Source organism: Vibrio sp. SCSIO 43097, assembly GCF_023650755.1.
Classification (GTDB): Bacteria; Pseudomonadota; Gammaproteobacteria; order Enterobacterales; family Vibrionaceae; genus Vibrio; species Vibrio alginolyticus.
This window is the reverse complement of sequence record NZ_CP071841.1, coordinates 980,029-1,037,699: the sequence shown is the minus strand read 5'-3', so window position 1 is coordinate 1,037,699 and position 57,671 is coordinate 980,029. Positions and strand designations below refer to the sequence as shown.

Genomic DNA, 57,671 nt, shown 5'->3' with positions numbered 1-57,671 from the left:
AAAACTGCATCGTGCAGTTTGGAGCTTTGGTATCGAGAACATGGTGAAACCATGCCCCAAGTCGGTCATTTACAAGTAGTGACGAATTGGGATGGGGACCCGGTTTGCGTGATACGAATTACTGACGTAAGTACATGCAAATATGAGGATGTAACCGCAGAGTTTGCCTTCGCAGAAAGCGAAGGTGATAGAACCTTAAACTGGTGGCGTGATTCTCATACTGCATTTTTTAAAGCTGAATGCGATGAGTTGAACATCGATTGGCATGAGAAACGTACGCTGGTTTTAGAGCGTTTTGAAGTGGTGTATCCCGTCAATTAATCTCTGATAGCAGCACTGATTTGAAGTGCTGCTTTCTTTATTGAGAGACCATTTTTAGCGCTTTCGAGCGGTCACACTAAACATATGCCAATGTTTTTGGCTTCCTACTACAGTGGTCCCGTCTTCATCTCTTTCATGCAATGAAATGAGGTCGTAACCCTCGAATAAGCTTTCCACTTCCTTTTTTGTTAATGCGGTAATGTTTGGATGCATTTCGGAGGTAACCCACGAGTCTTTCACTCCCAAGAAATCGCCGCAGAAGATACCGCTCGGTTGTAATGCGCTGTCTATTTTTGTCCAGACTTGTTTGAAGCCTTTGTCAGGGCAAAAGAACAAACTGGCATTTGCGATAACCAAGCTGCACTGAGGATAATTAAACTCAGTAAAACAGCACTGCGAAACCGAAAATCGTTTGTTACCTTCAAAGCGTGTTAAACAAGTTTTTACTGCATCTTCATTGCTATCACATGCGTGAACCTTAAATCCCTTTTCGAGGAGAAAGTGGCTGTCTCGACCTATTCCGCAGCCAATATCAAGAGCGACTTTGCCTTCTATCTTAAGTCGATTTACGGCATTTTCCACGCTTGGGCGGTGAGGTTGGCTTAAAATTTTCTGATAGTATTCATTCCATTGCGCTGGCATTGAGCTTCCTTATGTTGGTTGTGCCCCCCAGCCCCAAAACTAGCGTCCATTTTGTTTTGCTTGACTGGGGAGGTTTGCAGTATTGGCAGCTGTTATAGCTGATCTTCAATCGGTAATATTCCGGAGAACCAAGCGCCCATTTTTCGCCATACTCCTGCTTCTGGTTCGGAGTCGTATTCTTCGCCTGTTTTTACGTCGGTCCAGACAATGTCCCCGTCGCGCAGAGTTAAGGCGTAGGCGTTACTCGACAGTTGATTTGGCAGTTGTTCTAGAAACATTTGCACATATTCTGGCTGTTCGATAACAACGGCCATTTCGGTATTCAAAGCGGCCGAACGTGGGTCCCAGTTCATCGAACCAACGAAAAGTGTTTTGTTATCAATTGTCATTGCTTTAGCGTGTAAACTTGCTCTGCTACTCCCCGTGAGGCTCCACTTACTTTTGAGTTTCGCGCTCGCTTTTACTTCCCAAAGCTTGATTCCAGCTTCGAGTAGATCTTTTCGATATTTTGCGTACCAACCATGCACGGCAAACACATCGTTAGACGCGAGGCTATTGGTCACAATCGTGATATCAACGCCTCGCTTGGCCGCGTTACTTAATGCTTGAGTACCTGCTTCAGTTGGAACGAAATAGGGAGAAATGAGCACAAATGAATCCTCAACACTTTTAACCAGTTCCGTTAAATTATCAATAAGTTGGCTCTCTCGGGTCGCGACTTTATCGGGCAGGTCAAACCATACTTTCGCTTCTCCCCAGTAGAGCTTGAGTTTGCCTTGTTTTAGATCTTGGTACATATCCAGTTGAGTGAAGTCATAGCGGCCGGTTGAAAACTTTTCCTCTAACCGGAGTTTATTGACCTGCTTTTGAATCGCTTGGTCGGTAATTTGCTGTGAATTCGGTGTAATCCATTCCATTGGTATCGAATAGGCGCTATTCCAGTAGAGGTCGAACTGATCGGCAGTTTGTTGTACCGCCTCACCATAGAGCAGAAGATCAAAATCACCAAACTCAACTTGCGATTCAAAAGAGAAGTATTCATTGCCGATATTTCTACCTCCGACAATGGCGGAAACACTGTCTGCAATCAGAGACTTATTGTGCATACGACGATTAAGGCGTTCAAAATCGCTAGCAAGAGCGAACCAACGGGAGTCGCGATACTGATGCGGGTTAAATAAGCGGATTTCTATATTAGGATGTGCATTGAGGGCTGCCATCACATCGTCGTTTCGCTTTTGCATATCGTCAAGCAACAGTCTTACTCGAACACCACGCTTTGCCGCTTCATACAAGCGCCACGTTATTAGCTGACTCGTTTCGTCACCACGGTAAATATAGTATTGAAGGTCAAGGCTTTTCTGGGCGGACTCGATCAAAGAGGTTCGAGCAAGAAGGGCATCGTGTCCCTGATTTAACGGTGCAAAGCCAGTTATGGACTTGGGGTCTCTCCCGTAAGCTTCAAAGTACTGCGCAAGAACAGAATCCTTTTGATAACCGAGCTGAAAGCTGGTGGACTTTTCACTGGCGTCATTCAACGATACGGATGAGCATGCCGATAAAATAGTGAGCAGCGAGGGGAAGAGCAACTTGGCGAGCGTTTGTAACAAAGCACATTTCCTTGTCTTACAGAGTGTTACCTACTCCAAATTATAGACTTAAGCTGACGCCACATGCACCCAGAACCGTTTGATAACGAGCGATTAATCGATGAATTGCCATAGAGCCTGAACTAAGTTCAACTTTTAAAGCGCAGATAATCATTTATTTTAATTATCATTATGGCCGTATTGGTCATAATCACTAATATCTGGTGATTATGACCAATAGCGCACTGGATAAAATAATGATTTTTATATAACCATATGATTTTTAATAAATAAATGCTTGGCATGTCATTTGCCATTTAGAATAAAAGTTAAGTCAGAGCAACTTGCGCAGTTGGTTAATTTTTTGTTAATTTTATTAACTTTGAATTGGCAATAACTATCTAGTTCGCTGCTTAAAAGACTAGGCAAGCGCCGCTTTGATGTTTATTCAAATTCAATTCTCTCACCACCATGCTTACCGGGAGCAATGGACTGAATAAAAGTGTGGTGTTGAAAACAACAATAAAAAAGGATTTTCGATGTTAGCAAAACCCATATTACGTTGGCTTTTACCCTTCGTCGTCGTTGGAGGCTCTTATGCAGGATATGCTGCAATTGCCGCAACTGCGCCGGAAAAAGAGTCAACCAAAGATGCAATTACAGAACCTACTGTTCAGGCTTCTTCTCTTTTTCCTACTGATCACAAAGTGGTGATTACCAGTCACGGTGAATTAGTCCCTTTTGAAAAAACACACCTTTCCGCGCAAGTCAGTGGTGAAGTGATAAGTTGGCACCCGAATTTTGTAACGGGTGGCATCGTGAAACGAGGAGAGGTTCTTTTCACAATTGAAAGCGACAACTATGAAGCGTCGGTTTTACAAGCTGAAGCCGATTTAGCTAGTGCACGCGCAAACTTGATTGAGGAACAAGCGAAAGCCGAAGTGGCAAAACGTCAGGCAAAGAGACTGAGCGATAAGCAAGTGACGGATCTGTATTTACGCAAACCTCACGTTTTGAGCGCACAAGCCCAAGTGAAGTCGGCTCAAGCGGCACTCAAACGAGCAAAAAGAGAGTTAGAAAATTGCAAAGTCGTTGCACCTTACGATGCGCTGGTTGTTGAGCGTGATATTGGTGTTGGTCAATTTGTTACATCTGGTTCTCGAGTTGCCACGTTAAACAACATCGAAGTGGCAGAGGTGCACGTACCCATTGCCGGTTTTGATAGTGCATTTTTACCCGAATCCATTGGTGAACTCACTGCGACAGTGACGCAGCAAGGTGTGTTTTCTACCACTAGAGAAGGTCGAGTAGTTCGTGATCTAGGCATGATTGATAGCGCTACCCGAATGATTAACATGGTCATTCAAATCGCGGACCCATACGGTGTCGATAACCAGCAGCCTCCAATTAAATTCGGCTCCTACGTTGAAGTGAGCTTCACTGGTAAGGAACTTAAGCACATCTACCGCTTGCCACAGGAATTAGTTAAAAACCGTACCGTGTGGGTGGTGAATGGCGATAATCAACTTCAACCCAGAACTGTCACGGTTTTGAGAGCAGAAGGTGAGTTTTTGCTGGTGGGCGAAGGCTTAGAGCAAAGTGATAAGTTGGTACTGACCTTACCAGAGTACCCTCAAAAAGGCATGGCGGTACAAATCGCAAAAAAGAGTGACGACTCCGAAACCGTCGTACAGTAAGTAGGAGTTTGTCATGGAAGATACTAAACAAAAGGGCTTAATTGCCTATTTTGCGAATAACCCCGTCGCTGCCAACCTTTTGATGGTGTTCATCATTATCATGGGTGTGGTGAGTTTTCTCTTTATTCAAAGGCAGATGTTTCCGAATATTGAGGTGAACTACATTGATGTTCGTGCGACTTATCCTGGCGCTTCTCCTCAAGAGATAGAAGAGAGTATTCTCGTTAAGGTCGAGGAATCGATTAAAGACGTCACCGGGATTAAAAAAGCAGTCTCAACGGCCTCTAGAGGTAGCGCGTATGTTTCCATCGAGGTAGACGTTAATGCCGATATCAAGCGTGTCTTAGATGATGTAAACCAACGTATTGATACCTTGTCTAATTTACCAGCGGGTATGGAACCAATCAATGTTTACCAAGTTGAATGGCGCCAAGATGTAATTGAAATGGGGTTAGTTGGGGACCGACCGCTCGAGGAGCTTAAACCGCTTGCTAAGCAAATCGAAGATGAATTACTTCAGTTAGAAAACGTCGTGCTGGTGTACCTGAGTGCGCCAGAAGAAGAAATAGCGATTGAAGTTGACCCACTTGTTCTTCGTAAATACGACCTGACGTTGAGCGATATCAGCAGCGCGATCAGCCGTTACTCAGCCAACTTTTCTGCGGGCGAAGTAAAAACAAACTCAGGGATGATTGCAGTAAGGATTGAAAACCAATACTACCGTGGTGATGAGTTTAGAAATATTCCTGTAAAGCTTGGCGCAAATGGTGCAAAGGTTCTGTTGCAAGATATTGCCACAATAAAAGATGGCTTTACGGAAGAAGAGCGCTACTTTGAATACTCAGGTCAAAATGCGATCTACATGTCTGTTGAAGCAACTCGTGACCAGAACATTATCCCTGTTGCACAGTCCGTTCGTAATTATATTGAAGCAAAAAACAAGACATTACCGCAGGATGTTAAGCTCAAAGTCTTAGTTGATACGACTTATTATTTAAATGGGCGTCTCGACATGATGTTGAAAAACTTGCTGCAAGGCGCTGCATTAGTCGCGATTATGCTGACCATTTTCCTACGTTTCCGCTTGGCTATGTGGGTAATGATTGGGCTACCTGTCTGTTTTCTCGGTGCCGTAATGATGATGCCTGCATTAGGGATAACGGTAAACATCGTGTCTCTTTTTGCCTTCATTATGGTGCTCGGTATTGTAGTTGATGACGCCATCGTGATGGGAGAGAGCGCTTACAGCGAAATTGAAGAAAGAGGCGGTGGCGTCGAAAACGTGGTTCGTGGTGTAAAACGTGTTGCCACACCAGCTACTTTCGGTGTGTTAACCACAATTGCTGTGTTTGCTCCTTTCTTGTTGTCTAGTGGTATTGATAGTGCCTTCTTTTATGGTATCGCGGGGGTCGTGATTCTTTGTTTGATCTTCAGTTTGATTGAATCGAAGCTGATCCTTCCTGCACACCTTGCGCATACCCATTTTAAACCAGTCAAACCTGGTGGATGGCGAGATCGTTTCAACCAACGTTTCTTCGGCTTTGTAAACGGTCCGTATCGTAACTTTGTAACAACATGCACCCATTGGCGCTGGACAGTGTTTGCGGTGTTCTGTGGTTTACTGCTGATCAGCGCGGCTTTGATCAACGCGAATTATGTTCGGATGATCCCTAACCCTAAAGTGCCGACCGACTATCCTGCGATCACTATTGAAATGAATGATACCGTTTCAAGTGAGCAGACAATCAGTGCACTCAAGACTATTGAACGTGTCATGCAAAAGATCGAATCTGAGACCATTGCAGAACATGGTCAAGGAATGATTCGTGATGTGCTGTCGTACAACAGAAGCCGCACCGAAGGTCGTGTATTAGTACCTTTGGTTGATGAAGAGTTACGCCCGTTCAATACATTTGAACTGGCTCGACGTTGGCGTGAAGCTATGCCTGTTATTCCAGGTATGAAGAGCATCAAAATCCGTGAGCAGAGTGCGGGTGGTGGTGACAGAGATGAGTTTGGCTACTTGTTGTTTGGCTCTAACATCAATGAGCTCAACGAGGCTGGGCGTTACTTGATAGAGCGTTTACAGCAGGAAGAAGGGTTATATGATATTTCATCTTCTATTGATTCTGGAAGTAAAGAAGTACTCTTGTCTCTTGCGCCTGTAGCGTACGATCTCGGTCTGGATCTCACCATGATCGCAGAGCAAGTTGGTGGCAGCTTTTATGGTGGCGAAGCACAGCGCATTATTCGTGATGGTGAAGAAATTAAAGTTATGGTGCGTTACCCGCAACTGACGCGTGAAGCATTCTCATCATTGCGTTACGCCGTGATTACAACACCAGCAGGTAAGAAGGTCATGTTGGGTGATGTGGTGAAGATCAATGAGCAGCCGGGCGTGAGTAGCATTCGACGTGAAGGCGGGTATCAAACCGTTTATGTCTATGGTTCGATAGACGAAGAATTGGTTGAACCTCAAGAAATCGTGAAGGTCATTGACGACAATATCTTACCGGACATGAAGCAAGCCTTCCCAACTGTGAAAACAGAATTGGGCGGTGATATTGAAGAGCAGGCTGCGCAGCGTAATGAACAGATTTTGTTCTTTATTGCAGGCATGATCATCGTCTACATCTTGTTAGCTGTACCGTTAAAAAGTTATACCCAACCTTTGATTGTAATGTCCGTCATTCCGTTTAGTCTGACGGGGGCGATTTGGGGCCATTTCTGGCTAGGTTTAGACATCAGTATGATGTCGACATTTGGTTTGATCGCCGCTGCTGGCGTGGTTATCAACGACTCTCTGGTTATGACAGATTACGTAAATCAAGTGAGAGAAAAGGGTATGAACATCAAACAAGCGGTTGTTGAGGCGGGTTGTGCTCGTTTTCGAGCTATCACGCTCACCTCAATAACGACGTTTGCGGGTGTATTGCCGATAATGTTTGAAACGAGTTTGCAGGCGCGTTTCGTCATACCGATGGCTGTCGCTTTGGGCTTTGCAGTGTTGTACGCAACGGTTCTGACTTTAGTGTTGGTGCCTTGTTTGTATTTAATGCTTGAAGATATTAAAAATATTTTCAGATCGATTAAGAGGTTTATCCATCGTTTGATTAATCGTTTCAGAAAGTCGCCAGTGACGTCGAGCGTTGAAGCAAGCGTATCGAGTTAACAAGCTTGATGTTAACGATTAGGAGCAGCCTTCGGGCTGCTTTTTTGTTTCCGCATTTTGATTCAAAGCGATTTTTTAGTGGGCAGTTACGTAATTATCTGATGAGAAAACTGCCTGACAAAGCATTTATAATATGTATGTTTTTAATGTATTGAATTCGCATGGTTAATTTGACACTTGGTTAGCGAAATTTACCAGACGAAGATAACGCTGAATATGGCTCATGATTTAAGTTATTGAAAAATAACAAAATAAAAGTTGGCATCGTATGTGCAATATATAAATTGTAATTAAAATTAACTGCTAATCCTCAAGGAGCTTATTATGAAAAGCGTATTTCTATCTACTCTAAGTCTTATTGCTGTAATGTCATCACCAATCGCTGCTGCTAACACTTTAGACAAAGAGGAGTGGAGCTCAGATTTACGTCAGGACTTTTCTGAGATGAAACATGAAGCTATAGCAGATATTCAGCAAATGAACATGGATGCCATTCACGCACGTGATGAGCGTATCGTGAAAAACATTAAAGATGAGCAAGAACAGTTAGTAAAGGTAACGTGCCACAAAGAGAAAGCAAGCAAGTCATAAACGCCGCTAAAAGAGACTAACAGACGAAAATGAATCCAATACGAGTTCGGTGTTAGTTAGCAGTAAGCACTGACCTTGTTGCTCTACTTGCCAGCCTTTTAAGGCTGGCTTTTTTGTTTCTCATTTCATGGGTGGAGATCAGATCCTCAAGCTTATTATCAATAGTTGGCGTGTTTGATGAGCTATTGCTGGATGGAGCGGATGTAACTTTCAAAAGTGTAGATTTCAGTAAAGTGGAGGTGATGTTAGATATTTAAAATTTAGAAAAGATCCGATCTCCTTTTTGACCTTCATAATACCTTAGTATGTGGCTTACCTTTACTTGAATTAGAACTCATATTGCAGGCTCTCGTTTAAAGGTATTGATGCATATTTGAAGAATAAGAGATAGACATATGAGTTTTATTAAAATGTGTAAAGATGGTTTTAGAGGAAAGCCGGATTTCTCTAATTTATTACATAATGCGTTCCAGATAGATGACTTAGTGCTGTCATTTGAGTGTCCGAACAACATATATGAAGGACATGTATACCAGGATCTTGTTAATTTAGAACGGTTCGATGTTGAATCAAAAGTAGAGAGGCATGAAAGGTTTGTAAAGTTAGCTACGGTATATTTTTTGTTTCAGAAGAAAATATTAAACCCTTTGCTTCCTATTAACAAACAAGGTGGATTATATATTAGGTTACGGGTTAAATCTGCTGGAGAAGATATTAATAATATTAGTCAATTGTCTTCATTTTTAGAGAGAGAGTATTATGATTTTTATCATGCCCCGGAGCAAAGTGAAGGCTCTATGAGGGGGTATCATACAGACTTGATGAAAGAATTGACTAAGCGTGCGAATAAACAATGGGGAGAAATTCCAGAAAGTGAAGACCGAAAAAGAGAAAAAGAAGAATATTTAATTAGAGGTTTCTTAAGTGGTTATCCACCAATAAAGTGTGAGCTAGTTGAAGTTGGAAAAAACAAATACTCAAAATACTCAGAAGGTAATCTTAATTATAAGATTGAATTAAGAAGAGTATACAATGTACCCATAAAAAATGAATTCTACCTGAGCATCGAGTTTTGGTATAAGTACGAATCGATGTTTGCCAAGCAAAAGTTTTTAGATTGGGTGAGAAGTGCTGATGAAACTTTTGAAAAAAAAGTATTGGAATTACTGGACTTGTCTCCGCTCATCGACTCGTATACAGCCAAAGCAGTAAAGGGATTGAACGAAGAAACTAAGGCAGAGTAACACAGCGTCAGTGTCAAGAAAAGCTAGCAAAGTATGTAGCCATGAGAGAAAAATGAATCTAATTGGATGTCTATTTACCCTTGTGCTCATGGTGCATATAAAGCCAATGGATTTAGTATAGAGCTTACCACAAATATCAATAAATATTTAAATAACAAGAGATAGAAATATGGATTTTATCAAGATCTTTAAAGATGGTTTTAGAGGGAAACCAGATTTTGCACACTTGTTACATAATGTATTCCAGATAGATGACTTAGTACTATCATTTGAATGCCCGAACAATATATATGAAGGTCATGTATACCAAGATTTTATTGAATTACAACGGTTCAATATTGATTCAAAAGTAGAGCGACATGAAAAGTGTATAAAATTGGCCACGATTTATTTTTCTTTTCAAAAGAAAATAATCAATCCACTATTACCAATCAATAAACAAGGTGGTTTATATATTAGGTTAAGGATTAAGTCTGCAGATAAATGTATTACTAGTGCTAATCAACTATCTTCACTTATAGAGAAAGAGTACGTGGATTTTTATCATGCTGTAGAGTCACCTGACGGCTCTCGAAAAGGTGATCATACAGAGTTGATGAATGATGCCATTGCGTACGCAAATCATCGTTGGGGAACAGACCCGATAAACGAAGAAAAAAAGAGAGCGAAAGAAGAGTTCCTTGTAGGAGAGTTTCTTCGTGGTTATCCTCCAATCAAATGCCAAGATATCAAGATTGGTGAAAATACATTTTCAAAATATGTAGAAGGAAATTTGGAGTATAAAAAAGACTATCGAAGAGTGTACAATTTGCCTATCAAAAATGAGTTTTACTTTAGTATTGAATTTTTATATGAAATCGAACCTATGTTTGCTCAAAAAAAGTTTTTAGATTGGGTAAGACACGCGGATGAAATTTTTGAAAAAAACGTTTTAGAGTTGCTAGCACTGTCTCCGCTTATTGATTCGCATACTACCTCCAAATCCGAAAGGTTGGCAAAAAAAGTTGATCCAGAGCGTTCATACTTAACTTAAAGAAAAAAGCCCGCGAAGAATACCTTCACGGGCGAAAAAAGGGCACCAAATTGGGTGTCTATTCATTTTGGAGGTGGTCGAACGTCCATATAAAACTGACAATAGGCTTGGTGAGAGGCTTACCACCAGCGCGACCAACGAGGCTAAAGTTAACATTGTTGTAATGATTGTTAAAATGTTAATTCTTCAATCAATGTTTTCATTATCGTGAGTTTAAATTGTGAATGTGTTGCCTGCGTGTATTTTTACTCTGTGAAATGCCGTTTTTGACAATAAAACATATTATAAATCTTGTGTTGGTTATTTGATTTGGTTATATAAAACTCAACATACTTAATCCTTAACTGTTCATATTTACACTTAATGAGACACAATAACCCTCTGCTTGTTAAGTGATTGTGTGTTTTTTAACGCATTGGTATTGAACAAAAAGCGACCTAAGCCGCTCTTGTTCATTTTGATAAGTTTACTTATCAGTTGTTTTAGATTTCTTCGTGCTTATGGACTAGGCCGAAGTCAGCTAAAATGGCATACGCAGCAGGGATCATAAACAACACCAGCAGAGTGGATGCGAAAATACCAAACACGATGGAGATAACCAGTGGTTGGATAACCTGTGCTTGCAAACTGGTTTCAGTCAGTAACGGAAGCAAACCTGCTGCAGTGGTCATTGATGTCAGGAATACTGCTCTAAAGCGTTCCCGACTGGCTTTGACTACTGAGTCGTGCACATTATCCCCTTCATCGACATGATGGCGTATGTACTGAACTAACAGAATCGAGTCATTCACCACAATCCCCGCTAGTGAGACAAAGCCCATCATACTCGGCATACTTAATGAGTGACCGAGTAGGATGTGTCCCCATACCACGCCAATAAAGGCGAGTGGAATCGCAAGCATGACCACGAATGGTTCCAAATAACTGCGGAATTGGTAACTCAGAATCGCAAACACGCCAAACAAACCAAGCAAGAAGCCTTTACCCATTGATGCGCCAGTTTCAGCGGTATCTTTGGCTTCGCCTTCAAAATCAAAGCGAAGACCAGGATACTTTTGCATAAGCTTTGGCGCTTCATCTTGTTGGAACTGACGAATAATGGCGGTTGAGTTGGCTTTCGTATTGTCGATATCGCCGAATACACTCACTGTGCGCAAGCCATCAATGCGCTGGATTCTTACGTAATTACGTTGGAAATCCAAAGTCGCAATGGTCGCGAGTGGGATTTGACTGCCATCGGACAAGATAATTGGGAAGTTTGCCAATTGCTGTAAGTCACCAGCTTGTGCTTTATCGAGGCGAACTTCGATGGAAATGTTTTCTACCCCAACTTGGATTTCGTCTGCGGTTTGGCCAAAGAAAGCCGCACGTAACTGATTGGCGATGAGTTGGCCGTTAACCCCATAAGCTTCTGCCCCCGGACGCAGTTTAACCAAAACTTCTTCTTTACCCATACGCATGTCATCCAACACGCCATGGACACCGTCAAACTCATTCAAGTATTGCTGAATGTCGATAGAGGCCGCTTTGAGCGCATCCAGATCATCATGCTTCGCTCGAATTTCAATCGCTCGTCCACCCGGCCCCATGGTCGGTTGTTTAAATACCAGCGAGATAGGATCGGCAAGTTCACCGATGTCTTCGCGCCATGCATCGATAAATTCATCGATGAGTGTGTTACGACTCTCTGCACCCAGCAAATCCAGACGCACCGTGGCAATATGAGGGCCAGATTCATTCGCATCGGCGTTAGCGTTGAATTGACTGGTGATGTGTAGAACCAATGGATTGCCGTCTTCCACTTTCTCTGTCCATTCTTTATCTAGCTTTTGAGCGGAAGCGACGATCTTATCGACGACGGCTTCCGTTTGAGACAGAGAAGAACCCGGAGGAAGAATAATGCGCGCTTCTGCAATGTCGCCATCCAGTTCAGGGAAGGGTTGAAACTTGAGTAAACCACCTACTAACGTGGCTGCGGAGATAAGAAGCAAGGCAACCACACCACCCATAAAGGCATAGCGATACTCGACCACTTTATCCACTGCGTTGACCAAGGTGGTGTTGCGAAAGTTTTCAAAAGAAGCGAGCAGCTTTTGTTTGAACTTCGGTGTTTTTCGCTCTTGCTTTTGTTTGTGTAGTGAGTGAGAAAGGTGGTTAGGTAGAATCAAGAAGGCTTCCACCAAACTTAAACTCAGTACGAGGATCAGAACTTGAGGAACCGCTTTAAGTACCGCACCCATTTCACCTTGCAAAAATAACAAGCTACCGAAAATACACACCGTAGTTAAAAAGGAAGAGATCACCCCCGGCAGTACCTTTTTCACTCCTTTAGTTACGGCATCATCGATCTCTTCTCCTCGGTCTAGGTGAGCGGCAATCGATTCGGCAATAACGATGGCGTCATCCATCATGATACCGATGGCCATGAGTAACCCGACCAAAGACATGATGTTGATGGACAGGCCAAGTTGCGCCATCAAAAATAACCCACCTAAGAAGGCAACAGGTAAACCAGCTGCGACCCAAAAAGAGTAGCGAAAACTAAAGAACAACCACATGGTGGCGAAGACCAGAATGATACCTTGCCAACCGTTTTTGACCATCATGGTCAGGCGATCCCAAAGCACGGATGAAAGGTCATTGGTCATTTGTAGCATCACACCGTCTGGCGCGATGGCTTGTTGTTCTTCGACAAATTGAGCAACACGTTCTTTAATGCGCAGTGCATCGTCTTCTTTGTTTTTGCTGACTTTTAGTAGGGCAGAAGGGTGACCATCAAAGAGGACTTTCTGTTCGTCCAATTCAAATCGGTCGGTAATCGTCGCAATGTCTCTTAGACGGATGATTGACCCATTTGGACCAGAGCCCACGACGATAGTCTCAAGCTCTTCTGGCGTCACGCGTCGTTCGTCAAAGCGGATCAGAAAGTTCTTATCTGGCGTTTCGACATTACCACTTGGCAACTTGACGTTCTGACGACCAATCTTCTCAGCAATATCGCCAACACTTAAGCCAAGCTGTCGAATGGCTTGAGTGTCTAACTCTACTCGGTATTGGTGGTCAGAGAAGCCTGCAACTTCAACCAAAGACACATCATAATCGAGCTTTAATGTGCGTTTAAGTTGTTCTGCATAGGCTTTTAGCTCTGGCCATGTGGTGTCTGCAGTGATCGCGATATCCACAACTGGCTCATTCCAATCTAGCTCTTGGACCACAGGAGACTCAATTTCTTGTGGGAAGTCATTAATCGAGTTGATCTGGGTTTGAACATCAACCAGCATGCGGCCGATGTCGGCTTCTTCATTCAGTTTTAAGATAAGACGCGCAGAGCCTTCAATCGCTTCACATTGCGTTTCTTCAATGTTAGCAAGGCCATCAACAGCATCTTCCATTCGGACACAGATACTCTCTTCGACTTCTTGCGGGGAAGCTCCTGGGTAGACTACACCAGCTAGGATGTAGGGCGGATCAAACTCAGGAAAGGTTTCCCGCTTAATCGTGGAAAGTGAAGAGATACCCAATATAAGCAGCGTTAGCATCAGCAAGTTAGCTGCCGTTGGGTGCTTGGCGAAGAATCGGATCATGAATCAGACTCCTCAATAGCCGTTTCTGACTGTTCAGGTGACTCTTTCAATAGCATGCCGTTAATTGCGGGCAGCAAATCGTTGATGATCAGCTTCTGACCTTGCTCTAGTTCACCATCGATCACCACTTGGTTATTGCGGCGATATAACACTTCAACCGTCACGACTTGCAGACGATTGTCATCGCCCATCAGGTAAATCTTATCGCCATGAAGCGCACGCTCTGGGATGACCCAACTCGGGTTCTCTTGTCCCTCAATCAAGGCACGCACAAACATGCCGTTCACCAATGGAGGCGCAGACGTTGGGTTTAATGCACGGTAGTCTTGTTCAATTTCCAGAATCACACCGGCAGTCGCTTGGCTTGGATCAACCGTTTCACTGATGCGTGCAACTTTCGCAGGCCAGCTTGCAGAGAGGTTACCGCTGCTGAGTTCAATGTTGGCATGAATCGCATTCATATCAGGTTGTGGAATACCAGATTCATCACGAACAAACTCACCGATGCTCGCCGCCAAAGTTTGCATGTCATGAATGGACAGTTGAGCTTCCACTTCCATGACATCAATACCATGTCCTGTCACCATGGTTTGTTGGAGGTTAACCACTTGCTTTTTCTCAATTTCTACGTCAGCAATACGCAAATCGTAAGGAAGCGTGATGATGGTTTTATCAAGCGAGCGTTCGGCCTCATCCACTTTTGATGCATTAACTTTAACTAGGGCTTCCGCGACTCGTTTCTCATCCGGCATCAAACCAATTTGATTTTCAATATCCAGTACTAACTTACGTTGAGAGAGCGCGCTTTGCTCTTGCTGATCTACATCCGATTGCGAGGTTAAGCCTTTCTTACGTAGGTTTTGTTTACGGTCTAACTCTTTGTTGGCGATAACCAGACGGTTGGCTTCTATCTTGAGTGTGCTTTTGAGATTCGCTTCTTCTTGGTTCAGCTTAGCCAGAGAGGTTTGAGCAGATTTGAGATCGGCTTGAGCTTGAACCAGTTTCAGTTCGTAATCGAGTGGGTCGATTCGCAAGATTTCTGTCCCTGCTTGCAACACTTGTCCTTTTTCCAGCTGCGGATGGCGGTAGACCACTTTCCCCGTCACTTCGGCTATCGCTTTCCATTCCACTTTTGGGGCGATCTTGCCAAACCCTATGGCTACTGGAGCAATGGCTTTGAGCTCAAGTGGAATCGTCTCGACCAACCGTGCACGATCTCCAGCGGGTTTTACGGGCAAATCTGGTTTGAGGCTAATCGCCAAAAACAGAATGACGACCCCCACCGCAAGAGCAGGAAAGAACAGCAGCTTTTTATTTATCTTCATATTGGTCGCCCGAGTCTAAAAATCCATGTTTCATCAGTTGTATGTTGTGTTCGAATAATCGGTTCAAGAAGGCTTCAGAAAGTTCAATGCCATGAATGGCGAGCAGTGCTGGTGGTGCCATAAAAGGAAACACCATCAAGCTGATGTAAGAGACGCGACAAAGTTGAGGGTCGGCGTCTTTTCGTAAAACGCCACTGTCGATCAACTTATCAAAGATCACGCCTTGCATTGGCTTGCTGATATCTGCGAAGACTTTTTCGAGCAGTTTGCGTTGGGTTTCCGATGGGGGCATATTCATAACTTGGGCAACTAAGCGTGGGAACTGTGGTACCTTGATCATTTCGCGGTAGTAGGTGCGCATTAGATCGAGAAAGTTTTGCTCGTTACTGTTGGATACCAACGTCTGCATCTGCTTTTGCATCGGTGACAGTGTTTCGCGCAACATGGTCTCGAACAAGCCTTCTTTGTTGCCAAAGTAGTAACGAATCATCGCCACGTTCACGCCTGCTTTCTGCGCGACTAGGCGAGTAGAGACCTTGTCATAAGCCATAATGGTGAAGAGTTCGCGCGCGTGGAAAATCAGTTTTTCCCGTGCGTCGATATTATCTGTGGGTCTTCCCGCCCTTCGATGCGCTTCCGTCACAATCTTCTCTCAAAATATTAAACATTTGATTAATTATAAGACGCTGATTTCTCATGCGACATGTGAAAAATTAATCAGTATTTAATCAAGTGATTAATTTGTGATGAAGAGAAGTAAAAAAGAGCAGAAAGAACTGCTCTTTGAACAAATAGAAAAGTATTTACTTAGGAAGAACGGCCTTTTGAGGCTAGATCACCCCCAACTTAACACACTCCAATTCGGTCTGTTGGCGTGTTCTTTTAGTTGTGGGCATGGATTTACCAGATAAGCGTAGTTCGCGTATTCACAAAGCGGTAAATCGTTGATTGAATCGGTATAGAAATGGATTTCGGAATAAGGCTCAGGCTGATTTTCTAGCCACTGTTTTAATCGCGTGACTTTGCCTTCACGATAACTCGGAATACCGTCGATTTCAGCAGTATAACGGTTGTTTTTCTCGATTAAATCAATTCCGAGTGCGGTTGGAATATTAAGACGGCGACCAACGGCTTCCACCAAAAAAGTGACGCTGGCAGAGATGATAACCATATCTATACCATCACGAGACAGTTGCTCAATCAGGGTTTTGGCTTGAGGAAACTGTTTAGCCAGAATATGGCTTTCAACACATTCTTCAACCAAGGCGTTTACTTCTTCAATCGGCATGTTTTCTAGTGGCTTCATGGAGAACGCTAGGTAATCTTCCATGTCCATTTTGCCTTCAGAGTACAAGGCCATTAGACGCTGATCTTCCATAATAAATAAAGGATCAGTCGCGATGCCTCTATCAACCATAAACTCGTTCCAAATCATTGCGCAGTCAGCGTTTATTAGGGTTTCATCCATATCAAAAACATACAAAGGTTTGGACATGTTTAGGCTCTCACTGGTTGAATTTCGTTTAGGTTAAAGAGTAGCTCTAGTTGGCTGCCATTCGCTAGTAAGCGTTCTGAAGAGCGGTTAAGCAAGTCAACAGTGAGCTCACACTCTTCAACGTTCACTTGATAGCGAATAACATTACCTAGAAGCTGGTGGTTGGTGATCGTACCTACTTGTGGCGCTGAGATGTGGCTATCATATTGACGACCTTGCTCTTTTACATATATAGACTCTGGGCGAATCGCTACTTTCCATTCGGTATCAATGTTGAAGAGTTGCTTGGCTTTATTGGCCTCTACAAGGTTGTAGTGCCCCATGAAACCGGCCACAAACTCGTTAGCAGGATGAGTATAAATTTCTTCAGGTGTTCCTGCTTGAACAATTTCCCCTTTACTCATTAGGAAGATACGATCAGACATAATCATCGCCTCTTCTTGGTCATGAGTTACGAAGATAGTGGTGAGATTCATCTCTTTCTGAATGTCTCGGATTTGCTGACGAAGGTGTTTGCGTATTTTGGCATCAAGCGCAGAAAGTGGCTCATCAAGCAATAATATGCGAGGTTTCACCACCAACGCTCGAGCGAGTGCGACACGCTGGCGCTGACCGCCAGAAAGTTGATGCGGATAGTGTTTTTCTTTACCTGCCAGATCCACCAGCTTGATGACTTTAGCCACTTCACGTCGAATATCATCATTCGCAAGCTTTTTCATTTTTAAGCCAAATGCAATGTTGCCTTCGACGGTCATATTGGGAAACAGCGCATACGATTGAAAGACCATCCCAATACCACGCTCTTGCGGGACTTGATGCGTGATATCTTCTCCGTTTACCCAAATCTCGCCTCCATCGACAGGGTTAAGCCCAGCAAGGCTGCGAAGTAGTGTCGATTTACCACAACCGCTAGGGCCCAAAAGCGTAATGAATTCACCTTGCTCGATGTTAAAGTGAATGTCCTCAAATACGGTGTTATCACCAAAACATTTAGTCAGATTTTTCGCTGTTACGTAGCTCATTGTTTGACTCCTCGGCTGAAACGACTTGCCAACCAAGTCAGTAAAAAAATAAATAGGAAGTAGGTCATCACTAAGGCAGACGTAAAGTGGCCGCTCGTCTGACGCATGTTATACAAGTAGATTTGCAGGGTTTCATAACGTGTGCCGACTAAAATATTGGCGAACACAAACTCTCCCAATAGAAATGAAAATGAAAGGAAAAGCGATGCCATCAGTCCTTTTTTGAGGTTAGGTAAAATGACCATCAAAAACGCTTTGGTTGTGCTTGCTCCTAGCAAGTGTGCAGCGTCCATTAAATCGTTAAGGTTAATTGCTTCGAAGCTATTAGAAATCGCACGATACATGAACGGTAACGCTATGGTGAAGTAAGTACCTACTAGAATCCAAGGAGTACCGATAAGGGAGATTTCACTGTCAGCATAAAGTTGAAGCAAGCCGACGGAGGACACCACTGGTGGTACAGCGAATGGTAGCAAAATCAATACGTTCATGAGCTTATCGAGCTTCGGAAAGTAGTAAAACACCACGAATATCGCTGGCAGAACTAGAATCACACTGAGGGTTAGCGAAGCAATACAAATAAACAGCGAACGCCCAAACGCTTGCAAAAAGCGTGGGTCGGTCAGCAATTTAACGTACCAATCAAAAGTGAAACCATCTGGAAGCACCGTGGCGCCCCAGCGTGATGAAAGCGAATAGACAAAGGTCGCTAAAATCGGGATGAGCATGATCCCAACAATGGAATAAACCACCGTTTTATGGAATCGAGTATTAACGTTGTTCATGACTACTTCCTACCTGCATAGCTTTTCGAAATGAGCCATTGGTTAATCACTGTGATAAAGGCAAGTAACGCCATTAGAATCACCGAAATTGCAGCGGCGAGATTAGGTTCAAGGAACAGGTCTCCCGATACCAGACTCGCAATTCGAATTGTGATGACGTTATAGTTACCGGAGGTCAGCGCATAAACACTCGCATAAGCGCCAATTGCGTTGGCTATTAAGATAATAAAGGTACCGAATAAGGCTGGTGAGAGCACTGGCAGCGCGATTTTCGCCCAATACTGTGATGTTTTGGCTCCCAGTAGCGCAGCAGCAGCTTGCCAATCATCACTCAACGCGTCGAACGCAGGGTAGAGCAACAACACCGCCAGCGGGATTTGAAAGTAGATGTAAATGACCAGCAGACCCCATTTACCATAAAGGTCGAAATCACCGAGTAAGCCATACTGCTTGAGCAAAAGGGTAATCGCCCCATTGGTGCCCAAAATAATGATAAAAGCGAATGACAGAGGTACGCCTGCAAAGTTGCTGCTCATGTTCGTAAACGCAATCACACCATCGCGGACTTTAGAATCGATTCTGCGCAGAGAAGAGACCAACAGAGTCGCAATGGCTAAGCCAAAAATGCTCGACCATATAGCTAACCACAAACTGTTGCCAAACGCCTGCATCATAAAGGTGGAGTCGAGCACTTCAATGTAGTTATCGAAGGCAAACTCGCCATCGTAGATAAAGCTGTTTAACAGCACCCAAATCATCGGTGCGAGTTGAAATCGGTAGAAAAACAGTGCGAAAGGCGCCAACCAAACGGCTGGCTTAAAGCGCTTTAACCAAGTACTTGCCAAATTTGAACGTGATTCGCTAGAGCTTGGGGAGAGGACTGAACTGCTCATAGTGCTAACAATTCCTGAGTGTATGGCTTCGTGTGGTCAAGGTTTAGCAATTGACAAACGGTGCCACAAATATCAGTTTGCTTAATATGACAATCTTGATGGGTAAACTTATCACCAATGACAAACAGGGGAACTTCTCGCTCTTCAGGTAAAATCCCACCGTGAGAAAGATCGTTGTTCATGCCATGATCGCTTGTCACAATGATTTGATACCCATCAGCAAGCCATTGATCGATGTAGTTGGAAAGAATAATGTCTGCACCTCGCGCACAATTGCGGTATTGGCGAGAGTCTAGGCCAAACTTATGTCCTGTATCGTCGATATTCATCGGATGGATCAGTAAGAAATCAGGTTGATAGTTGCGGCGTAAATACTCTGCGTCCAGGAACAAGGCTTCATCAGGATAATGATCCCAATGGTAAAAGCAGCCGTGCTGGATATTCAGGGTTTCATCATGCGTGAAACGATCGCGAACAGGTTCAAATGGCGCGCGATTATAAAGCTCACTTACCCAGTGGTAGGCAGCCGCAGCGGTCACTTTTCCTTGGGCTTTTGCCAAACTGAAAATGGAATCGTGTTTGGATAGACGAACGATATTGTTGTTTACGATGCCGCTTTCTACAGGGCGAACGCCCGTTAAAATGCACTCATAAAGTGGGCGAGACATAGAGGGCAGCTCACACTGCACAGGATAAAGCGTTGCGCGAGTTTCTTGTTGGGAACGACTTTGTTCTAGAAGACCATTGAGGTAGCCCATGCAATCACGGGCTACCTGATAGTTCAGTCCATCTAGAACAACAAGGATGACCTTATTGCTCATAACGACTTACTCTTATTGCTGGTGGATTAAGACACTTTCTTGCCATTGACGTGGCAGCTTACGTGCGGACTTTTCCCAAGCTGAGAAGTCAGTCACTGGGTGAACATTGCTGTATTGGTCATTAGCAATTAGCTTGTCTTGCACTGCTTGAGGCAGTGTGATGTTGGTGCGGATTGGACGCGCATAACCTTCTGCTAAGTTGATTTGCCCTTGATCGCTGAAGATGTATTCACGAGCAAGCTTTGCTGCATTAGGGTTCTTCGCGTATTTATTGATTATGGTTGTATAACCAGAAATCACAGAGCCATCTTGAGGAATGCTCACTGTAAAGCGGTCGCGGTCAATTTTGTCGCGGTAGTTCAATGCATTGAAGTCCCACATGATCGCCACTTCAACTTCGCCTTTTTCTAGGTTGGCGATGTTCGGATCGGTAAATGAAAGACGACCTTGCTTCGCGAGTTCAGAAAAGAATTTGAGCGCAGGCTTGAGGTTGGATTCGTCCCCACCGTTGGCGAACGCTGCGGCGAGAACCGCGTTGTTTGCCTGTGCTGCTACGCCTACGTCACCTACGGTCACTTTGTAGTCGCCTTTTAATAGGTCATCCCACGTTTTTGGCGCGTCTTTTACGAGGTTATTGTTGGAGATAAAAGAAATAGTGCCAGTGTAGGCAAGTGCCCAATGACCATCTTCGTCTTTTGCCCAATCTGGGATGTCATTCCAAGTTGTTGGTTTATATGGCTGAGTGACGCCTTTTTTTACCGCTACACGTGCAAAGGCAAAGCCTACGTCACCAATGTCTGCGGTCGCGTTTTTCTTCTCAGCTTCGAATTTTGCGATTTCTTGAGCCGAGCTCATATCCGTGTCTTGGTGCTTAAGGTTGTAATTTGACTTTAAATCAGCCCAAGTGTCTTTCCAGTTTGCCCAACTGTCAGGCATACCCACACTGTAAACCGCCCCTTCTTTTTGTGCTGCTGCTACCAAAGATTCAATATCGGCTTCTTTCGCTACTGTTGGCGTAGCGAGCGTTACCGCAATGATTGCCGCTGGTGCGGTAATTGAACGACTTAGCAAAGTTTTCATTGTCTCCATCCTTCTGGACTAGGTCAGTAAGTTCGCTTTGTATGCTATGGATGGAATGTGACGATTTAGCGCAAGTAATTTGACAGTTTTGCTGATTTTATATGGCACTTATATTTCATACGTTCAGTATGTGTTCTGTTGATTAATGTCATATTTTTGTTACGTAAACGCCTTATGTTATTCGTCAAATTATCGTTGGACTAGATCAGAATGAGAGCGACAGGCACCGGACAATTTGGTACCCAATTAGGAAAAATTAGAAGCAGCTTAAAACAGCAGATTCTTTCCGGCATCATGTCGGAAGGACAAAAACTGCCGTCAGAGAGAGAGCTCAGTGAGCTGTTTTCTACGACTCGAATCACTATCAAAGATGCGTTGGTGTCTTTAGAAACGGAAGGTCTTATTTATCGAGAAGAGCGCCGGGGTTGGTATGTATCTCCTGAGCGTATCTGTTACAACCCGTTGTCTCGTTCTCACTTCCATCAAATGATTCGAGAGCAGCATCGTATTGCAGAAACTAAGTTACTCAACGTGCGAAGTGAAATGGCCGCAGGTGAGTATGCCAAATCGTTAGAGGTGGAGCGAATTACCCCAATTTATGTAATTGAACGGTTACGTTTTATTGATGGGCGAGCGGTATTGTTTGTTGAGAACGTGCTCAAAGCGGCACTGTTTGAGGGGATATTGTCTGAGAACCTCACCATGTCCCTGACGGGCATTTATCGTGAGAAGTATGGTTACGAGACAAAGCGCTCTCGTTTTGATGTGATTCCCACGTCAGCTCCTGCTCATGTCGCTAAGGCGTTGAACCTAGCTGAAGGACAACCCGTTCTGAAAATTCGGCGGGTAAACTACAAACAAGATGGGCATTTAATGGACTGCGAATTCGAATATTGGCGTCCAGATGCAGTGATGATTCGCATTGATAGCGTAGGATAAAGCGCAGAATTAAAAAGAGCCCAATGAAGGGCTCTTTTTCGCATATTGGTTAGAGAGGCGGTTTAAACGAGGCCTTGCTCTTTTGCCATTCTGCTTGCAATGCCGGGTGCTTTCCAAATGCTTGGCAGCAAAATGAAAGACACAGGCACGGCAGTAATTACAATGAAAGACTGCAATGCAGAAATACCACCAGAGCCCATTGAGATAAGCGCAATAGCGACAATACCCATAATCAGACCCCAGAACGAGCGAATCACTGCGTTTGGTTCTGTTGAGCCCGTCATCACTACACTGATTGTGTAAGTCATCGAGTCACCCGTCGTCACGATAAATGTTGTCGTTAAGATCAGGAACAGAACCGAAATGATCATTGGGTAAGGTAATTCACCAGTAATCGCTAGCAGTGCTGCAGGCAAGTTAAAGCCTTCAAACGCAGATGAAATCAAACCAGGGTTATCAAGTTCAAACGCAAGGCCACTGCCACCAACGATACTAAACCAGAAGCAAGTAATCAGCGGTGCCGCGATGCTAATAGACATGATTAATTGGCGAATTGTACGACCACGAGAGATACGAGCAATAAAGATCGCCATCATTGGGCCATAACCGATAAACCAACCCCAGAAGAATACTGTCCACCAACTTAGCCAGCCTGTATCACCACGGTAAAGTGCCATAGGGAAGAAGTTATCCACCATACGACCAACGCCTTGCACGTAGCCATCAACGATAAAGCTTGTCGGCCCGAAGAACAGGATGTAACCAATTAATAGTACAGACAAAATGATGTTGTAACGACTGACGATTTGAATACCCTTGCTCAAACCGCTCAGTGCGGAAAGGGTATACATCAGGATCGCCGCCATAATAACCATACTTTGCGTTACGAACGTATCTGGCAGGCCAAACAATGAATTTAGCGCGTAGCTAATTTGTAAACCTAAGAAGCCGATAGGACCGATGGTTCCTGCTGCTACTGCAATGATGCTACATGCGTCAGCAACATCACCAATCCAGCCTTTAATGGCTTTATCACCAAAAACAGGGTAAAGCAGAGTACGCGGCTTAAGAGGCAGGCCTTTATCGTAATGCAAGTGCATTAAGACAATGGAAGATAGACCACCAAGGATCGCCCAAGCTAAGAAGCCCCAGTGCATAAAAGACTGAGATAGGGCATTGATTGCGGCAGTTTTCGGTGAGGCTTCCCCGTATAGAGGCGGAGCAGTCACAAAGTGCGCGATAGGCTCAGCTGCGGCCCAGAACACACCACCACCTGCAAGTAGAGTACAGAGTACGATTGACAACCACTTAAAGTTATCAATATCAGGTTTCGCTAGACCACCTAGGCGCACATAACCAGTGCGACCAAACGCAAGAGCCAAACCAATTAGGAAATTCAGAAGAAGCAGTACTTGCCAGTAAGCTCCGAAATATTTAGTAGCAAAGCCGAAGCCGGTGTTAACCATTGCGGTTAGAGAGTCGGTATTCGTTAGAGCAAGTAAAACGAATAGAGTGAGGAAGCTACCACTTAACCAAAAGACAGGATTGGTGAGTTCGAGGCGCTTGAGTAAAGATGGGGGATGAATAGCAGAATAGTCAGCATCCTGAATAGGCGCTGTGTGGGAGGCGGCATTCGTCATATTTGACATAATTACTTCGCTTTTTAGGGCTATGAAGCCGTGCATTTCCCCTCACATCGTTTCAACGAAAAGTGTGAGGATGTTCAAAAAGCCGATGATGTTAACATGTCGAAGTTGCAAATATAACCTTAGATTTCGATTAATTTTTAACAGGTTAGCCAAGTTGCTGATTTTTGGGTAGAGATCAAAAGAAAGAGTTTTTACGTGAAATGCACCGCATTTCGTATGTAATTAACATTTCCCTTGTTTTTGCATGGGATTATCAGGATTACATTGAGAAAATATGTTTTTCCCAAGCTAAGGTTTAACTCGATGACTCACTTCGAACTTAACGGGCAGTGGATGCTTACCTCGCCACAGCGTCCCAATCTTGAAATTCCAATGTTTATTCCGGGCGATAATGTGTCGGCGCTTTTACAAGCAGAGCAGATTCCAGATCCTTATTTTGCCGATAATGAAAACAAAGTTCGATGGATTGAAGAGTGTGAGTGGCATATCTCACGTGAGTTTGAAGTCGACGCGTTTACGTTGTCTGCCAAGCAAATTTGGATGACGCTAACTCGTGTAGATACCTTGGCAACCTTCTATGTTAATGGTGAGTTAGCACTAACTTGCAGCAACATGTTTACCCAGCAACGTGTGGATATTAAACCGCATTTAAAGCAAGGTACTAACACGATTCGGGTTGAGTTTGCTCGGCTGGATTTAGAAGGTATCGCAAGAGCAAAAAAACTGCCATTTCCTATTCCATCGGCAATGGGCAACAACCAAATTCCACACATGAACTTGATCCGCAAAACACAATGCCATTCCGGATGGGACTGGGGCATTTGCTTGATGGTATCGGGTATTTACGACCCCATTCAAATCGACATTGTGAATGAGCTTTGGCTCAAAGGCTTCTCGACAGAGCAGCAATGGCAAGCCGATGGGAGTGTGTTTCTTGATGTAGTAGTTGAAGTGGAAACGGACAGTCAACGCCATGAAATGATTGTTGAATTTAATGGTGAGCGTCAATGTATTCAAACAAAAGGAAGTGGTCACTATCATTGCCAGTTCCACATTTTGGAGCCTCAACGCTGGTGGCCATCGGGTTATGGCGAAGCGTATCTCTATCCCATTACCATTTCTTGCAGAGAGCAAAAGTTAACGCACAACATTGGTTTGCGTCAGTTAACCCTAAATAACCAAGCTGATGAGCACGGCTCTGCAATGGAATTTATCGTCAATGGCGTACCGATTAATGCTAAAGGTGCCAACTGGATCCCTATTGACGCAATGCCGGGGCGAGAGTACGAAACACGTTATCGCAACCTTTTGCAAAGTGCGGTTGACGCCAACATGAACATGATTCGCGTATGGGGCGGTGGTCAGTACGAGAGTGAAACCTTTTATAACCTTTGTGATGAACTTGGCTTGTTGGTGTGGCAAGACATGATGTTCGCCTGCTCGTTGTACCCATCAAACGACGAGTTTTTAAAAGACGTAGAAGAAGAACTTAGATTCCAAATCCCGAGGCTTAAGAAGCACCCATCAATCGCACTTTGGTGTGGTGACAATGAAGTGATTGGAGCTATTGGTTGGTATGACGAATCTAAGCGCAGCAAAGTCAAATACACGGTTAACTACGATCGCCTCAACCGCATGATTGAGAAGGAGGTTACCGAGCAAGATAGCACTCGCCGTTTCTGGCCAAGTTCCCCATGTAATGGTGAACTGGATTTCGGTGATGCGTGGCATGATGATAGTAAAGGCGATATGCACTTTTGGGACGTTTGGCATTCAGGAAAATCATTCAGTGCCTACCTTGACGTGAATCCTCGTTTTTGCTCTGAGTTTGGTTTTCAATCTTGGCCATCTTTTGCTGAAGTTAAGCGGTTTGTCCCTGAGCAAGACTGGAATATTACATCCCCAACTTTCGAACAACATCAGAAGAACCCTCGAGGTAATAGTATTATCACAGAGATGTTCACGCGCTATTTTCGTTTTCCCTCTGGATTCGAGAGCATGCTGTATTTAAGTCAAGTTCAGCAGGCAATCGCGATCAAAACTGCATGCGATCATTGGCGTGCCATTTCTCCAGTTTGTCGCGGCATGCTGTACTGGCAACTCAACGACAATTGGCCTGTCAGTTCTTGGTCTAGTTTGGAATACAGTGGTCGATGGAAGCAGTTGCACTACCATGCGAAGCGATTTTTTGCGCCACAGTATTTGGTATTTTCCGAGCATACAGGCAAGTTGAGCCTACATTTGCTCAATGATGCCAAAGAGTCCGCAAGCGTCAACGCACTGCTTAAGTGGGTAGATTGGCAAGGGGAAGAAAAGCAATGTTGGAGCTTAGAACAAACAGTCATAGCAGACAGCAATACGATTTTGTGGCAATTGGATGAATCGATCGAGAAGGACGAACTTACGTCAGGCTTCTTCTATGTTGAAGCGCAAATCGGTGAAGACAGAATAAGCAACACATGGTTTAGTACTCACGAGCTAAAAACCTTGCCGATAGCGAAAGCCAATATAGGTGTCTCTATTGAAGGGAGGAAAATTACATTGATTGCGGATAAGCCTGCGTTTTTTGTTCATTTGGAGAGTGATGCTGATGGAAGGTTCAGTGACTCTAGTTTTACTCTGTTGGCCAAGGTTCCAATGACGGTTGAGTATTTAGGTGATGATGTTTCAGGTATGCAGCAGTCGTCGAGGGTATGCCACCTTAATGATTAAAGCGGGCATAGAACATCTACATGCTGATAACTAAAAAGGGAGCGTTTGCTCCCTTTTTAGTTATCAAGTATCCGTTATTAAGCTCAGGTGGAGACAGAAGACTATTTAAGTTTCTGATGGACCCGATAGCTAACGACAAAGCCAATGTAGAATAGTGCAGCAAGAGTAATCACTGCCGTCGCGTACGCCAGCAGGCTGTTTAACCCTAAACCAAAAGCCAAAGTGAAGGCGATACCATGAATGGCTTCCGCAGGGATTCGGTACCAAGCAGCGTGGACGGAAGATCCGAAGAGGATAAAGGTACTAAGTAAGACAATCGTGCCGCCTATAAAGCCGACCCATCTGCTGTTGTTCATGTTGCAGTCTCAGGGGTTACCGAGGTAACGTAACAAAATATTTCAGAATCGTATTATACAACCGATCATCGCGAAAAGCGCTAGAGAAATTTCGCGGATAAAACAGAGTGTTTTAATTCGAACAAAAGAATACGACATAGCCAACTTAATACAGGAATAACAAAACATGTTGAGATTTATACAACGTCGCCGCATTAAGAAAGTGATTAAACTAATGAGTACCAGATTGGTGGTGGGATACGGCAGTCGTGACTACTTTTCGGTTGGTCAGGTAAAGACGAGCACCAGCGAGTTAAGCGCGTGCCAACAAAAAATTGCGTTGGCATTATATGCGGATCCGCAAGATCTTGATTTGGAAAACCAACCAGAGTTGCAAGCAATACGCTCAGACGTGGCGCATGACTTCTTCGCTGGTGTCGATTATACCGCTCAAGATGTGCTTAATTTACTCGGTTCTGGTGGCTGGAAAGGTGGCCGAATGGAAGATGGAATGTCTCATCATTTTGGTATGCACAGTCGCTATTAAAAACATGCGTTAATTTTATAAATTCGATAAATATTTTTGCTGTTAAAGATTAATTAAATTTTCTTTCAATTGGGTAACAATTACCTAATTATGCACCCGAATCCCAGCGCGTCGCTGGACTGGTTGGATTGCATACCATGAAATTAATCATCAAAGGATTGGGGCTGAGTGCTCTTGTGCTCAGCATGTTTGCTCATGCAGATAGCAAAACGTTGAACGTTTATGCATGGGGTGGCTATTTGCCGGAAGCATCGTTAAAAGCGTTTGAAAAACAAGAAGGCATTACGATTAATTATTCGACTTTTGAGAATAATGAATCAATGTACACCAAGCTAAAATTGCTAAAAGGTTCTGGCTACGATGTGGTTTTTGCTTCTGCGTACTTCATTGAAAAAATGGGGCGAGAAGGGCTGCTTTCGAAAATAGATCACGCTCAAGTGCCAAACATGCAAGACACAATGGACGGTTTACTTGGCCAAGCGCACGATCCTAAAAATGATTACTCGCTGCCTTATATTTGGGGCATTACCGGGATCAGCTACAACGAATCCATGGTTGAGCAACCAGTGACCAAATGGGCAGACTTATGGGAGTCTCAATACGAACAACAAGTCATGCTGATTGATGACGTTCGCGATGTGTTCGGTATGGCGCTGAAGAAAAATGGCCATAGCGTGAACACAAAAGACGAAGCAGAAATCGAGCAGGCTTTTGATTCTCTAGTCGCGCTGAAAAACAACGTATTACTGTACAACTCAGATGCGCCGCAAGTCCCTTACGTGTCCGGTGAAACATCGGTCGGCATGCAATGGAACGGCAACGCATTCCAAGGACAGGTTGAAATGCCTGAGCTGAAGTTCGTGATGCCGGAAGAGGGCGCGGTATTGTGGATGGACAACTTCACTATTCCGTCTGGCAGTAAAAACAAAGCATTGGCGCATAAATTTATTAACTTCATGTACCAATCAGAGAACCAAGCGGAAATCGTGACCAGTTTGGGTTATGCGTCGGCAACGAACGCTGGGCGTGACAAATTGCCAGAAGAGTTGAAAAACAACCGTACTATTTTCCCTTCATCAGAAGACTTGAAAAAAGGCGAGTTTATTAATGATGTTGGCGCAGAAACGTTAGCGATTTACGAAAAGTACTGGCAACGTTTAAGAACGCAATAAGCAACGTCTTTGCCTATTGTTAGGCTTAAAATCGTTCAAATTTGGATTCCCCTCATCACGAAAGTGGTGAGGGGAATTTTTTTATAGGTTTTGTATTGCGAGTGTTGCTACGCGGCACGCTTTACGAGGCAGAAGTGCTTTTTACCGCGTTGCAGTAACCAATATTGATCAAACAGTGGGAAGCTTAAACTCGGGTTATCAGCCGCCACTTTTTCACCGTTTACACTGATGGCGTTGTTGCTGATGTGTTCGCGTGCAACACGCTTCGAACTTGCTAAGCCCGACTCAATCAACAGCTCAACCAAATCTTGTTGTGTGCTCTCAATGCTTGGTAAACCATCCAACTCCAACTGTTTTAATTCACCCAAACTCAGTTGTTGCACATTACCGCTGAATAAAGCTTGAGTGATACGCTCGGCACTGGCTAGGCCTTCTTCGCCATGAACAAATCGCGTCATTTCTTCAGCGAGAATACGTTGTGCTTGTGGCTTACCTTGGCTTGCTTGGTCTTGCGCTTCAATGCTGGCAATTTCTTCGCAGCTCAAGAATGTGTAGTAACGCAAGAAGTGGTAAACGTCGGCGTCTTCTGTGCCAAGCCAGAACTGGTAGAACGCGTAAGGAGAGGTTTTGCTAGGATCTAGCCATACTGCACCGCCTTCGGTTTTGCCAAATTTGGTACCATCGGATTTGGTGATCAGCGGCAGAGTTAAGCCAAATACTTGCTCACCATTTTGACGGCGAGTTAAATCGATCCCGCTGACGATGTTTCCCCATTGGTCATTGCCACCGATTTGCAAACGGCAACCGTATCGACGGTTTAGCTCGGCAAAATCGTACGATTGCAGTAGGGCGTAGCTAAATTCGGTGAAGGAGATACCTTGGTCAGGTCGTTGCAGGCGTTGTTTTACCGATTCTCGGTTGACCATAGTATTGATTGAGAAGTGCTTACCCACATCGCGGAAGAAGTCGATCACATTGATCGCTTTCATCCAGTCAGCGTTGTTTACCATGATCATCGGCTTGGCCAGTTGGTGATTCATCAACTGCTGAATTTGATTAGAAAGATCGTTAACCCAGCCTGAGACGATTTCCTCTGAGTTCAGACTGCGCTCAGTCGCTTTAAAGCTTGGGTCGCCAATCATGCCCGTTGCACCGCCAATCAAGGCAACAGCTTGGTGTCCGGCATCTTGAAAGCGCTTAAGCATAATCAAAGGCACGAGGTGGCCGATATGTAAGCTGCCAGCTGTAGGATCGAAGCCGCAGTAAACGGTTTGTGGCTGTGAGAGAAGTGTCTGAATTTCTTCCAAATCGCTGGCTTGTGCAATCAAGCCGCGATCTTGTAAATCTTGCAGTAATGGTGTCGTCATTCTTTTTGTCTGTTTTAGTGGTTGTTACATTCAGACTAAAACGCGACACCTTTTCTCGATATATCCCTTAAGGGACAGTTTTTTATCTTGAATGGAGAATGAGGTGATTGAGGAAAAGCTGGAATAACTCACTCAATGAAGACACATTTAATTGCGAGTAAATTCGCTTTCGATGATTTTTGACCGTGCCTTGAACTAAGTGTAACCGCGCGGCAATTTCTTTGGTGTCAAACCCTTGAGCGAGAAGCGAAGCCACCTCTTGTTCGCGACGGGTGAGTGATTCTACGCCAAACGTTGCTAAAGCTTGCTCAATGGCTAATCGCATACTGCCAGAATAAGCACTCTGTGCAAAAACAGGCTCAGAAAAGGTAAATTCCGTTTGTTTCCAATGCTGCTGACAAAGCGACTGAATTATCGGGAAATAGGGCTTTAGCTTATTGATTTGTTGCTGAGAAAAGTATTTTCCATCAGTCATATATCCGAAGTACAGCATGACCCAACGGCCAGATTCAACTTCGACTAGCATGCTAAGTTCGTCTTTCCACCCTGTTTGATGATAGAACTGCTCGCAGTATGAGGTGAAGTCAACGCCTTTACGCGCCACGTCTTTGAGCGTAAATACGCCTTGTTGCTTTGTCTCGTTTAGTTTGAGAAAAAAAGGGTCATTTTGAAATGAGTCAGTAAGGTAGCGTTGAAAAAGTAACTCTCGCTCGTTCTCAATTGAGTCGTAGAGATAAATAGGATGTTTACCTTCTCGGTAACCTAAAATAACTGCGCAATCAAAATGAAAAAGAGTGCGAATGACACGCATAAGTTTAGGAGTAAAGTTAGGCGTGTTAAGAGCAGAAATTGCTTCTGCTAGCAGATTATTAAAGTTATTGTCAGGCATGGGATACCGAATTGCAGGTGGTTTTGCGCAAGCATAACCAAAAGCAATCCAACGAGAAAGGGAAGTCGCCATCTTCTGGTGACTTCCATAGAGAAAGTTGCGTAAGTGCTCAGTTTTGAGGAATCATATCCCCGTTAACTTATTGATAAGGGTGCATAACAACGGTTTTATTTAAGCGATTAGTTGCTATGCATTACTGCGAGTTAGTGAGCTCTTCGTTAACCCAATATTTAGAACCAGACACGTTAGCATCGATGAGCAAACCTTTAGCGTTCAACTGATAGACGGCGACGCCGCTGTTAAATTGTTTTGAAAGTTGCTCTGAATCTTCGCCCGCAACAGCAGAGGCTTCACTTGTGGCCTCCCATCCTTCGTTGACGAACGTATCAAAGTCTTCTTTGCTCTCAAACAGAACCACTTGTTGGTAAAATTTGCCGCCAGCCCCAAGTGCAACGCCCAAACCAAACATATTCATATAAGTGCGTTCTTCTGTTTCCTTATTCACTGCGACTCCTGACCCTGAGTTGGTGTGAAACAGCAAAGATAATTTACGAGAATCAAAGACCGCGTAGCCGTACGCGTTGTCGTAAATAGCTTTTGCCTCCGGCTTTTCATTAAATAACTTGAGCAAAGCGCTATCTGCCATTAAGTCCACGGCTTGGCGAGCTTCTTCTGGCGTATCGCCTTCCATCAGCTCATCAATTTTTTTGTCGGCAGCATCTATCCATTCTTTGCTTTTCTCGATGCTGGCTTCTGTCCATTCGCCTGCGGTATTGATCGCTTCCTCGGACCAGTTCGTGAAATCTTGCCACGCTTGTTTTGAAAACGCTTTGGTGTCGTCCCAAGCATCTTGTGCAGTATCAGAAACTGCGTCGCCAAGCTCAGACATTTTATTGGAAATTTCATCCCAATCGGCATAAGCAGGGGATGCCAGGAGCATCAATGTAGTAAGGAGTGCGATAGGCTTTTTCATCAAATTCTCTCTGGAGTTATCGATATACCATTCATTTTAGGTCATCAGACTTTGATAATGAAATTGACTAAATGACGAACTTGAGAGAGGAATCACGAACTGATTGTGAAATGACGTGTGAATAACAAAGCCCTCACAAGTGGAGTGTGAGGGCTAGAGTTTATCGTGTGTTACTTGCTGCTAACTTTACCGAGTTTTAACCAAGTATCGATAACCGTATCTGGGTTTAGTGATACAGAGCTAATACCTTGATCCATTAGCCATTCCGCTAAGTCGTCGTGGTCTGATGGGCCTTGACCACAAATACCAACGTATTTGCCTGCTTTTGTTGCCGCATCAATCGCCATCTGAAGCATCACCTTAACCGCTGGGTTGCGCTCATCAAATAGATGTGCAACATCGCCAGAGTCACGATCAAGTCCAAGCGTTAGCTGAGTCATGTCGTTTGAGCCAATCGAGAAGCCATCAAAGTACTTCAAGAACTCATCGGCAAGGACCGCGTTGGATGGCAGTTCGCACATCATGATGACTTTAAGACCCTGATCGCCACGGCGCAGATCAAACTTCGCTAGCAAATCAATCACTGATGCTGCTTCGCTTGGTGTACGCACAAATGGGATCATGATTTCAACGTTTTTCAGACCCATTTCGTTACGAACGCGTTTGATTGCTTGAGTTTCTAGCTCGAAGCAGTCTTCAAACACTGGAGAAATGTAACGAGACGCGCCACGGAAGCCAAGCATTGGGTTTTCTTCATGCGGTTCGTAGGCTTTACCGCCAACCAAGTTGCTGTATTCGTTAGACTTAAAGTCAGACATACGAACAATAACGCGTTTCGGCCAAAATGCCGCAGCAATGGTTGCGATACCTTCTGTCAGTTTGCTTACGTAGAAATCGATAGGATCTTTGTAACCACGAATACGCTGAGTGATTTCTGCTTTTAGCTCATCGCTTTGTGCATCAAAGTTAAGTAATGCTTTCGGATGGATACCAATCATCTTATTGATGATGAATTCAAGACGCGCAAGACCAACACCTTCATTTGGAATTTGTGCGAAGTCAAACGCGCGATCAGGGTTACCCACGTTCATCATGACTTTTGTTGGTAGCAGCGGCAGTTCATCAACAGAAGAGCGTTTTACATCAAACTCAAGTTCACCTTGGTAAACGTAGCCCGTTTCACCTTCTGAACAAGATACGGTCACGGTTGCACCATCGGTTAACTTGCTTGTCGCATCGCCACAGCCAACGATTGCAGGAATACCAAGCTCACGAGCGATGATGGCAGCGTGGCAAGTACGGCCACCACGGTTGGTTACGATTGCAGATGCTTTTTTCATCACTGGTTCCCAATCTGGGTCAGTCATGTCTGTAACTAGCACGTCACCTTCTTGGACTAAAGACATTTGGTCCAGAGAGTCAACCAAGCGAACCACGCCTTTACCGATGCGCTGACCGATTGCACGACCTTCAACCAAAACATCTGCTTTGTTTTGTAGCTCGTAGCGCTCAATCACGTTTTGTTCCGTTTGTGAACATACGGTTTCAGGACGCGCTTGAACAATGTACAGCTTGCCATCAATGCCATCTTTTGCCCATTCAATGTCCATTGGACGCTGATAGTGCTTTTCGATGATCATTGCTTGTTTTGCGAGCTCTTTGATCTCGTCGTCGTTCAATGAGAACGTGTTGCGTTCTTCATCAGAAGTATCAACGATATCAACTTGTTTGCCGATTTCTTGGTTATCTGAGTAGATCATTTTGATCAACTTAGAACCAAATGTTTTCTTAACGATTGGGTGTTCGCCTGCTTCAAGCATTGGCTTGTGAACGTAGAACTCGTCAGGGTTTACTGCACCTTGAACGACCATCTCGCCTAGACCCCATGAAGAGGTGATGAAGACAACTTGGTCGAAACCCGATTCAGTGTCTAGTGTAAACATAACACCCGACGAGGCTTTATCTGAACGCACCATACGTTGGATACCCGCAGATAGCGAAATGCCACGGTGGTCGAACCCTTGGTGAACGCGGTAAGAAATCGCACGGTCGTTAAATAGAGAAGCGTAAACGTGCTTAGTTGCTTCTAGTACTGCGTCGATGCCTTTCACGTTCAAAAACGTTTCTTGCTGACCAGCAAAAGAAGCATCAGGTAGGTCTTCTGCCGTAGCAGATGAACGAACTGCGACTGAAAGCTCAGGATTGCCTTCGATCAGTTCTTGGTAGTTTTCACGAATTTCTTGTTCAAGGTCCGCAGGGAAAGGAGCCTCTAATACCCATTGACGAATGTTTGCACCTGTCTTACGCAGAGCTTCTACATCTTCAACGTCTAGTTCATCGAGTAATTGGTGAATACGCTCATCCAAACCTTCGTGGTCAAGGAATTGGTTAAACGCGTATGAGGTTGTCGCAAAACCATTTGGTACAGAAACGCCTGCGTTTGCGAGGTTAGAAACCATTTCGCCAAGTGAAGCATTCTTACCGCCGACTTTGTCGACATCATCCATGGATAGGCCATTGAACCAGAGGGTGTTCTTTTGCATGTCTTTCTCCAGAAACATTGCAGCTTAGTAGGGGGACTTAAATCGATCTAAACAATCGCATGTTGGCTGTTATTACACGTTGACCATACATTGCTTCATTTAGATTGATATCAAAGGCAAACGATTACGTTCTGGCTGAAAAAAATTCAAAAGAATTTTTAAAGCTGTGGTGAACCTAACTGAAAGCCAAACTGATTTATTAATATTATGTGTACCATCCTACTCAAAAGATTTTGAAAAATTAAACAGAAATGCAAATAAATAACCAAAGTCGTGATGTGTTCTATGTTTCTGACGGTACGGCGATAACATGTGAGACATTAGGGCATGTTGTTCTCGGTCAATTTCCGTTCATTCCTAACGAAAAAACCTTTCCGTTTGTAGAAAGCCAGGACAAAGCTACTGACGTAGTCAAAGAAATTGAAACTTCCTACCAGCGCAATGGCGTCAAACCTCTGGTCTTTTTCTCAATTGTCGTTCCAGAAGTACGTGAAATGCTGCTTGAAGCGCCGGCATACAGTTACGATGTTTTGGAAAGCATTGTGCAGAAAGTGCAAGACGACATTCAGATGGCACCAAAGCCTAAGTTGCAGCGTTCTCGCAGCGTGGGGAAAGATTCCGATACCTATTTCGACCGTATTGCGGCCATTGAATATACATTGGCGCATGATGATGGCATTACGCTAAAAGGGTTGGAGCAAGCTGATATCATCTTACTTGGCGTGTCGCGCAGTGGAAAAACGCCGACTAGCTTGTATATGGCGATGCAATTTGGTTTACGTGTTGTGAACTATCCGTTTATTGCGGAAGATGTGAAGATGATGCGTTTGTTACCTGAGTTTGAGATCCATCGTCATAAGTTGTTTGGGCTGACTATTGATCCCGAGCGCTTGACTGAAATCCGTGAGAATCGTTTGTCTGGAAGTGATTACGCTAGCACAGAGCAGTGCAAGCTGGAGCTAGACACTGTTGAGGCGTTGTTTAGAAGAGAGGCGATCCCATATATCAATACGTCCTCTCTGTCTGTTGAGGAAATTACTACGCGTATTCTGGAAAAAGCAGGAATGAAGCGTCGCTTGTTTGGCTAACAAGAGACGCTCATGTCGCTATGTGTAAGAGGAGGTAAGGTGTGTACCTCCTCTATCAAATGAACCTTAGACAGAATTAATAGTATTGGAACATCTTTTGGATGTCTTGATAGTTTTTGGTCTGAGTCAGTGACAGCATCAGTAAGATACGTGCTTTTTGCGGGTTCAATGTACCAGCGGCAACAAAGCCATATTTTTCGTCATCAATTTCAGCATCCAAAGTGGTTGAGCCGCTAGGCGTTCGGGAGCTTCTTACAACAACAACGCCATCTTTACTCGCTTTCTCTAGCTCATCAAACACAGTGTGGTACAAGTTACCATTACCGACACCAGCACTTACGATGCCGTCAAACTTCGCATCCACAAAGGCTTTCACTGGCAAATTGGAGGCATTTGCATAGTTATAAACAATACCGACCTTAGGCAACTTAGTAAGCTTTGATACATCGAATGGGGTTTCTGTCGTATGTTTACGCTCTGGGCTTCGTTGATATTTGGCATCGCTATTATGAATGTAGCCGATAGCACCAAAGTTGGGTGACTGGAAAGTGCTGACGGAGGTTGTATTGGTTTTTGTCACATCTCGCGCATCGAAAATCGTGTCATTCATTGCGACTAGCACGCCACGTCCTTCTGAATCTTCATCGGTGGCTGTTACGACTGCATTGTATAAGTTGACTGGTCCATCAGCACTCATTGCGGTGGAAGGACGCATTGCACCGACGATCACGACAGGCTTTTTGCTCTTGACGGTCAGATCAAGGAAGTAAGCGGTTTCCTCTAACGTATCCGTACCATGAGTAATGACGATGCCGTCAACATCATCTTGAGCGAGTAGCTCATTAACTCTTTTCGATAATTTTAGCCACACTTCATCATTCATATCTTGTGAACCGATACTGACCACTTGCTCTCCAGAAATATCGGCAATCTTGGTCATACTCGGCACCGCAGAAATCAATGATTCAACGCCGACTTTACCTGCTGTGTAGTTTGATTCTGTTGCAGATTGACCTGCGCCTGCTATGGTGCCGCCAGTGGCAAGAATTTTAATGTTCGGAAGATCGGATTGCGCGAAAGACAAAGAACTAAGGCACAAACCAAGGGTTATCGTACTGAGGCGGAAAAGATTTTTCGTCATGGGAATCACCTGCTGTTAGGTTGGATGTTGGGGAACTCATCTATCCTAAAAACAGCGGGTTAGATTTTTTGAGTACTAGTTCAACAAATTGCAGATGAAGATCGTGATCAACTAATCACTTAAAGAATATCAAATCAACCAGTTAACCTAATTGACGTGCTTCTTTAACAAGTGAGATGTGCTAGTAACGTGCACAACGTGTTAAGTCCTATAATTTATTGATTTATAAATAAAGGAGGTAGGAGTCTCGTGATGAGGTTATTAAACATGAATTCAGCCGTGCAATTTTCCAAAGTTTACAGTGTAAAAAAAAGCGGCTTTACCCCGGAACAGATAAAAGCCGCTTGCCAATGATGTGTTAATTCACATCTTATCGCATAATCATTTGTTCACGACCAGGACCCACAGACACCATTTTTACTGGTACGCCCATGAGTTCCTCAATGCGTAGAACGTATTTCTGTGCTGCTACTGGAAGCTCTTCAAACTTACGACAACCTGTGATGTCCTCGCTCCAGCTTTCCATCTTCTCGTAGATTGGCGCAAGAGAGGCAGTTTGAGGCCAGATTGGGTTTTTGCTGTGGTCGCCTTCGTAGCCAACACAGATTTTCAGATCGTTAAGGCCAGTCAAACAGTCTACTTTCGTTAGTGCAATTTCAGTTGCGGCTTGCAGTTCAACGCCATTCTTCGTAGCGACTGCGTCGAAGTAGCCCATGTCGCGTGGACGACCCGTAGTTGCACCGAACTCGCCAGCAAGTTCGCGGAAAGCGTCTTGCTCTTCCATTGCAGTGATCAACGTACCAGTACCTACTGATGAGCTGAATGCTTTTGCAACCGCAATAACGCGTTCAGGACGAAGTGCCGGAAGGCCACTACCGATACCCGCGTACATTGATACAACGTTAGAAGATGTTGTCCAAGGGTACTCACCGTAAACAAGGTCACGACCCGCGCCAAGCTGCGCTTCGAACAATAGAGTTTTGTCTTTCGCTTGTAGTTCTTTTAGAGGAAGCGTTACGTTGCAAATTGAATCGCGCCAAGGTGCAGAGACTTCTAGCAGCCAGTTCGCCAGTTCTTCAGCGGTTTGTTCAAACTCGAACGTCGGGTAAAGTGCACGCAGTTGCGGCAGTTTCCAATCCATCATGAATTGAAGGCGTTCAACCAATACTTCTGGTTGCTTCAACCAACCAACTAGGATGCCTTTCTTCATTACGCGGTCACCATACGCAGGTGCAATACCTTGACGAGTTGAACCGTATGCTTTGTCGCCTAAACGTTGTTCTTCTAGCGTATCTTCTAGTGCGTGTAGAGGTAGACACAGTGTTGCGCGATCAGAGATGCACATATTCACTTTTACGCCCGCTTCTTCAACTTCCGCAATCTCCTGAGACAGCAACGCAGGGCTGATGACCATACCCGGACCTAACACTGCCAAACAGTCTGGGTTGAATACGCCACTTGGTAGCTGGTGCAGCTTAAACGTACCTAGATCGTTAACCACGGTGTGACCCGCGTTGTTACCACCTTGGAAACGAATGCTCGCAGAAGCTTGCTCTGCCAAAAAGTCAACGATGCGGCCTTTGCCTTCATCACCCCAGTTTGCACCCACAACAACGATAGACGACATAATTTAATCTCCAAAAACAGATGCAAAAATCTTAAGACGTTCGCCATAATAAGAGAAATTAATTATACTCATTAACTTGATAAGAATCTCATATCGGAATTGGCAATGTTAGATTTGAACTGGCTGCGAACCTTCGTCACTCTTGCAGAGGTAAAACACTTTGGTAAAACAGCGACGGAACTGCACATGACGCAGCCGAACGTAAGTTTGCATATCAAGCAGTTGGAGCAAGCCACGCGCACGAAATTGATTGAGCGAAATCCCGTGCAGTTGACGCAAGCGGGGAAGCGTTTGTTAGCTACGGCGCAGCGGATGCTCAATGAGCTGCAAATTTGTCAGTCAGATCTCAATGCCATCAACGATCTTACGCAGGGGACGCTTTCTATTGCGGCGAGCGATATTGTTTCACGTTTACTGCTTATCAAACCATTTCAGCAATTCAAAAGTGAATATCCGGGGATCGACTTGGCATTGTTCAACACCACATCTTCTCAAGCGGTGGATTTGGTGAAAAGTGCGCGTGCCGATATCGGCTTTGTTATCGCACAAAAAGAGAGTCAACCGCTGCATTTCACGCCTCTCACGCAAATTCACTGGTGTGCGTTTGGCGATAACATTTTTGAGTGGCAAGACAATCGAAAAGAGAGCCAGACGCTAATCCTGCTAGGGCACGATACTCGAACCCGAGAGCTGATTGATGCGTCTTTACCTGAGCTAAATCTGCCTAAGCATCGCGTGATGGAAGTGGGCAGTGTAGAAGCACAAATCGACTGGGCGGAAGCGGGGTTTGGGACTGCTATTGTGCCGGATTTCTCGCTCGATCCGAGATTAAAGCTTTCTCGTGAAGTTACGCCTTTGCCAAGTTTTCCAAACACTGATTTCGGCTACATCGTGCGTCAAAATCAGGTGTTATCCAAAGCGGCAAAACAGTTGTTGGCTTGGGTTGGCGAGAATGTGTCGGTGGTTGAGGGCTAAGACGATGAAAGAAAAGGCCATGAAAGAGACGAAGATTACGATTTCGCTCCCATCCTTGATTCACCGTATTGGGGGCGACCATGCCAAGCGAGCGAAAACACTCGCAGCAGAAAAACAGTGCGATCTTAAGCGAATTAGACGATCTCGTCACTGGCAAATCTCGGGCGAGGCTTTGGATGTAAAAGCGTTTTTAGAGCATCTCAAAAACGAAGAAGCAGAGACGATGCGATTTGCGATCAACAAAATCGAACAAGCTCTACTTGCTCACCAAGACAAATTGGAACCTTTGGACGTGAAGTTGATACGTTTGGTGAGACAAAACCCAAACATCACCTTAGCGGAGCTGATGGCTGAAACGAACTGCACGTTAGTTCAAGCTCGCACGGCACGATTTGATGCTGAGTTGCTTTAAGATCGGTTTGTGGTTTACTCACTTTATTAACAGATGTTAGGGTACCGATCAAAATCACTCACTAAGACCATTTTATTATGGATATTTGGCAGCTTCTCCTTTTTATTCCTGCTTGCTTTGCTCTAAATATGGCTCCAGGCCCAAACAATTTATTGGCAATGAATAATGCTCGTTGTTACGGCTTTAGGGCCGCGTTTACGGCCAGTTTAGGTAGAATTGCTGCTTTTTCAGCGATGATTGCGTTGTCTGCATCAGGTCTGGCTGTGATTTTGTATACGTCAGAAATGCTATTTTTGGCAATAAAGCTGGTAGGGGCGCTGTATCTACTGTGGATTGCGTTTAACCTTTGGCGCTCAGAGTCCAGCCCGATCTCTGACTTAGACAATTCGCGCAACTACGCAGGACTTGCGAAGCAAGAATTTACGCTTGCTGCTGGCAACCCGAAAGCGATTCTTATTTTTACTGCATTCTTGCCGCAATTTGTTGATGCCAGTGCCAACGTTCAAGAGCAGTTTTTTGCCCTTGGCTCGACGTTTTTGATATTAGAAATGGTCGCCATTTCAATTTATGCCATCTTTGGTTTGTACTTGAGACACTGGTTTTCAAATCCAAAAATGGCGAAACGTTTCAATCGCGGATGTTCGTTGTTTTTAGCCGCATCAGGTGCGAATTTGCTACTAAGTAAGCAATAACAACACATCATCTCTGTAGATTATTTTTCTATAAAAAGCCGCTGATGTTACATCAGCGGCTCTTTTCGTTGATGCATCGATTAATTTATTGTTACCACATCAAATCGTCAGGCACGACGAAATCTGCGTATGGATCGTCTTCTGCTGGAATGTCAGATTCTGCTTCTTTTTGTTCGATGATGACGGACTCATCACGTTGAGCAATTTTATTCGCTACTCCACGTGGAATGACAACATAGCTTTCACCAACAATTGCGATTGCCAAAATACCTTTGATCAACTGCTCGCGGATAAGTGAATCTACATAAAGAGATTTCACTAGCGTACCGTGAGTGAAGTTGTATTTGATGTCGCCATCTTTTAAGTCGATCTTGTTCATCTCAATCAATTGATTGATCTGCGCTTTGATCTCTTTGTTTAATCGCTCAGCATTTTGCTGCTCGCTCAATTGTTTATCACGCTCTAACTGTTGGCGTTTATTCTCTTCAACCGCCGCTTTTACTTCGCGTGCTTGAACGCGTGATTTTTTAGAGCCTTTCTTCGCTTTCTTTAGTTTCTTTTCATTAACTAAGCCAGCTTTCAGCATTTGTTCTTGAAGGGTAAGTTTTGCCATGTTTTATCCAGTTAGTGCGCAATTTTGGGCATTTTACCCACTATTGCCACTTGTAGTAAATAATAGTGCTTTCTATGGGTCTAAAATGTTTGGTTGGCTTGTTATCTCTTTAATGGAAAGTGCAAAGCGGACCTTCTCCAAAGCCCGCGAGCATTACTGAAATCTAGGTGGGTTATGGCTGCCACTGTTTAGATGTGACGAGGTTATCTATCACTTTGTTTACCGCTTGATGCGCTTTGTCGACAATGGTGTCTATATCGTTGCGATTCGCGATAAGCGGTGGAGCAAAACCGAGGATGTCACCATGTGGCATAGCGCGAGCGATTAAGCCTTGCTCTAAACAGGCCGCCGCGATTTGCGGGCCTACTTTCAAGTTTGGATCAAAGTGTGCTCGGCGAAGCTTGTCTGAAGAAAACTCCAACGCATGCAACAAGCCAACGCCACGAGTATCACCGACTAATGGATGATCGTTAAACGTCTCTGCCATACGTTGCTGCAAGTAAGCGCCGACTTCGGCCGCGTTTTGCACTAAGCCTTCACGTTCAATGATATCGAGGTTGCAGTTCGCGGCTGCCGCTCCCATTGGGTGACCAGAGTAGGTATAACCGTGTCCGATAGCGCCCCATTGGTCGGTGCCGTTTTCTAGCACACTCCAAACTCGTTCACCGACGATCACGCCAGACAGCGGTTGATACGCTGAGGTTAACCCTTTCGCTACCGTGATGAGATCTGGTTTCATGTCGTAGTGGAGTGAGCCAAAATCGGAGCCGAGGCGACCAAAGCCACACACCACTTCATCCGCAATCAAGAGTACGTCGTATTTGTCGAGTACTTTGCGAATCGCCTGCCAGTACCCTGCTGGTGGTGGCACAATACCGCCAGTACCGAGCACTGGTTCCGCAATCATTGCTGCCACCGTTTCTGGGCCTTCTTCCAAGATCATCGTTTCGAGTTGAACTGCGCAATATTGAGAGAATTCAAGCTCAGACATACTCTCGTCTTCACGGCGATAATAATATGGCGCGATGGTGTGTTTGATACGCTCAAGTGGTAAATCAAAATGGGCGTGGAACAGCGGTAAACCTGTCATTGAACCGGACGCGATACTTGAACCATGGTAGCCGCGGTCACGCGAAATGATTTTTTTCTTCTCTGGTAGACCACGAGCATTGTTGTAATACCACACCAACTTAAGTTGAGTTTCGTTCGCGTCGCTGCCTGACATGCCGTAGTAAACTTTGCTCATGCCTTCAGGTGCCATTTTGATGATGCGATCTGACAGTGTCACGAGCGCTTCGTTCGTATGACCGACGTAAGTGTGGTAGTACGCCAGTTCTTTGGCTTGCTCATAAATCGCATCGGCCATTTCGGTCCTGCCATAGCCAATGTTTACACAATACAACCCGGCAAAGCCGTCTATCAGCTCGATGCCTTCTGAATCGGTGATGCGTATTCCGTTTCCGCTCGAGATAATTCTTCCCGAAAGCTCCCCGGCCGAATACTGCTTCAGGTGGGTTGAGGCATGAAATACTCTCTGACGATCGATCTCTAAAAGTTGTTGGGTTTTGTTACTCATGATCCTTCTCCTCGAATAATTGGATATCCATATTTCGTGTCTCAACTGCCACTGACGGTTGGTAAAGCGCCTAAGCAGCAGTATTTGATTTCGCTGTATTCTTCAAATCCGTGACGGCTTCCTTCTCGTCCAAGACCAGACTGTTTCACGCCGCCGAATGGGATAGGGTGCCCTGTCATTTTGACGGAGTTCACGCTCACCATGCCAAACTCCAAACCGCGCATGCAGTGCCAAATTTGGTGAATATCGTGACCATAAACATAGGCAGCTAAGCCGTACTCAGTGTCGTTGCTCATTTCAATCACGGTATCTAAGTCTTGGTAAGGCAATACGCCTGCCACAGGACAAAAATTCTCTTCGCGATACACCGCCATTTCAGGGGTGACATCGGCTAGCAATGTCGGCGCGAAGAAGTTTTCGCCTGGTACGGGCTGGTGGTATCCCGCTACCAATCGCGCGCCTTTGTCGAGCGCGTCACGCACCAAATCATGCGCTTTATCCACCGCAGTGCGATTAATAAGTGGTCCCATGGTGTTTTTTTCGTCTAAGCCATTGCCCAAAACGATGTGGCTCATTTCTTTGGCAAACGCTTCCAAAAACGCTTCGTACTTATCGTCAGGGACGAAAATACGGTTTGCGGCCAAGCAGTCTTGTCCTGCGGTTTGAAACTTCGCATCCACGGCGGCTTTGGCTGCTTGCTCGACATCCATATCTGGCAGCACGATGAAAGGGGCGTTACCACCGAGTTCCATACTGCACTTCTTCACGGTTTGTGCCGCGTCGCGTAGCAATAGTTTGCCTACTCGAGTTGAGCCTGTGAACGAGAGCGCTTTGACTTTATCGGAGTGACACAAGGTTTGTGACACCATCACCGCATCGCCAGTGATCACGTTAAATACACCAGGTGGAAAGCCAGCTCGGTCTGCTAACTCTGCCAACGCTAACGCAGAAAAAGGCGTTTCACTGGCGGGCTTAATGAGCACCGGACAGCCTATTGCTAGTGCGGCTGCGGCTTTGCGTGTGATCATGGCATTAGGAAAGTTCCATGGCGTAATCAGTGCTGCGACACCAATTGGCTCGCGCACCGTTGATAGCTGCGCATTCGGAATATGACTTGGGATGGTTTCGCCATAACAGCGGCGTGCTTCTTCGGCAAACCAACGAACAAAGGATGCGCCGTAGTCAATCTCACCTACAGCATCACCTAGTGTTTTTCCTTGCTCCATCACCATCAAATGAGCAAGATCTTGCTTTGATTCTAGAATCAGGTCGTGCCAACGCATGAGAATTTCAGCGCGCTCTTCTGCTTGCATTTTTCGCCATTGACGAAAGGCTTGGTCGGCTTCATCAATCGCTTGATAGAGTTGTTGCTGAGATAGCTTAGTGATGTAACCGATGACCGTGCCATCTGCTGGATTATCCACCGGATGAAATTGATCACCACTTACCCATTTGCCATTCACGTACGCTAAACCTCTCACCAAACGTACGTCTTTCATTATCGCCATCATGTCGTGCGAGGCTTTTAATTCTTCAGCGTGTAAGCTGTGCAGTGCTGTCATGAGTCCTTCTCCCAGCATCGTTGTCCATAATGAAACTGTAATGGAGAAGTGACCGAAATAATTTCTGATACCGAGGTTTAAAACGTCAGAACTTTCTTTTTAGTGCCGTTAAATATGGTGTTTTTTCTGTTCACGCCTGATACGCATTTTCCCTTTTATAACAAAGCGTTTTGGTTTACTTCGAATGTGCCCGCATCACGTTTGATTGTTTTTGTCACAATGTAAGTAAAGTAGCGCTCAATGCCCACATCTGAGTCTAACCAGTTGTCGATAAGCCGCTGATATTGGTCGATATCTTCTGACTGAATTTTAAGGATGTAATCGATACCACCGCCCGTGGCATAGCAATCAGTGACTTCTGGTGAATGTTGAACCAGTTGCTCGAAGCGTTTGAACGCTTGGGCGTTGTGTTCTTTGAGCGTAACTTCAACCATAACCGACGTTCGTTTGAACAAAATATCGGTATTTACTTTTGCTCCGTAACCTTCAATGATGCCTGCTTCTTCCAGTTTTTTGACGCGCTCCCAGCAAGGGCTCACGGATAGGTTGATGGCCTCGGCAAGGTGAGATTTGGTGATACGACCATTATCATGAAGTATTTGTAGAATTTTTACGTCGTAGCGATCGAGGCGCATAATGAGTCTCCCTGTAGAATACTAATCATTTCATGAAAGGCTGATGACTGGTCGTTGTTATAAGGTGCTTTCCAGTTTGCTTCTGGTATGCCATTTGTTTTGATTTCTTTAGTTGGCTTTTCAATCAGCCTATCTCGCCGCAGTCTTCGGCTATAACTGCGATAGTGTCACCGATATTCACCATAGCAGGAAAACGACGTGCCGCGAAAATACCATTGCGCTGTGACTTGTACTCAACGGGGGCGGTACCTGTGCGCTCGGTCGAGAAGATTCTCACTAATACATCGCCCTTTTTGACGGTATCGCCAAGATCAAATAAGTATTCTGTGATGCCGTGGTGTTGGCTTTGCACATAACAACTTGCATCAGGCATATCTAATAACTTAGTTGGTTGGGTTGGTTGTTCGTAGTCACCGGGCAAGTTGCCTGAGAAGCGTAAGAAGTTGCGAATGCCACGGTCGGAATAAGCGATGGTTTCTGGAGTGCTGGTTCCGCCGCCTCTTAGTTCGGTGGTAACAAAGATTTTTCCCTGAGACTCCACGGCAGTGTCATACAGGCTGGTGGCGTCCATTTCGAGCAAGATCATGGTGTAAGGTGCGCCAAACAGTTTTGCACCTAATATGCAGGCTTCTTCTTGATCGAGATTGTCGAGACGATGGGCAGCGGCGAACGGCACGATATCTAACGTTTTACCACCTGAGTGAATGTCTAACGCAAAATCGCACTTAGGAACTAGGTAACGAGTAAAATAATCCGCAATTTTCTCGGTCACTGTGCCTATGGGGTTGCCGGGAAAGCTGCGATTTAAATTCCCTTTATCGATAAACGACGTACGTGAGGCATTTTGTACCGCAGGTAAGTTCATCATGGGTACAATAATGACACGACCTTGGATTTGATCTGCCTGAAGCGAGTTCGTCAATTTTAGCAGGCTGGTGATGCCTTCGTATTCGTCTCCGTGATTACCGCCAGTAAGCAGTGCGGTTGGTCCGTGACCATTTTTGATCACGGTGATAGGTATCATAATACTGCCCCAAGCGGAGTCGTCATGTGAATAGGGCAGCGTTAAAAAGCCGTGCTGTACACCTTCTCGGTCAAAGTCTATGGTGGCTGTGATCGAGCTTTTTTGCATATCAAGTCCTTTTAGTTCTCAGACCTGGCTCAACAGAGCTTAAGGTTTGAAAAATTAGTGTTTAACAAATAAGTGGCGTGGAAAATCACACAATGTTTTTGCTCCATCATGGGTAATGACGATACTTTCCGTTGTTTCTAACCCCCAATCTTTGAACCACAGCCCCGGCATAAAATGGAATGTCATGCCTTCTCTCAAGATGGTTTTATCGGTGTCTCGCAAACTCATGGTTCGTTCCCCCCAATCTGGTGGGTAGCTCAAACCTATTGGGTAGCCACAACGGGCACCTTCGCGTGAGAATCCCGCTTTATCGAGAACCTGGTTTAGTGCATTGGCGATGTCGGCGCAGGTATTTCCGGGCTTTGCCACTTTCAAGCCCGCTTCAAGTCCTAGAGTCAGGGCTTCGTCGGCTCGTTTAAACTTGTCGTCAGGCTCGCCAAGAAAAATAGTGCGTGAGAGTGGGCAATGGTAACGGCGGTGCGCCCCTGCGATTTCAAAAAACGTCCCTTCGCCTTTCTTGAAGGGTCTGTCATCCCAAGTCAGGTGAGGTGCGGAAGCATCAGAACCTGATGGCAAAAGCGGCACAATCGCGGTGTAATCGCCAAAGTGGTCTTCATGCCCGAGCACGGCTTGGCGGTTAATCTCGGCAACAAGGTGGTGTTTCGGTAATCCAGGTTCAATCATGTCGAACGCGACGCGGTGCATATTTTCAACAATGCGAGCGGCACGGTACATGTACGCCAGTTCTTGATCGGATTTAACGGCGCGGCACCAGTTGACTAGTCCAGTTGCATCGAGAAGTTGAGCATTCGGTAGGTGCGTAGTGAGTGATTCGTAAGCGGTGGCGCTAAAGTAATAGTTATCTTTTTCTACGCCGATGCGACCACGATCCCAAAGGCGCGGAGCCAGTACGGCTTCGACTAGGAAATCCATCGGGTGTAACGGCGGGTTCATTACATAATGGTCTGGATAGTAGGTAATGTTTTCTGCCGACATATACGCAGTCCTGTATGCTCCGTTGGCATCTTGGCAGCGTCCAAACCAAACAGGTTCATCAGATGGACCAACAACGACACATTGTGGCACGTAAAAAGACCACCCATCATAGCCTGTCAGCCACGCCATGTTAGAAGGGTCATGAATGATAAGGACATCCAATTCTCTTTCTTCCATCGATTGCCGAACTTTCGTTAACCGATCCTGGAACTCATCCAGTGTAAAATGCAAAGCAACGCCTCTCATATTTTCTCCTTGTTAGAAATCCGACGCCTTATGGGCCTTCGGAGACGCTGAGGTATTTCTACCTTCTACCAGCTAGCCAGATCTGCGTTAAAAATGATTGCAATTTACCTCTGGGGTTGTATTTGGATTGAACGATGCTGTTTAACATGTTTGTTTAACCCATACATTTCATGTCAATCATTACAATTGTGGTTTATTTTTGTGCATTTCACCTCGTTTTGTGAGTTAAAGTTCGCCATTTGTTAAATGGAAGTTACAATGAGCATTAAAAATGAATCAATTAAAATATTGTGTCATGACAATTTCTTTGAACCCGATCGTTCGGCCAGGCACCGCTAAATACATCTCCATTGGTAACTATCTTGTCGAATGTGTCCGCAGTGGTTATCTAAAACCGGGAACTCGATTACCCACACATCGTGAGTTTGCAGAGCAAATTGGCGTCAGCGTACAAACGGTGAGCCATGCATATGGTTATGCAGAGAAAAAAGGGGCGATCGAGTCTTGGGTTGGGAATGGTACTTTTGTCAAATCAGGTTTTGTGGATGAAAGTACGGACACGGAGTTCATGCTGACACAAGAGATGAAAGAAACGCCGGATGAAATTGATATGTCGATTGCACATCCAGTGGTGACCGATCGCCACATTACGCTTTTTAATCAGGCGTTAATGGAGATTGCTGGGCAAACAAACAATCGTGGTTTGATCAGTAAAGCAAAGCCGGTAACAGGTCAGCCTCATCATATTGAGTCAGGAGCACGATTTCTAAGTAGCCAAGGGCTGGATGTGGGTGCCGATCAGATATTACTCACAAATGGTGCATGCCATGGTTTAACGTTGGCTTTAAGCACAGTTGTTGAACACGGTGATTTAGTTGCTTGTGGTCACTTGGTTGATCATGGCTTGATCTCTCGCTCGAGAATGCTTGGATTTAAGTTGCAACCACTTGAAATGGATGAGTTTGGTATAACGCCGGATGCATTTGAATGGGCATGTAAACACAAACCAATCAAGGTATTGTGTTGCACACCTAGCATGGCTAACCCGACTAGTGCGCATATGGATCTTGCACGCCGAGAGGCGATAGCGAATATTGCGCAGCAATACGACATCTATGTCATTGAAGATGACGTGTATGGAGCACTAGAACCTAACCGTGTCCCACCCCTTGCCACATTGTTACCCGAACAAGCTTTCTATGTCACCAGTTTAACCAAAGTTGTAGCGCCAGGCATGCGCACTGGCTATCTGACGGTCCCACGTCATTTTTTGCAGCACGCGATTGGTCGTTTAGCGGCAACGAGTTGGTCCGCGACTCCATTACCATTTGAAGTCGCTCATTTGTGGATCGAGAACGGTACGTTAAATCGACTTATTCGCTTTCAAGTCAATGAGTTTGCTAAGCGACAGCGAATAGCAAAAGCCGCTTTAGAAGGGCATGTTTATAGCTCGCACCCGAATGGACAGCACATTTGGTTGAGACTACCCGAGCAGTGGAATAGCGATGACCTGGTTGCTTCGGCTAAGCGTTCAGGGGTGCAGATTACGGGATATAAACCGTTTGTTCTCGATACTAATCAGCCAATGCCTTACGTGCGAATCAGCTTGGGAGCAGAAACAAACCGAGGCTACATCAAACACGGGTTATCTGTGATTGCTGAAATTCTCGATACCAACCCTCCCACCTCACACTTTTTGGTCTGAACGATAGGTTATCTATGCTTTTATCTGATGGGCTTAAACGTTTGTAACTGAGTTTTTTCTTGTCGCCATTGTCTCGGCGATTTCCCCGTCCAACGGCGAAAGTGGCGGCTGAAGACCGCAGTTTCTGCATAGCCCAGTTGCAACGCGATATCGGTAATACTCTGAATATTCTCATGCAATCGCTGTTCGGCGAAATCCTGACGCACTTGTTGTAAAAGCTGCCGATAATTTGTGCCCTGTTGTTTCAGCTTGTTTTGCAGCATTCTCGGATGCAGGTCCAATGCTCTTGCAACGCGCTCAACGCTGCATTCTCCGGTTGAGAGCAGACGGCCAATCATGTTTGCTGCTTGGTCACTGAGATTGTTGGGGTAACGGGTTTGCAGCTCTTTGAGGTGCTGTTGAAAATGGCGCTCTAGTGCGTCTTCATCTTGGTGGTTCTTAGCGTTAAGCAGAGTCGCTTTAAGTAGGATACCGTCAAACTTATCACCGAAACGCAGTTTGCTCTTCTGGGCAAATTCGCTCTGTTCTGCCTCGAAGCTCGCGTGTTGGGTGAGGTGTAAAGAGAAGTGGCTCGCTTCAATATCAAGCAGGCTCGCAACAAACATGGCTAAGTGCGACACACTGAGCTGCATCAGCTGCGCGATACCTCGTTCGCTGTGCACATCAATATTGAGCGACAACCGTACCCAATCATCTTGTGGCGTCATGTTGAGAGTGACCCCTGACGAATGCAGATAGAGAAAATCATTCACCCGCGCCAAGGCTTCACCGACCGTTTGCGCCCGGGAAACCAGCATTGGCAAGTCTCCCAAGCTCTGTAGGTTTTGACGCTCGGCGAGCAACACGCCAAACAGCGGTTGCTGACAACGAGCAGCCGCTTCCTCCAGCAATTCAGCCAGCCTAGGGTAGGCGAGATACGTATCGGGATTGCGAAACTGCGCCGCAGACAGCCCGACGGCAGCCATAATCTCAACCGGATTCTGCCCCAGTTCGGAAACCAAGCTATCAAATTTATCGGCAGCGCCACTTCGTACGATATACATGTCTTGATTTTTGAATGTTAACAGGTTGTAAATCGCAATATATCAAATTTACTTCGCAAAAGGTCAAGTGAGTGTCAATGAGTTGATCTAAGTTACATTTTGATAACAACAACACATGGACGAGAAGCCGTATGGAACTTATCAATAAAACCGCGATTGTCACCGGCGCTGCGGGTGGAATTGGCCAAGCCATTATTCACAAACTGCTGGAACAAGGCGCGAAAGTACTTGCTGTCGACATTTCCCCTCAATCACTGAATGTGTATCAAGACTTCGATGCAGATCAGCTACGAACATTTGTTGCGGACGTCACCGAATACCAAGAAGTGGAAGCCATGGTCAAGCATGCAGCCGAACAGTTTGGCTCGCTTGACATCATGATCAACAACGCGGGCATCGGCGCCCCGAAACCTCTGCTTGACCACGACCCAATTGCCGATTTTGAGCCGATCTCTAAGGTCAACCAAAATGGCGTTTACTACGGCATTCTTGCCTCTGGAAGACAATTCCAAGCGCAAGGCACGCCGGGCGTGATCCTCAATACTTCTTCTGTTTACGCACGAATGGCGTCTGAGATGACCTTTACCTACAACGTCAGTAAAGCCGCAGTCGATATGATGACCAAATGCGCCGCATTAGAACTCGCACCATTGGGTATTCGTGTTTGCGCTGTCGCTCCGGGACGCGTTGATACTCCTATGTTAAGGCAATACGAAGAGATTGGCCTGTGGGACCACATCCGCAAAGAACAGATGCGTCAAAACTTCACACAACCAGAAGAGATTGCTGATGTGGTGGCGTTTCTGGTCAGCGAGAAAGCCAACTGTATCAACGGTTGTACCATCAGCGCATCTGACGGTTTCGAGAATTTTAAGTACCCACTTATGGGATAGGCGAGTACGCCACATTACAGCAATAGCGAGGATGTAAGTTATGTCATTACCAGAAGTTATTCAGCACCAAGATTTCTTATTAACTCTTAATACTAATGAAGAGTCGATCATCGAAGACGCGTTACCGGGTGTGGATGTTTACCCGTTGTTTCTTGATCCAGAAAACGGGACTTGGGTGGTTCGCGCCAAATTCAAACCGGGTATCACTCTGCCTAAGCACTACCACACTGGTGTGGTGCATTTCTATACCCTGAGTGGCGCTTGGCACTACATCGAGTATCCGGACCAAGTCCAAACCGCTGGCAGCTACTTATATGAGCCGGGCGGTTCAATTCATACCTTCCACTGCCCTGAAAGCTCAGGCGGTGCCGACGGATTTATGGTGATCCAAGGTGCCAACATTAACTTTGACGAAGAAGGTAACTTCATCAACATCATGGATGCAGGTTGGATTGAGCAAGTTGTTATTGCAACAGCGAAAGCACAAGGCTTTACCGCGCGTTACATCAAACCGGGTGCGATTGCTGGCCTAAGCGATGAGCTAGCGGAGTAACCCCATGCAACAGATGAACAGTATCGTAATGCAAGATGGTAGTGTCCGCCTGAAGCAAGTCGAAATCCCTAAACCTGCAGCGGGACAAGTGTTGGTTCGCAGCCTTGCCTGTGGCATTTGTGGCTCCGACCTTCACATTACTCGACACGCGGATGAGGTATTTGATGTATTCCACCAGCTCGGGTTGATGCCTGATGAAGCCGGTGAGCACGCTCAAGTGATGTTGGGGCATGAGTTCTGTGCGGAAATTATCGAATACGGTGCCGATACGCAGCAAACGTTGTCCGTTGGTAGCCGAGTCACCTCAGTGCCGATGTTGCTCAGCCAAAATGGCGCGGGCGTTGGTGTTACTCCGGGTACTTATGGCGCTTACTCTGAGTACTTCCTGCTTGATGAAGCGTTATTGCTACCTGTGCCAGACGGAATGCCATCTGAGGCGGCGGCACTGACTGAACCACTGGCGGTCGGTTTGCACGCGGTCAATCGCAGTGAAATCGAGACGGAAGAAACAGCGCTGGTTGTCGGTTGCGGTCCTATAGGGCTGGCTGTGATTGCTGCACTGAAACAACGTGGCGTCAGCAATATTCTTGCGGTCGATCTTCAGGAAGAAAAGCTGCAACTTGCCAGCGAGTTTGGCGCAAATCGATTGATCAACCCGACCAAGGAAGACGAGATCGCCGTTGGTGAGCAGTACGCGATGAACTCACGTCTGGTCATTTATGAATGTGTGGGCAAGCATACCTTGATTGATGATTTTATGCGCCGCGCCCCTGCCCGAGCGCGAATCGTCATCTCGGGTATCCATACGACACCCGCAATCATTAACTACGCGTACGCAACGGTAAAAGAGCTCGACTTGAGATTCTCTTACTACTACCAACCGCACGAGTTTGAGCAATGCCTACAAGCGATTGCCGAACATAAGTTGCCTTGGCAGAAAATGCTCACTGCCAAAGTAGGGATCGATGGTGTGGAAGATGCGTTTAGACAGTTAATGACTCCCAACGACCACATCAAAGTGGTTATCGAACCTTGGCGCAGCGGCGCGTTAGAAGTGATTTAACTCTTAGCCAGATTTAGCTAGCTAAAACCAATTTTAGTTTGGTGACAGCCCCAACCGTAGCAGCTAGGTTGGGGCTTTTTTGTTAGGCCTGTTCTGCGCATTCCTGTTGCAGAGCAGGGTAATCGGTGTAGCCTCGTTCGTTTCCGCCAAACAACGTTGAGCCATCGAGTTCTGCCAACGGATGGTGATGTTGCAAGCGAGAGACTAAGTCTGGGTTTGCTACGAATGGCCGTCCGAATGCGACAAGATCCGCGTAGCCTTTCTCTAACACTTCGTTTGCTCGTTGAGGATTGTAGCGACCTGCGACAATGATAGCGTTGCGAAAGCGCTTTCTAAGTTCGATTCGGAACGTCTCTGGAATCGTTGGTGCATCGGCCCAATCGGCCTCGGACAAGTGCAAGTAGGCAATGTCGCGCTCCTGTAGCTGTTTTGATGCCTCTAAGATCGTTGGCACGATATCTGGGCAGTCCATATCTTTAAACGTAATAAATGGTGCCAATCTCACTCCAACTCGATGCGCACCAACAGCGGCGATAACTGCATCCACTACTTCGATAAGAAAACGGATACGATTTTCTCGTGAACCGCCGTAGTTGTCTGTTCGATGGTTTGAATTGGTTCTTAAGAACTGGTCTATCAGATACCCATTCCCGCCGTGGATTTCTACACCATCAAAACCCGATTCAATGGCGCGTTTGGCTGCGTTCGCGAAATCACCGACAACTCGGTTGATATCCGCTTGTGTCATGGCGCGAGGCTCAACACAATCGACCATATTGCCGTTGCCTTGTTCATCTGCAATCCAAACTTGCGTCTCTACCGGAGCGAGCGCAGATGGTGCGATAGGCTGTTCACCATTTTGGAATGTTGGGTGAGAGACTCTGCCCACATGCCATAGCTGACAAAACATCGCTGCGCCTTGTGATTTGACCGCTTTGGTCACACCTTGCCAGCCCGCCACTTGCGCATCGGTGTAAACGCCAGGGGTGAACGAATAGCCTTGAGAATCGTCCGAAATTTGCGTGGCTTCGGAAATGATCAGCCCGGCAGAAGCGCGCTGTTGATAATACGTTGCCATCATCTCATTCGGGATGTTGCCAGGCTGAGTGGTGCGTGCGCGAGTCATTGGTGCCATGACAATACGGTTTTGTAGTGACAACGCTTTTAGTTGAGCTGGTTCAAACAGCTTATTTGTTCTTTGTTGCATGTTGCGCTCCTTAGATAAGTACAGGCACGTTGGTCGCTTTACGAGCGGTTGCCATCCAGTGAAGTACGGCTGGATCCCATTGCACTTCGGGCGCACTGAAAAAGCCGCGTAGAATGGAAAACATAATGGCTTGATCAACCAGTGACGTTTGCTTTTCTGAACTTAGGTTGAGCAAGGGTTTGGTTTGTTCTATCAAAGCGGCGACTTCTTTCGCAATCGCAGGTGTATCGTTAATCAAGGCTTCAAAATTTAACGCTTCGGTTTCTTTTTTTGCACGCCATGCTTGTTTAGCGGTTTCTGTTGCAAATTCCGGTAACGTCATGTTTGACCAACGCGGATACCCGACTTTTTGTAGCGGTAAAAACGCTTGTTTTTGCCAGTCTAAAACCGGTTTGGAGGGTTGGCTGTTTTCGCTGGAAGGTGCCAATTCAAGGAAGTAGTTGATGATGTCTAAGCTTTCCGCCATCGCTTCACCATCGTCTTTGATCAAAAGAGGAACTTGTTTTGCGCCGATGATGTTTGTGGTGGTGCTCTCGTCGTCATAAGCAATGTTGATGACGTCGAGCTGAATATTCAGCATGCCTGCGACAAAACGGACGCGGGCGCTAAAGGGGCAATGTTCATAAATGTACAGTTTCATTTTTTGTTTCCTATCTCTTGGCTGGGTAGGGCGTGTTGTTGTGCGTTGAACAGCGTTACGGCGTTTAACTTTGCCCTGTCACATAACGTTCTGGGTCTAAACAATGTCGATAGGGTCAGTATATGGATTCGACTTAATTTGATAATTGGGTTATATCTGAATTGATTATTCAGTTTTTCCAAATAATAAGGGCGCGAAGGTGGATAAGTTTTCGGATATGACGTTGTTTGTCAGCATCGTTAAACATCAAGGTCTGGCAGCGGCGGGAAGGGAGTTAGGTTTGTCTCCGGCGACGGTAACGGCAAGGCTGCAAGCGATAGAAGAACGCTATGGCGTAAAGCTGCTCAACCGAAGCACACGCCACGTATCACTCACGGACGCAGGGGCAATGTACCATCAAGCTTGTCTTAACATCATTGATAGCGTGAAAGAGACGGAAAACTTGCTGCAAACGGGTATTTCGCAAGTGCGCGGAACGTTGAAAATTTCAGCTCCACGAGATATTGGCAAACAAATTATTTCGCCGATGGTGTCGGCTTTTTCTGAGCAATATCCGGATGTGACGCCTTATCTTTATCTTAATGACAATTTATCGAACTTGGCTGAATCGGGGCTCGATTTGGTGATTCGTTATGGCGAGTTAGCGGACAGCAATCTCATTTCGCGCAGGCTGGCGTCGAGTCAACGCGTGCTGTGCGCATCACCTGACTATTTGTCGAAGCAAGGTGTCCCAAACTGCCCACAAGATCTCGCGGATCATCGCTGCTTAGCCATGGTGCGCAGCAATGAAGAATTAAAAACGTGGCACTTTAAAGATGAAGAGTCTCACCAAACGATCACGGTCACGCCAAAGCGCTTTTCTGATGATGGTGAAGTGATTCGACAATGGGCGTTGGAGGGGGCGGGGATTGCGTTGAAATCGATTTTAGATATTCAGCAAGACCTCAAACAGCAACGTTTAGTAACGGTTTTGGATGGGTATATGAAAAACTTCAGCGCCTTCTCGCAAGGTGCTGAAGCGGATCTGCATGTCATTTATCAAAGCCGTCAATATCAACCGAAAAGAGTTCGCCTGTTTTTGGACTTTCTAGTTGAGCAATTTAGCGCGCTGAGTGATGCCCGCAATCAGATCTAGATGCGATTCCGAGGTTTCTCGGCGGTGGCGATAAATCCCGACGGTGCCAGGGTTTGGTTCGTTTTTCATGGTTAAGCATCGTAAGCCAAAGGATTCCAAATACGGTTGCAGATGGCGGGTATAAGACATCACCGCGACGCTTTCTTTCAGTACATCAATACTGGCGAGCAGAGAATCCACTTCGTAAGTCGGTCGGTCATCCAGTTGCTGCCTTTCGCGTTCATTTTGTTTCGGGATTGGGTTATCGATGACGTGAGCGAATTTCTTCGCGTCATAAGTGACCGAAAGAGCGGGGTATTCGTGCAGCATCTCTTCGGTGACGGTTTTCCCTAGCAGTGGATGGTTTGGGGAAACAAAATAGGCATCAACCGTTTGAAATAGCGGAATAAACGTAACATCGCATTTAGACGACAAGCCGACAATCTCGTGGCCGATGAAGAATTCAATCTGTTCGTTGATTAATGAATCCATCAAGCCTAAGTGGTTGCCAAATTCGACGTGCGTAGATGCCGATGGCTGCTTGGTCAGATGGTCATTGAGTGCTTGTTTGACGAACAGCGGCCACCACGCATCGCCAGTACCCATTTTAATTTTTCCGACTTGGTACTGTTTCCGCTCATCAATGCTTTGCATCATTTGGTTGTATTCATGCTGCATCGCGTTGCTATGGCGATAGAGGATGCGCCCGTATTCGGTCAACACCATGCCATTAGGGTGACGTTCAAACAGCGTTACGCCGAGATTCTCTTCCAGCTTCTTTAAATTGCTTGTTACCGTTGGCTGGCTTAACCCTGCCATTCTTGCCGCAGCGCTGATGCTTTGGCAGCGTGCAACCAGTAAAAATTGCTGCAGAGATTTGTCCATTTTCTTTCCCCTCTAAGAACGAGGGGTATTTTGCACAATTTCATTTATAAATCACAAATCTGTAATCTCATTTGATTGAAATTATGCGCATTTCATAGATCTACATCACTGTTGGGGTCTGACGTATAGATGTTATCTATAGCTCGCTCCTGACTTCCTATTTTCCCCTCAAAAGGGTGTTCTTTAGACTGTCGCCAAAACAACAATCTAAGGGATGAACATGAAACCGAGTTTTATTGCGCTTGCTGTCGCGTCTTGTATTGGTCTTGCTGGATGTGGGTCAGATTCCTCTGATGCGCCTGTGCCGGTCGACAAACCAATTATTTCAGCCGACTTATATTTACGTGGTTTAAATGGGGATTGGGGCACGGCAGAGCATGCCAAGCTAAACTATTTGGGTAATAACGAGTACGAAACCGTACTGCGCGTCGCCCGAGGTAGCAATCAGTTCAAGATTGCTGATCCGGGTTGGCAGATCCAATACACCTATTTTGAGGAGCCCGCGGCGTTCGATAAAGCTCAAGAGTACCTGCCAAAACCAGACACGAATGAAGCGTGTATGAACGATGATTGCAACTCTGAGATCACGTTTGAAGACAAAGGGTATTACAAGTTTTCTGTGAGCTTTGCCGATGAAAGTCGCGCGACAATGACTGTGACGAAAGCAACGCAAGAAGAAGCGGAAAAATACTACTCTGATGCGATTCTCGACCCTGCAATGGTGCATGAAGGGCATCAGAGCAGAGAAGTGAAACTGTTCGCCAATTACGATGACTCGAGTGATACCGTGATTTTCTCGGTGAAAGATCCTAAAGCTGAACTGCGTGAATTTGGTATTTCAACGACGACAGAATTGCGTGATGCGCTCGACCAAGGCTTAGTGATTAATGAACAAACAGGGCCGCGAGTGGTGTCGGATGATGTCGCGTTTGATGCGTTGTTTGCGTTGACGATGAAAGAGCTAGACCAGCTTGCTGTTTCTGAAATCAAAGACGGCAATTACAACTACAACAACCCAATCAAAGCGGAAGTTTTTGAGACGGGCGCGAAGTGGCATTACGTATGGACGCGTGATTTGGCGTACGCAGCAGACCTTTCGCTTGCATTGATGAATCCAACTCGCGTGCAAAATGGTTTGAATTTCAAATTGTCCGCTTTCCGCGACACGACCGATCAGCAATACGATGGCGAGCAGATTGTGCAAGACACGGGCACTGGCGGCAGCTGGCCAATCAGTACCGACCGCACGACTTGGGCGCTTGGTGCAGAACGCTTACTTTCGGCATTGGATGGAGAAGAGTACAACCAGTTTGCTGAGCGCGCATATAACGCTATCAGTAATACACTTGAAGCCGATCGCCTGGCGGCTTTTGATGCGAAATCCGGTTTATACACTGGTGAGCAATCATTCCTCGATTGGCGTGAGCAAACTTACTCAACGTGGACGCCAAAC

49 protein-coding genes (2 of these 49 only partly in view) are annotated in these 57,671 nt (G+C 45.4%); 20 read left to right on the top strand and 29 right to left on the bottom strand.

What is annotated here, in order from left to right; genetic code table 11:
* Positions 1-321, top strand: the 3' portion of a protein-coding gene (locus J4N40_RS20950) for an ASCH domain-containing protein (RefSeq protein ID WP_213886188.1). Its footprint begins 150 nt before the window's first position; 321 of the gene's 471 nt are visible here — the last part of the coding sequence; its start codon lies beyond the left edge, outside the window; it ends in the stop codon at positions 319-321.
* A 54-nt stretch (positions 322-375) separates the two neighbouring features.
* On the opposite strand, the gene J4N40_RS20945 is transcribed toward J4N40_RS20950, so the two are convergent.
* Both J4N40_RS20945 and J4N40_RS20940 read right to left on the bottom strand, forming a co-directional pair.
* The gene (locus J4N40_RS20945) at positions 376-963 is read right to left on the bottom strand and encodes a class I SAM-dependent methyltransferase (protein ID WP_005373885.1); all 588 of its coding nucleotides are present in this window, start codon (positions 961-963) and stop codon (positions 376-378) included.
* 92 nt (positions 964-1,055) lie between these two features.
* On the bottom strand, positions 1,056-2,573 hold the full coding sequence (locus J4N40_RS20940) for a phospholipase D family protein (protein ID WP_054576161.1): 1,518 nt from the start codon (positions 2,571-2,573) through the stop codon (positions 1,056-1,058).
* A gap of 518 nt (positions 2,574-3,091) precedes the next feature.
* On the opposite strand from J4N40_RS20940, the gene J4N40_RS20935 reads away from it, so the two are divergent.
* From J4N40_RS20935 to J4N40_RS20915, 5 genes are all read left to right on the top strand, one after another.
* Entirely contained in the window at positions 3,092-4,249 is a 1,158-nt protein-coding gene (locus J4N40_RS20935; protein WP_025767993.1) for an efflux RND transporter periplasmic adaptor subunit, read from the top strand.
* Positions 4,250-4,262: 13 nt separating this feature from the next.
* Entirely contained in the window at positions 4,263-7,421 is a 3,159-nt protein-coding gene (locus tag J4N40_RS20930; RefSeq protein WP_042523289.1) for an efflux RND transporter permease subunit, read from the top strand.
* Positions 7,422-7,745: 324 nt separating this feature from the next.
* Positions 7,746-8,012 (top strand): hypothetical protein, encoded by a 267-nt coding sequence (locus J4N40_RS20925; protein WP_005373876.1) that lies wholly within the window; start codon positions 7,746-7,748, stop codon positions 8,010-8,012.
* Between the two features lie 395 nt (positions 8,013-8,407).
* Entirely contained in the window at positions 8,408-9,256 is an 849-nt protein-coding gene (locus tag J4N40_RS20920; protein WP_169628775.1) for a DNAase, read from the top strand.
* A gap of 169 nt (positions 9,257-9,425) precedes the next feature.
* Positions 9,426-10,289: a hypothetical protein gene (locus J4N40_RS20915; RefSeq protein WP_042523285.1), complete on the top strand. Its 864-nt coding sequence runs from the start codon at positions 9,426-9,428 to the stop codon at positions 10,287-10,289.
* A gap of 482 nt (positions 10,290-10,771) precedes the next feature.
* Here the strand turns inward: J4N40_RS20915 and J4N40_RS20910 are convergent, their stop codons facing one another.
* From J4N40_RS20910 to J4N40_RS20870, 9 genes are all read right to left on the bottom strand, one after another.
* Positions 10,772-13,873 (bottom strand): efflux RND transporter permease subunit, encoded by a 3,102-nt coding sequence (locus tag J4N40_RS20910; RefSeq protein WP_250654490.1) that lies wholly within the window; start codon positions 13,871-13,873, stop codon positions 10,772-10,774.
* On the bottom strand, positions 13,870-15,198 hold the full coding sequence (locus tag J4N40_RS20905; protein WP_042523281.1) for an efflux RND transporter periplasmic adaptor subunit: 1,329 nt from the start codon (positions 15,196-15,198) through the stop codon (positions 13,870-13,872). Before J4N40_RS20905 ends, J4N40_RS20910 begins: the two co-directional genes overlap by 4 nt.
* Positions 15,185-15,841: a TetR/AcrR family transcriptional regulator gene (locus J4N40_RS20900; RefSeq protein WP_021707693.1), complete on the bottom strand. Its 657-nt coding sequence runs from the start codon at positions 15,839-15,841 to the stop codon at positions 15,185-15,187. Before J4N40_RS20900 ends, J4N40_RS20905 begins: the two co-directional genes overlap by 14 nt.
* Before the next feature lie 192 nt (positions 15,842-16,033).
* Positions 16,034-16,693, bottom strand: coding sequence for an HAD family hydrolase (locus J4N40_RS20895; RefSeq protein WP_005373864.1), 660 nt, complete (start codon positions 16,691-16,693; stop codon positions 16,034-16,036).
* 2 nt (positions 16,694-16,695) lie between these two features.
* Entirely contained in the window at positions 16,696-17,715 is a 1,020-nt protein-coding gene (locus J4N40_RS20890) for an ABC transporter ATP-binding protein (RefSeq protein WP_085569185.1), read from the bottom strand.
* The gene (locus J4N40_RS20885; protein WP_025767984.1) at positions 17,712-18,500 is read right to left on the bottom strand and encodes an ABC transporter permease; all 789 of its coding nucleotides are present in this window, start codon (positions 18,498-18,500) and stop codon (positions 17,712-17,714) included. The genes J4N40_RS20890 and J4N40_RS20885 overlap by 4 nt, the downstream gene beginning before the upstream one ends.
* Before the next feature lie 2 nt (positions 18,501-18,502).
* A complete protein-coding gene (locus J4N40_RS20880; RefSeq protein WP_171342641.1) occupies positions 18,503-19,393 on the bottom strand; it encodes an ABC transporter permease in 891 nt (296 codons plus the stop codon).
* A complete protein-coding gene (locus J4N40_RS20875; RefSeq protein WP_005373854.1) occupies positions 19,390-20,214 on the bottom strand; it encodes an alkaline phosphatase family protein in 825 nt (274 codons plus the stop codon). The genes J4N40_RS20880 and J4N40_RS20875 overlap by 4 nt, the downstream gene beginning before the upstream one ends.
* A gap of 12 nt (positions 20,215-20,226) precedes the next feature.
* Positions 20,227-21,294 carry an ABC transporter substrate-binding protein gene (locus tag J4N40_RS20870; protein WP_005373851.1) on the bottom strand — a complete coding sequence of 356 codons (1,068 nt, stop codon included), beginning with the start codon at positions 21,292-21,294 and terminating at the stop codon, positions 20,227-20,229.
* A gap of 210 nt (positions 21,295-21,504) precedes the next feature.
* On the opposite strand from J4N40_RS20870, the gene J4N40_RS20865 reads away from it, so the two are divergent.
* The gene (locus J4N40_RS20865; protein ID WP_005387087.1) at positions 21,505-22,233 is read left to right on the top strand and encodes a UTRA domain-containing protein; all 729 of its coding nucleotides are present in this window, start codon (positions 21,505-21,507) and stop codon (positions 22,231-22,233) included.
* A 62-nt stretch (positions 22,234-22,295) separates the two neighbouring features.
* On the opposite strand, the gene J4N40_RS20860 is transcribed toward J4N40_RS20865, so the two are convergent.
* Positions 22,296-23,882 (bottom strand): BCCT family transporter, encoded by a 1,587-nt coding sequence (locus J4N40_RS20860; protein WP_005373846.1) that lies wholly within the window; start codon positions 23,880-23,882, stop codon positions 22,296-22,298.
* A gap of 303 nt (positions 23,883-24,185) precedes the next feature.
* On the opposite strand from J4N40_RS20860, the gene J4N40_RS20855 reads away from it, so the two are divergent.
* Complete coding sequence (locus J4N40_RS20855) at positions 24,186-26,594, top strand: beta-mannosidase (protein WP_250654489.1); 2,409 nt, start codon at positions 24,186-24,188, stop codon at positions 26,592-26,594.
* 101 nt (positions 26,595-26,695) lie between these two features.
* Here the strand turns inward: J4N40_RS20855 and J4N40_RS20850 are convergent, their stop codons facing one another.
* Positions 26,696-26,950 carry a hypothetical protein gene (locus tag J4N40_RS20850; RefSeq protein WP_005387084.1) on the bottom strand — a complete coding sequence of 85 codons (255 nt, stop codon included), beginning with the start codon at positions 26,948-26,950 and terminating at the stop codon, positions 26,696-26,698.
* A 166-nt stretch (positions 26,951-27,116) separates the two neighbouring features.
* Between J4N40_RS20850 and J4N40_RS20845 the strand changes: the two genes are divergently transcribed.
* Together J4N40_RS20845 and J4N40_RS20840 are read left to right on the top strand one after the other, a co-directional pair.
* The gene (locus J4N40_RS20845) at positions 27,117-27,476 is read left to right on the top strand and encodes a DUF6559 family protein (protein WP_054865478.1); all 360 of its coding nucleotides are present in this window, start codon (positions 27,117-27,119) and stop codon (positions 27,474-27,476) included.
* A 137-nt stretch (positions 27,477-27,613) separates the two neighbouring features.
* The gene (locus tag J4N40_RS20840) at positions 27,614-28,648 is read left to right on the top strand and encodes an ABC transporter substrate-binding protein (RefSeq protein ID WP_054730624.1); all 1,035 of its coding nucleotides are present in this window, start codon (positions 27,614-27,616) and stop codon (positions 28,646-28,648) included.
* Positions 28,649-28,755: 107 nt separating this feature from the next.
* Here the strand turns inward: J4N40_RS20840 and tyrS are convergent, their stop codons facing one another.
* From tyrS to ppsA, 4 genes are all read right to left on the bottom strand, one after another.
* Positions 28,756-30,015 (bottom strand): tyrosine--tRNA ligase, encoded by a 1,260-nt coding sequence (gene tyrS, locus J4N40_RS20835; protein WP_171342639.1) that lies wholly within the window; start codon positions 30,013-30,015, stop codon positions 28,756-28,758.
* An 82-nt stretch (positions 30,016-30,097) separates the two neighbouring features.
* Positions 30,098-30,904 (bottom strand): response regulator transcription factor, encoded by an 807-nt coding sequence (locus tag J4N40_RS20830; protein ID WP_021707696.1) that lies wholly within the window; start codon positions 30,902-30,904, stop codon positions 30,098-30,100.
* A gap of 193 nt (positions 30,905-31,097) precedes the next feature.
* Positions 31,098-31,877, bottom strand: a complete 780-nt coding sequence (locus tag J4N40_RS20825; RefSeq protein WP_005373824.1) for a lipid-binding SYLF domain-containing protein — start codon at positions 31,875-31,877, stop codon at positions 31,098-31,100.
* A 170-nt stretch (positions 31,878-32,047) separates the two neighbouring features.
* On the bottom strand, positions 32,048-34,420 hold the full coding sequence (gene ppsA / locus J4N40_RS20820; RefSeq protein ID WP_005373822.1) for a phosphoenolpyruvate synthase: 2,373 nt from the start codon (positions 34,418-34,420) through the stop codon (positions 32,048-32,050).
* Between the two features lie 251 nt (positions 34,421-34,671).
* Here ppsA and ppsR point away from each other — a divergent pair, with 251 nt between their 5' ends.
* The gene (gene ppsR / locus J4N40_RS20815) at positions 34,672-35,508 is read left to right on the top strand and encodes a posphoenolpyruvate synthetase regulatory kinase/phosphorylase PpsR (protein WP_005373820.1); all 837 of its coding nucleotides are present in this window, start codon (positions 34,672-34,674) and stop codon (positions 35,506-35,508) included.
* 76 nt (positions 35,509-35,584) lie between these two features.
* On the opposite strand, the gene ansB is transcribed toward ppsR, so the two are convergent.
* Together ansB and J4N40_RS20805 are read right to left on the bottom strand one after the other, a co-directional pair.
* The gene (gene ansB / locus J4N40_RS20810; RefSeq protein WP_115386508.1) at positions 35,585-36,649 is read right to left on the bottom strand and encodes an L-asparaginase 2; all 1,065 of its coding nucleotides are present in this window, start codon (positions 36,647-36,649) and stop codon (positions 35,585-35,587) included.
* A gap of 370 nt (positions 36,650-37,019) precedes the next feature.
* Positions 37,020-38,276: an adenylosuccinate synthase gene (locus J4N40_RS20805; RefSeq protein ID WP_005387066.1), complete on the bottom strand. Its 1,257-nt coding sequence runs from the start codon at positions 38,274-38,276 to the stop codon at positions 37,020-37,022.
* A 105-nt stretch (positions 38,277-38,381) separates the two neighbouring features.
* On the opposite strand from J4N40_RS20805, the gene J4N40_RS20800 reads away from it, so the two are divergent.
* The 3 genes from J4N40_RS20800 to J4N40_RS20790 all read left to right on the top strand — a co-directional run bounded on the left by J4N40_RS20800 (position 38,382) and on the right by J4N40_RS20790 (position 40,355).
* Positions 38,382-39,251: a LysR family transcriptional regulator gene (locus J4N40_RS20800; RefSeq protein WP_005373812.1), complete on the top strand. Its 870-nt coding sequence runs from the start codon at positions 38,382-38,384 to the stop codon at positions 39,249-39,251.
* 19 nt (positions 39,252-39,270) lie between these two features.
* A complete protein-coding gene (locus J4N40_RS20795; protein WP_017819813.1) occupies positions 39,271-39,663 on the top strand; it encodes a ribosome recycling factor family protein in 393 nt (130 codons plus the stop codon).
* A gap of 77 nt (positions 39,664-39,740) precedes the next feature.
* Entirely contained in the window at positions 39,741-40,355 is a 615-nt protein-coding gene (locus J4N40_RS20790) for a LysE family translocator (protein ID WP_031781094.1), read from the top strand.
* 91 nt (positions 40,356-40,446) lie between these two features.
* Here J4N40_RS20790 and J4N40_RS20785 read toward each other — a convergent pair whose 3' ends face one another.
* From J4N40_RS20785 to doeA, 6 genes are all read right to left on the bottom strand, one after another.
* On the bottom strand, positions 40,447-40,968 hold the full coding sequence (locus tag J4N40_RS20785; protein ID WP_053307193.1) for a DUF2058 domain-containing protein: 522 nt from the start codon (positions 40,966-40,968) through the stop codon (positions 40,447-40,449).
* A gap of 172 nt (positions 40,969-41,140) precedes the next feature.
* The gene (locus J4N40_RS20780) at positions 41,141-42,544 is read right to left on the bottom strand and encodes an aspartate aminotransferase family protein (protein ID WP_213972246.1); all 1,404 of its coding nucleotides are present in this window, start codon (positions 42,542-42,544) and stop codon (positions 41,141-41,143) included.
* 41 nt (positions 42,545-42,585) lie between these two features.
* Complete coding sequence (locus tag J4N40_RS20775) at positions 42,586-44,106, bottom strand: NAD-dependent succinate-semialdehyde dehydrogenase (RefSeq protein ID WP_115386510.1); 1,521 nt, start codon at positions 44,104-44,106, stop codon at positions 42,586-42,588.
* A gap of 155 nt (positions 44,107-44,261) precedes the next feature.
* Positions 44,262-44,741, bottom strand: coding sequence for an Lrp/AsnC family transcriptional regulator (locus tag J4N40_RS20770; RefSeq protein WP_005387046.1), 480 nt, complete (start codon positions 44,739-44,741; stop codon positions 44,262-44,264).
* Positions 44,742-44,865: 124 nt separating this feature from the next.
* A complete protein-coding gene (gene doeB, locus J4N40_RS20765) occupies positions 44,866-45,873 on the bottom strand; it encodes a N(2)-acetyl-L-2,4-diaminobutanoate deacetylase DoeB (protein ID WP_005373782.1) in 1,008 nt (335 codons plus the stop codon).
* 54 nt (positions 45,874-45,927) lie between these two features.
* Positions 45,928-47,115 carry an ectoine hydrolase DoeA gene (doeA, locus tag J4N40_RS20760; RefSeq protein WP_005373780.1) on the bottom strand — a complete coding sequence of 396 codons (1,188 nt, stop codon included), beginning with the start codon at positions 47,113-47,115 and terminating at the stop codon, positions 45,928-45,930.
* A gap of 271 nt (positions 47,116-47,386) precedes the next feature.
* Here doeA and ehuR point away from each other — a divergent pair, with 271 nt between their 5' ends.
* Positions 47,387-48,820, top strand: a complete 1,434-nt coding sequence (gene ehuR / locus J4N40_RS20755; protein ID WP_250654488.1) for a MocR-like ectoine utilization transcription factor EhuR — start codon at positions 47,387-47,389, stop codon at positions 48,818-48,820.
* Between the two features lie 20 nt (positions 48,821-48,840).
* Here the strand turns inward: ehuR and J4N40_RS20750 are convergent, their stop codons facing one another.
* Positions 48,841-49,863, bottom strand: a complete 1,023-nt coding sequence (locus J4N40_RS20750) for a helix-turn-helix domain-containing protein (protein WP_250654487.1) — start codon at positions 49,861-49,863, stop codon at positions 48,841-48,843.
* Between the two features lie 131 nt (positions 49,864-49,994).
* Between J4N40_RS20750 and J4N40_RS20745 the strand changes: the two genes are divergently transcribed.
* From J4N40_RS20745 to J4N40_RS20735, 3 genes are read left to right on the top strand one after another with little or no spacing between them, the layout of a single operon-like run.
* Entirely contained in the window at positions 49,995-50,756 is a 762-nt protein-coding gene (locus J4N40_RS20745; protein WP_054702561.1) for an SDR family NAD(P)-dependent oxidoreductase, read from the top strand.
* A 40-nt stretch (positions 50,757-50,796) separates the two neighbouring features.
* Positions 50,797-51,309: a 2,4'-dihydroxyacetophenone dioxygenase family protein gene (locus J4N40_RS20740; RefSeq protein WP_023585584.1), complete on the top strand. Its 513-nt coding sequence runs from the start codon at positions 50,797-50,799 to the stop codon at positions 51,307-51,309.
* Positions 51,310-51,313: 4 nt separating this feature from the next.
* Positions 51,314-52,372: a zinc-binding dehydrogenase gene (locus J4N40_RS20735; protein WP_250654486.1), complete on the top strand. Its 1,059-nt coding sequence runs from the start codon at positions 51,314-51,316 to the stop codon at positions 52,370-52,372.
* 82 nt (positions 52,373-52,454) lie between these two features.
* Here the strand turns inward: J4N40_RS20735 and J4N40_RS20730 are convergent, their stop codons facing one another.
* Both J4N40_RS20730 and grxB read right to left on the bottom strand, forming a co-directional pair.
* On the bottom strand, positions 52,455-53,579 hold the full coding sequence (locus tag J4N40_RS20730) for an alkene reductase (protein ID WP_170896897.1): 1,125 nt from the start codon (positions 53,577-53,579) through the stop codon (positions 52,455-52,457).
* 10 nt (positions 53,580-53,589) lie between these two features.
* Positions 53,590-54,219 carry a glutaredoxin 2 gene (gene grxB, locus J4N40_RS20725; protein WP_170896898.1) on the bottom strand — a complete coding sequence of 210 codons (630 nt, stop codon included), beginning with the start codon at positions 54,217-54,219 and terminating at the stop codon, positions 53,590-53,592.
* A gap of 199 nt (positions 54,220-54,418) precedes the next feature.
* Here grxB and J4N40_RS20720 point away from each other — a divergent pair, with 199 nt between their 5' ends.
* Positions 54,419-55,354, top strand: coding sequence for a LysR family transcriptional regulator (locus J4N40_RS20720; RefSeq protein ID WP_054702564.1), 936 nt, complete (start codon positions 54,419-54,421; stop codon positions 55,352-55,354).
* Here the strand turns inward: J4N40_RS20720 and J4N40_RS20715 are convergent.
* Entirely contained in the window at positions 55,307-56,218 is a 912-nt protein-coding gene (locus J4N40_RS20715; RefSeq protein WP_017447931.1) for a LysR family transcriptional regulator, read from the bottom strand. The genes J4N40_RS20720 and J4N40_RS20715 overlap by 48 nt on opposite strands.
* 220 nt (positions 56,219-56,438) lie before the next feature.
* Here J4N40_RS20715 and J4N40_RS20710 point away from each other — a divergent pair, with 220 nt between their 5' ends.
* Positions 56,439-57,671, top strand: partial view of an MGH1-like glycoside hydrolase domain-containing protein gene (locus tag J4N40_RS20710; RefSeq protein WP_250654485.1) — the start only. Its footprint extends 1,647 nt past the window's final position; 1,233 of the gene's 2,880 nt are visible here — the first part of the coding sequence; its start codon is at positions 56,439-56,441; the stop codon falls past the right edge of the window.

Bases quoted from the DNA above. Each gene is read 5' to 3' on its own strand.
- J4N40_RS20845 (WP_054865478.1), top strand. From the start codon at position 27,117: ATGTTGAGATTTATACAACGTCGCCGCATTAAGAAAGTGATTAAACTA.
- J4N40_RS20895 (WP_005373864.1), bottom strand. From the start codon at position 16,693: ATGTCCAAACCTTTGTATGTTTTTGATATGGATGAAACCCTAATAAAC.
- J4N40_RS20890 (WP_085569185.1), bottom strand. From the start codon at position 17,715: ATGAGCTACGTAACAGCGAAAAATCTGACTAAATGTTTTGGTGATAAC.
- J4N40_RS20780 (WP_213972246.1), bottom strand. From the start codon at position 42,544: ATGAGTAACAAAACCCAACAACTTTTAGAGATCGATCGTCAGAGAGTA.
- J4N40_RS20905 (WP_042523281.1), bottom strand. From the start codon at position 15,198: ATGAAGATAAATAAAAAGCTGCTGTTCTTTCCTGCTCTTGCGGTGGGG.
- ehuR (WP_250654488.1), top strand. From the start codon at position 47,387: ATGAATCAATTAAAATATTGTGTCATGACAATTTCTTTGAACCCGATC.
- doeA (WP_005373780.1), bottom strand. From the start codon at position 47,115: ATGAGAGGCGTTGCTTTGCATTTTACACTGGATGAGTTCCAGGATCGG.
- J4N40_RS20915 (WP_042523285.1), top strand. From the start codon at position 9,426: ATGGATTTTATCAAGATCTTTAAAGATGGTTTTAGAGGGAAACCAGAT.
- J4N40_RS20935 (WP_025767993.1), top strand. From the start codon at position 3,092: ATGTTAGCAAAACCCATATTACGTTGGCTTTTACCCTTCGTCGTCGTT.
- doeB (WP_005373782.1), bottom strand. From the start codon at position 45,873: ATGCAAAAAAGCTCGATCACAGCCACCATAGACTTTGACCGAGAAGGT.
- J4N40_RS20885 (WP_025767984.1), bottom strand. From the start codon at position 18,500: ATGAACAACGTTAATACTCGATTCCATAAAACGGTGGTTTATTCCATT.
- J4N40_RS20860 (WP_005373846.1), bottom strand. From the start codon at position 23,882: ATGTCAAATATGACGAATGCCGCCTCCCACACAGCGCCTATTCAGGAT.
- J4N40_RS20945 (WP_005373885.1), bottom strand. From the start codon at position 963: ATGCCAGCGCAATGGAATGAATACTATCAGAAAATTTTAAGCCAACCT.
- J4N40_RS20805 (WP_005387066.1), bottom strand. From the start codon at position 38,276: ATGTCGTCTATCGTTGTTGTGGGTGCAAACTGGGGTGATGAAGGCAAA.
- J4N40_RS20715 (WP_017447931.1), bottom strand. From the start codon at position 56,218: ATGGACAAATCTCTGCAGCAATTTTTACTGGTTGCACGCTGCCAAAGC.
- J4N40_RS20825 (WP_005373824.1), bottom strand. From the start codon at position 31,877: ATGAAAAAGCCTATCGCACTCCTTACTACATTGATGCTCCTGGCATCC.
- ppsR (WP_005373820.1), top strand. From the start codon at position 34,672: ATGCAAATAAATAACCAAAGTCGTGATGTGTTCTATGTTTCTGACGGT.
- ppsA (WP_005373822.1), bottom strand. From the start codon at position 34,420: ATGCAAAAGAACACCCTCTGGTTCAATGGCCTATCCATGGATGATGTC.
- J4N40_RS20840 (WP_054730624.1), top strand. From the start codon at position 27,614: ATGAAATTAATCATCAAAGGATTGGGGCTGAGTGCTCTTGTGCTCAGC.
- J4N40_RS20775 (WP_115386510.1), bottom strand. From the start codon at position 44,106: ATGACAGCACTGCACAGCTTACACGCTGAAGAATTAAAAGCCTCGCAC.
- J4N40_RS20745 (WP_054702561.1), top strand. From the start codon at position 49,995: ATGGAACTTATCAATAAAACCGCGATTGTCACCGGCGCTGCGGGTGGA.
- J4N40_RS20790 (WP_031781094.1), top strand. From the start codon at position 39,741: ATGGATATTTGGCAGCTTCTCCTTTTTATTCCTGCTTGCTTTGCTCTA.
- J4N40_RS20735 (WP_250654486.1), top strand. From the start codon at position 51,314: ATGCAACAGATGAACAGTATCGTAATGCAAGATGGTAGTGTCCGCCTG.
- J4N40_RS20800 (WP_005373812.1), top strand. From the start codon at position 38,382: ATGTTAGATTTGAACTGGCTGCGAACCTTCGTCACTCTTGCAGAGGTA.
- J4N40_RS20930 (WP_042523289.1), top strand. From the start codon at position 4,263: ATGGAAGATACTAAACAAAAGGGCTTAATTGCCTATTTTGCGAATAAC.
- J4N40_RS20870 (WP_005373851.1), bottom strand. From the start codon at position 21,294: ATGAAAACTTTGCTAAGTCGTTCAATTACCGCACCAGCGGCAATCATT.
- J4N40_RS20920 (WP_169628775.1), top strand. From the start codon at position 8,408: ATGAGTTTTATTAAAATGTGTAAAGATGGTTTTAGAGGAAAGCCGGAT.
- tyrS (WP_171342639.1), bottom strand. From the start codon at position 30,015: ATGACGACACCATTACTGCAAGATTTACAAGATCGCGGCTTGATTGCA.
- J4N40_RS20865 (WP_005387087.1), top strand. From the start codon at position 21,505: ATGAGAGCGACAGGCACCGGACAATTTGGTACCCAATTAGGAAAAATT.
- J4N40_RS20855 (WP_250654489.1), top strand. From the start codon at position 24,186: ATGACTCACTTCGAACTTAACGGGCAGTGGATGCTTACCTCGCCACAG.
- J4N40_RS20910 (WP_250654490.1), bottom strand. From the start codon at position 13,873: ATGATCCGATTCTTCGCCAAGCACCCAACGGCAGCTAACTTGCTGATG.
- J4N40_RS20740 (WP_023585584.1), top strand. From the start codon at position 50,797: ATGTCATTACCAGAAGTTATTCAGCACCAAGATTTCTTATTAACTCTT.
- J4N40_RS20880 (WP_171342641.1), bottom strand. From the start codon at position 19,393: ATGAGCAGTTCAGTCCTCTCCCCAAGCTCTAGCGAATCACGTTCAAAT.
- J4N40_RS20925 (WP_005373876.1), top strand. From the start codon at position 7,746: ATGAAAAGCGTATTTCTATCTACTCTAAGTCTTATTGCTGTAATGTCA.
- J4N40_RS20750 (WP_250654487.1), bottom strand. From the start codon at position 49,863: ATGTATATCGTACGAAGTGGCGCTGCCGATAAATTTGATAGCTTGGTT.
- J4N40_RS20785 (WP_053307193.1), bottom strand. From the start codon at position 40,968: ATGGCAAAACTTACCCTTCAAGAACAAATGCTGAAAGCTGGCTTAGTT.
- ansB (WP_115386508.1), bottom strand. From the start codon at position 36,649: ATGACGAAAAATCTTTTCCGCCTCAGTACGATAACCCTTGGTTTGTGC.
- J4N40_RS20875 (WP_005373854.1), bottom strand. From the start codon at position 20,214: ATGAGCAATAAGGTCATCCTTGTTGTTCTAGATGGACTGAACTATCAG.
- J4N40_RS20830 (WP_021707696.1), bottom strand. From the start codon at position 30,904: ATGCCTGACAATAACTTTAATAATCTGCTAGCAGAAGCAATTTCTGCT.
- grxB (WP_170896898.1), bottom strand. From the start codon at position 54,219: ATGAAACTGTACATTTATGAACATTGCCCCTTTAGCGCCCGCGTCCGT.
- J4N40_RS20795 (WP_017819813.1), top strand. From the start codon at position 39,271: ATGAAAGAGACGAAGATTACGATTTCGCTCCCATCCTTGATTCACCGT.
- J4N40_RS20770 (WP_005387046.1), bottom strand. From the start codon at position 44,741: ATGCGCCTCGATCGCTACGACGTAAAAATTCTACAAATACTTCATGAT.
- J4N40_RS20850 (WP_005387084.1), bottom strand. From the start codon at position 26,950: ATGAACAACAGCAGATGGGTCGGCTTTATAGGCGGCACGATTGTCTTA.
- J4N40_RS20730 (WP_170896897.1), bottom strand. From the start codon at position 53,579: ATGCAACAAAGAACAAATAAGCTGTTTGAACCAGCTCAACTAAAAGCG.